Origin of the sequence: Natronomonas sp. EA1, assembly GCF_051195035.1 — an archaeon.
GTDB lineage: Archaea > Halobacteriota > Halobacteria > Halobacteriales > Haloarculaceae > JBNTJV01.
The window spans coordinates 214,092-269,662 of sequence record NZ_JBNTJV010000002.1 but is presented as its reverse complement, the minus strand read 5'-3'; the positions used below and the strand labels follow the sequence as shown (position 1 = coordinate 269,662).

The window sequence follows — 55,571 nt, the reverse complement described above, 5'->3', positions numbered from 1 at the left end:
CTGCCCACCGCGCGCTCGTCGAGCGGATGGGTGACCTCGCGCGGGATGTCGGCGACCTCGAGTTCGTCGACGTGGGCGGTGGCTTCGGCGTCCCCTACCGCGAGGACGAACCGCCGCTGGACCTCGATGCTGTCGCGGCCGCGACCCGCGAGGCGCTCGGCGAGACGGACGCCCAGCTCGCGGTCGAGCCGGGGCGCTACGTCACGGCCGACGCGGGGGTGCTCCTCACCCGGGTGAACACGGTGAAGGAGACGCCCGAGACCCCCGTGGTAGGTGTCGACGCCGGCATGACGACGCTCGTCCGACCGGCGATGTACGGCGCGTACCACGCGATTCGGACCCTCGCGGCCGATGCGGACGCGCGGACGGTACGCGAGGTGGAGATGGCGGGCCCCGTCTGTGAGACCTCGGACGTGCTCGCCCGGGAGCGGTCCCTTCCCGACCCAATCCGGGGTGACGTGCTGGCCATCGGGAACGCCGGTGCGTACGGCTACGAGATGAGTTCCCAGTACAACTCGCGGCCCCGCCCGGCCGTCGTCGCCCTCACGGGGGATGACGACCGGCTCGCAGTACGGCGGGAGACGCTCGCGGACCTCACGGCACTAGAACAATGGTAGCAATCGAGAAGTATCACGGCACTGGTAACGACTTCGTCATCGTCGACGCAGCAGAGGACGTCCCGGACCGACGCGGGTTCGCCATCGAGCTCTGCGACCGGACCGCGGGCATCGCCCACGACGACAGCGACACCACCGGCGCGGACGGCATCCTGTTTCTCGCGCTGGAAGCGGAGTACAGACCCCCGCGAGTGGTCATGACGCTCGTCCAGCCGGACGGGAGCGTCGCCGCGATGTGCGGGAACGGCGCGCGCTGTGCGGCCGCGTGGGCCGCCGAACGAACCGGCGCCGACGAGGTGATGATCGACACGCCCTCCGGCACCCGCCACGCCGTCATCGACGGCGACGAGGTGGAGATCGAGATGGGCGCGCCCACCTTCGACCCCGCGTGGGTTCCCGCCGAGGCCGACGAACCGCTCATCGAGACCGATATCGAGGGGCTCACCGTCACCGCCGTCAACACCGGCGTCCCCCACGCCGTCGCGTTCGTCGACGACGTGGACGAAGTCGACATCGACGCGGTCGCCCCCGCCGTGCGCCACGCCGACGTGTTCCCGGAGGGTGCGAACGTGACGTTCGCCTCCCGCGAAGGGGATGGCTACCGCCAGCGCACGTTCGAGCGCGGCGTCGAGGGTGAGACCCGCTCCTGTGGCACGGGTGCGGTCGCGGTCGCCGCGGTCGCCCATCGCCTCGGCCACATCGAGACGGGTGAGACGGTGCGCGTCTCCCCGCCGGGTGGCGACCTGCAGGTGACGGTCGGCGACGGGGAGTCGTTCCTTCGCGGCCCCGCCGTCCTCGACTTCGAGACGACGGTCTCCGCGACCCCGCCGCGGATCCACGGCGACTGACCGGGATGTTCGATATCGAGACGTTCCACGCCGAAGCCGTCCGGACCCCCTCACACGAGGACGTGGCCGCGATGCGGGCGTTCCTCCTCCAGACGCTCGAAGCCCACGGCGTTCCCGCCGAGGTGGACGACGCGGGCAACGTCCTCGCGACGAAGGGCGACGGGAGTCCGCACGTCGTGTTGAACACGCACATCGACACCGTCCCGCCCCACATCCCCTACGAGCGCGACGGCGACACGGTGCGGGGGCGCGGTGCCTGCGACGCCAAGGGCCCCCTCGCCGCGCTGCTCGACGCCTTCCTCGCCACCGAACCCGACGGAAAACTCACGCTCGCGGTCACCCCCGACGAGGAGGTGTACTCCACCGGCGCGGCCCATCTTCGAGAGCGGCTCTCGCCCGACTGGGTCATCGTCGGCGAACCCACCGGCCTCGACGTCTGTACCGCCGCGAAGGGCCGGTTCGAGGGCGCCGTCTCGGTGTCGGGAATCGCCGCGCACGCCGCCGAACCCGAGTCGGGACGCAACGCGATTCGCGGGGCTGCCCCCCTGCTCGAAGCCCTCGACAGCTTCGACGACGAGCACGGCCCCGGCACCCATCCCCAGCTGGGGGCGCCGACGCTCACCGTCACCACCATCGAGGGCGGGGCGGCGACGAACCAGGTGCCCGCGGAGTGTCGGTTCACCGTCGATAGACGCTCCGTACCCCCCGAAACCGCCGAGGGCTTTCGAACCTCTCTCACCGAACACCTCCGCACCCACGCCCCCGACAACCTCGGCATCAGGTTCGCGCTCACCGAGCGCGAGACCCCGTTCCTCGAGGCGTTCGCGACCGACACCGACGACCCGGTGGTCACGGCGCTGGCCGACGCCGCGGGTGGCGACGTGCGCCCCTTCACCGCCGCGACGGAGGCCTCCTACTTCGCGCAGGAGGCCCCCACGGTCGTCTTCGGCCCCGGCGACCTCGCGGACGAGGAGGGGGCGGTCGCACACGCCGAACGCGAGTACGTTCGATTAAAAGAGGTGCACGCCGCGGCCGACGCGCTCCGGGAGACCCTCGACACGCTCGTCGGCTGATTTTTCCCTGCGCCGCCTGAAGCCGGGCTATGGCTCCCCTCCAGCGCCGCGGGAGTGCCGTGAGGGCTCAGCCGAAAAAGAGGTCTATCACGTTGCCTTTCGACTGGCCGCGGTAGAGTTCGGTGAACCCACAGTTCGCACACGAGACCGTCTTGAAACTCCGATTCTGGACGTCGAACATCTTCGAGAGACCGCTGCCGCTGGTTGCGATCTCGTCGATGTCGACCTCCTCGTGGCCGCATTTCGGGCAGCCGTCTCTGTCGCCGGGGACCATACCCGTCGGTCCCGAGCGTTGGAAAATAATTTTTGTGGCGTACCGCCCGTCGGTCGGTCAGATGGACCCGACGTTGCCGCAGTTCGGACAGCGGAGCTTGACCTTGTCACTCCGAATGAGCCGGCTTTTCTTCATCGCGTTCCCCGAGCGTTTCAGACAGCGATTGTGCGTCACCGCGCCGCAGTTCCCGCACCGCTGTGCGTCGTTCTTGTTCGCCTCCCCGCTGCACACCGTGCAGTACATCTTCTTGGAACTGAAGAGCCCCATAGACAGTGTGGACTGTTGACATCCGTATATACGCACGGCATGATTATCGACTGGTATGTACTCTCGGTCTATACGTCCTCCGCGAGCTCGGCGGCGATGCCGGTGTAGCCCGCGGGCGTGAGCGCGTGGAGCTCCTCGCGCACGTCCTCGCTCACGTCGAGGTCGTCGAACAGCTCGCGGAAATCGGCGAGCGTGGCGCGCTTGCCGCGCGAGAGGGCCTTGATGCGCTCGTACGCCTGCTCGTCGCCTTCTCTTCGTAACACCGTCTGGACGGCCTCCCCGATGACCTCGGGGTTGGCGTTCAGGTCCTCCAGCATCACGTCCTCGTTGGGGGCGACCTTGTCCAGGCCGCGTTTCGTCTTCTCGTAGCCGATGAGACAGTGGGCGAAGGCCGCGCCGACGTTCCGCTTTACCGTCGAGTCGGAGAGGTCACGCTGGAGCCGGGAGGTGGTGACGTAATCGCCCAGGAAGACCAGATCCGAGTTGGCCTTCGAGAGGTTCCCCTCGCTGTTCTCGAAGTCGATGGGGTTCACCTTGTGGGGCATCGTCGAGGAGCCGGTTTCGCCCTCGACGGTCTCCTGGCCGAGATAGCGCTGGGAGACGTAGAGCCAGATGTCCTGGTCGAGATCGAGGAGGACGTTGTTCGCGTTCCGGAGGCTATCGAAGAGCGTCTGGAGGTCGTCACAGGGGTTCACCTGCGTCGTGAGGCCGTTGTGCTCGAGGCCGAGCGAGGTGACGAACTCGCGGGAGAAGGCGGGCCAGTCCACCTCGGGGTAGGCGACGTGGTGGGCGGCGTAGGTGCCCGACGCGCCGGCGAGTTTCCCCGAAAGCCCCGAGGCGGCGCGTTCGATCTCCGCGAGCGCCCGCCCGAGTCGCGCGGCGTAGACGGCCATCTCCTTCCCGAACGTCGTGGGGGTCGCGGGCTGGCCGTGGGTGCGCGCGAGCATCGGGGTCTCCGCGTAGTCGTGAGCGAACGCGACGAGGGCATCCCGGATTTCGCGGATGGCGGGGACGAGCACCTCCTCCGTGGCGGGCTTGGCCATCAGCCGCTGGGCGAGGTTGTTCACGTCCTCCGACGTGAGGCCGAAGTGGACCCACGGGGTCGCCTCTCGATTTCCGGACTCGATGAGCGCGTCGCGGACGAAGTACTCGACGGCCTTCACGTCGTGGTTCGTCGCCGCGTAGTCCTTCCACCCCTCCACTTCGAGCTGTTTGATGACTTCGGCGTCCGCGGCGTCGAACCCCTCGTAGAGCCCGCGGAGCGTCTCTCTGGTGTCCGATCCGAGCTCGAGCGGCGTCGCGTCGAGGTCGGCGAGCGCGATGAGGTACTCGGCTTCGACCTCCACGCGGGCCCGCATGAGCGCGGCCTCGCTCACGTGCGCGCGGAGCGGTTCCGTGTAACGGCCGTATCGCCCGTCGAGCGGGGAGACGGCGTAGCGCGAATCCATACGCGGGAATGTGCCCACGTGGAGTAAAGGCGTGTCGGTCCGGTCGTACACGGGGCTGCATACTTATCGCGGCACACGCCGCTCTTGGCGCGCGTAGAATGCGTGTTCGTGCATACTCTCCCTTCGACAACCGCAACTACTTTGCTTCGCCGGCCGAGCGTATCGAGTATGAAGATTGCCGGCATGGCGAGCAACCGCGGGCGGAACCTGATGCACATCGCTGACCGTGCCCCCGGCGGCGCGGCGGTGGCGGTCGTCCTCGCGAACGAGGAGGGCGCACCGGTGCTGGAGGCCGCCGCGGAGCGCGGCATCCCGACCGAAGTGGTCGTCCGTGAGGAGGACGAATCGCGCGAAGCCCACGAACGGCGCGTCCTCGACCGACTGGAGGGGTACGACTTCGATATCGTCTGTCTCGACGGCTACATGCGCGTGCTCACCGAGTCGTTCATCGACGCGGCCCCGACCATCCTCAACGTCCACCCGAGCCTGCTCCCCGCGTTTCCGGGGATGGACGCCCACGAGCAGGTACTGGAGGCGGGCGTCAGCGTCACCGGCTGTACCGTCCACGTCGTGAACGAGACCGTCGATGGGGGACCGATCGTCACGCAGGAACCCATTCCGGTGTTCGCGGACGACGACGAGGCCGCGCTCAAAGAGCGCGTCCTCTACGAAGGGGAGTTCAAGGCCTACCCGCGTGCGGTCCGCTGGTTCGCGGAGGACAAGGTGACGGTCACCGACGACGGCGTCGAGGTGGAGGGTGACGAGGCCGGCCCGTTCCCGGCCCGCCGCGTCCTTGCCGAGGACTTCGAGACGGGGCTCCGCTACGGGGAGAACCCCCATCAGGACGCCGCGCTCTACGCCGACACGGCGTGTACCGAGGCGAACGTCGTCTCGGCCGACCAGCTGAACGAGGGCGCGAAGTCCCTCTCGTACAATAACTACAACGACGCCGACGGCGCGCTCAACCTCATCAAGGAGTTCGACGAGCCCGCCGCCGCGGTAATCAAACACACCAACCCCGCCGGCTGTGCCACGGCCGACTCGCTGGCCGAGGCGTACGAGGCCGCGCTCTCGACGGACCCGATGAGCGCGTTCGGGGGCATCGTCGCGCTCAACCGCGAGTGTGACGCCGCCACCGCGGAGCTCATCACCGACTCGTTCAAGGAGGTCGTCGTCGCGCCGGGGTACACCGACGCGGCACTGGAGGTGCTCACCGAGAAGAAGAACCTTCGGGTGCTCGACGTGGGTCGCGGGGACGGGCGGACGGGCGAGTCCGCCCGGTCCGAGCTCGGCGAAATCGGCGAGCAGTACACCGAGAAGCCCATCGTCGGCGGGCGGCTCATCCAGGAGCGCGACCTCTGGGCGCCCGAGCTCGATGACCTCGAGATCGTCACGGAGCGCGAGCCGAGCGAGGAGGAGCTGGAGACGATGCTGTTCTCGTGGCGGGTGCTCAAACACGTGAAATCGAACGGCATCCTGTTCGCGAAGGGCACGGAGACGGTCGGCGTCGGGATGGGACAGGTCTCCCGCGTCGACGCGGTCCGACTCGCCGCGATGAAGGCCGAGGAGCACGCCGAGGGGAAGGACGCCGAGGGGGCGGTGATGGCCTCGGACGCCTTCTTCCCGTTCCCGGACGGCATCGAGGAGGCCGCGAAAGCCGGGATTAGCGCAGTGATTCAGCCCGGCGGCTCGGTGAACGACGAGGATGTCATCGAGGCCGCGGACGAACACGGCATGGCGATGGCGTTCACCGGGAATCGGTCGTTCCGGCACGACTGAGGGTGTGAGCCCGAAGATCGTGGGACGCGCTCTGTGTGTCTCACGGGATTGAGACCGTAGGTCGAAAGACGTGAGACGAACGGAGTGAGTCTCACGGAACTGAGCGCGTCAGCGCGAAGGCCGTAGGCCGAAGGTCGTGAGACCGTAGGTCGAAGGCGGTCTGCCCCTCCGGTCGTTCCACAGAACCACCCGCAGTCACTCGGTCTCTCTCGAGAACCGGCCACCACCGACAAGTGTTTTGCCCGAGTAGTGGGGGGCATGCAGCGCATCTGGTGGTACACCCTCGGGTTCGTGGTGGTGGGGGCAGCGCTCATCCTCACCGCGGCCGCTGGCGCGCTGGCGGGGCTCGCTGCCGTCGCGGATGGTGCGTCGCTCGCGGCCGTCGTCGACACCCTGGTCCCGTATTTCGCGGGGGTACTGCTGCTGGGTGGGCTCGCCGTCATCTGTTTCGTCGGGACACTTGCGCGGCTCATCCAGCGCGGGGTGGAGGCCTTCGACCGCGACGTGGTGAGGGAAGCCGCTCGCCGGGCCGAAGAGCGCAGTTCGACGTTGGACCGCGCCGGGATACTCGACCGGCTCTGACGACAGGGGTGGCACCGGCCTTCGAAGGGCTAAAGCGACCCGCGGAGCAGAATCGGATATGGAGTATCACGAGGCGGCGAACTTCCTGTTCGACCTCCGCCGCTACTCGCCGCGCACGGGCGTCGAGGAGACGCGCGACCTGCTCGCGCACCTCGGAGACCCTCACGAGGGGCTGCGCGTCGTGCAGGTCGCGGGGTCGAACGGGAAGGGCTCGACCGCCCGGATGGTCGAGCGGGTCTGCCGCGAGGCGGGCCTCGACGTCGGCCTCTACACCTCACCGCACCTCTCGGATCTGCGCGAACGGGTGCGCGTGAACGGCCGGAAGGCCCCGAAATCCGCGGTCACGAAGTACGTCTCCGAGATCGACGACTACGTCACCGACCGCGCCGCGGAGAACGCCTCGCCCACGTTCTTCGAGGGCGTCACCGCGTTCGCGCTCTGGGAGTTCGCCCGACAGGACGTCGATCTGGCCGTCCTCGAAGTCGGCATCGGCGGGCGCTACGACGCGACGAGCGTCTGTGACCCCGTCGCGAGCGCCGTCACCTCCGTGACGCTCGAACACAGCGACATCCTCGGGGAGACGGTCGAGGAGATCGCCTACGACAAGGCCCACGTCGTCGGCGAGCACCCGCTCGTCACCGCGGCGACGGGTGGCGCGCTCGACTCGATTCGGGAAGTGGCAGGCGAGGTCGTCCGCGTGGGGAAGGACGCCGACACCGACGTTCGCGTCAGCTACGAGGGCCGCGAGGGGCTGGAATCCGTCGTCCACATCGAGACGGCCGACTGGGCGGTCGAGGCCCACCTCCCGCTGCTCGGGGAGCACCAGGCACGGAACGCGGGCGTCGCCGCCGCGCTCTGTGTCCAGGTGCTCGATTCCGGGTTCGACACCGAAACGCTCGCCCGCGGGCTCCGGAACGCCCACTTCCCGGGGCGGTTCGAGGTGATGCGCCAGTCGCCGCTCGTCGTCCTCGACGGGGCGCACAACCCCGGCGGAAGCGCGGCGCTCGGCGACCTGCTCGCGGGGTTCGACTACGACGACCTCCACGTCGTCTTCGGGGCGATGTGCGATAAGGACCACGCGGGGATGGTCGACGGGCTCCCCGCCGTCGACTACGCGTACACCTGCCGGCCGGCACTCGACCGGGCGGAGTCCTCCGCGGCGCTCGCGCGGGTGTTCGAGTCGCGCGCCGGCTCGGTCACGAAGATGGGGAACGTCGCAGGCGCGCTCGACGCGGCGCTCGACGCGGCGGGCGAGGACGACTGCGTGCTCGTCACCGGCTCGCTCTTCACCGTCGCAGAGGCCCGCGAGCGCTGGACGCGCGTGGACATCGCCAAGCGTGTCCCCGACCTGGATACGGCCCGCGCGGTGCTCGAGGACGCGGACGTGACCGCGCCCGGCGTCTGGCGGATGCGCGGGAAAGGGGTCCACCGAGTCGTGAAGACCACCGTCCAGCCCCGGCAGGCGGAGTATCTCAAACAGGAGATGCTCTCCGTGGGTGGGGAGTGTGCCACCTCCGGGCTCTCTCAGCAGGACCGCGAGGACATCGACGTGGTGCTGATGGGCACCCTCGCGCAGTTCAAACGTCTCCTCTCGAAGCTGGAGGGCCAGCCCTACGGGCTCGAACAGCTCGGGGCACGACTCAAGAGAACGCTCGGCATCCAGCACACGCCCGAGACGCACGGCTATCCGTGGGAGGACGGGACCGCCATCATGGGCATCCTGAACGTCACGCCCGACTCGTTCCACGACGGCGGGGAGTACGACGCCCTCGAGGACGCCGTCGCCCGCGCCGAGACGATGGTCGCGAACGGCGCGGCCATCATCGACGTGGGTGGGGAGTCCACCCGGCCGGGGGCCGACGTGGTCCCCGTCGAGGAGGAGATCGACCGGGTGGTGCCCGTCATCGAGGCCATCGCCGACCTGGACGTGCTCGTCTCCGTCGACACCAGAAAGGCCGCGGTCGCCCGGGCCGCGCTCGACGCGGGCGCGGATATCCTCAACGACGTGTCGGGACTCGAAGACCCGGAGATGCGCCTCGTCGCCGCGGAGTACGACGTACCTGTGGTCGTGATGCACTCCATCGAGGCACCCGTCGACCCCTCCACTGAAATCGAGTACGACGACGTGGTGGAGGACACCATCGACGCGCTGACCGAGCGCGTGCTCCTCGCGGAGAAGGCGGGACTCGACCGCTCGCAGATCATCGTCGACCCCGGCATCGGCTTCGGGAAGACGCCGGGGGAGAGCTTCGAGTTGCTCTCGCGGGTCGACGAGTTCCACGCGCTCGGCTGTCCCGTGCTGGTGGGCCACTCCCACAAGTCGATGTTCGGGGCTATCGGCTACGAACCCGGAGAGCGGCTCCACGCGACCGTGGGCGCGAGCGCGCTGGCGGCCGAGCGCGGGGCCGACATCATCCGGGTCCACGATGTGGCGGAGAACGCCGCGGCCGTGCACACCGTGGCAGCTGTGAACGATCCACCCGAGGAGTAGGCTGACGCTCTCCCCGCGCGTAGAGCCCCTATGAACCTCCCCGACTGGGTGTGGGCGCGCCACGCCAACCCGAAGAGCGGCTGGACGCGCGTCGCCATCACCCCGCTTCTCGCCTCCGCCATCTACCACCGGCAGCCGCGGCTCCTGCTTCTCGTCCTCGGCTGGACCGTCGTGAACCCCGTCGCGTTCTCCCCACCCGAGAACGCCGACTCGTGGATGACTCGCGGGGTGCTCGCGGAGCGCGCGTGGCTCGCTGACGGGAACCGGACGGTGGGAACGGACTGGCCGAACGTCCTCAATCTGGCGAACGCGCCGGTGACGGGGTACTTCCTCTGGGCGACGCTCCGGAAGCGGCCGGTCCACACCGTCCTCGCGACGGTGCTGCTCGCGGGGCTCAAGCTCTGGTGGGTCGATGAAATAATCGAGGAGACCGGTATAACGGAAGAGAGCGAGATTCCCGCTGCCGGCTCTCAGGCCCCGGCATCGCGGTAGCAGTCGAGGTACTGCTCCAGCACGTTCTCGCGGTCGAACGGGAGCAGCGCCTCGTCGATGGTCTGCTCCGAGAGGTCACCGGCATCGACGATGGCCTCCTCGATCTCCTCGGGGGTCGTCGCGCGGAACCCCCGGTCGCGCCGCTCGACGAGTTCGTGTGCGGCCGAATCGGCCTGATACTCCACGATGCCGACACAGCCGCAGGCCAAGGCCCACAGCAGCTCCGTGGCGAACTCCTCTTTCTTCGCCGTGTGGACGAAGACGTGCGCGCCGCGGTAGGCGGCGATGCGCTCCTCTCTCGACGCCCGCCCGGCGAAGGTGACCCGGTCGCCGATTCGTAAATCGGATGCCTGCTGTTCGTACGCTTCTCTCGCGGGGCCGTCGCCGAAGACGGTACACGACCAGTCGTGCCGGCGGTGTTCCGCGAGCGCGAGCAGCAGCGATTCGAGGTTCGCGTCCTCGTCCAGCCTGCGCCCCGCGACGATGTCCGCCTCGTGCGTCGGGTCGGTCCCCCGAATCCGGTCGAACTCCACCCACTCGGGGATGACTTCTGGGGATGAGGCCCCGTAGTTCTGCACCCGCGTCGCGATATGTCGCGACGGCGTGACGACGGTGTCGGGCGTCTTGCTCGCGCGTTCGAGCGTCCGCGCGCCCGCGACGGGCTCGTCGCCGTACCAGTCCACGATGAGCGGTGCCCGCGAGAGGGTCGCGCCCGCACTCGCCGCGAGGACGGAGACGGGCGGTGCAGGAGTCGCATGAACCACGTCCGGGCGGAAGCGGGCGATGAGGAACGGGAGCCGGGCACAGAAGCTCGTCGTCGCGGGGGCCACCGTCGCCGCGCGGTAGCTCACGCGCTCGGCGTCGTGTCTGAGCTGGTGGTCGGCCCACCACTGCGAGCAGAAGAGAGCGACCTCGTGGCCTCTGCCGGCGAGCGCCTCGGCGACGGTCTCGACGCGTGCGAGGCCCTGCCGGTCCCGCCGATGGGTCGTCTCGTGTGCGACGAGGGCCACGCGCATACCGGGAGGGGACGCGGGGGGAGCAAAAACCTTGCAGTTGTCGGGGGAGCGCTCGTCAGCCCCTCGGTATCCTCACTGCGGACGCACACCCGTACCCCGGGAAGCCGTGACGGCCCGATGGAGGCGAACGTCGACCGTCGTTCCGCGGGCGGACGTGGCGACCTCGATCTCCCCGTCGAGATTGCATACGACCCAGAAGACGAGTGCGAGTCCGAGGCCGCTTCCGTGCTCCAGCGCGGTCTCGGTCTCTCCGGAGAGGATTCGCTGTTCCCTCGTGGGTAATCCCGGCCCGTCGTCGGTGACGGACACGGTCACCCGGTCCGCGGAGGGGTCGGTTCTCACCTCGACCGCCGCCTCGCTCTCCGCGTGCGTGGTCGCGTTCTCGAGCAGCTCTTCGATCGCCCCGGACAGCTCCGGGGCGGCGAACGCCGTCGCCTCGCTCGGCGTGTCGACCGAGATGTCGACCGCGGGTCCGTCGTCTCGAACCGCCGTCACCGCTTCCTCGACGAACGGAACGACATCCTCCGGCCGCGCGACGGGCACCGTGTCGGTCAGCTCCTCCAGCTCACGGCTCTTCTCCGCGATGTCCATGAGCTCCGTCGATTTCGAGCAGATGGTTCCACTCATCCTCGCGACCTCACCGTCGGTTCGCTCTCTGATGAGCGCTGCGTACCCCTGCACCACGTTCAGGTCGTTCCGGAGGTTGTGACGGAGGACCCGATTGAGCACGGAGATCAGGCGGTCACGGTTGGCGAGGTCCTTCTCGCGGTTGGTCTCCTCTAAGACCTTCCGGAGTACGTGTCCGGCCAGCTCGATGAACGTCGTTTCGGCATCGGAGAAGGGGGTCTCCCGCGGGTCCGACTCCACGAAGCAGACCGTGCCGTAGGGTTCACCGAACACGTCGATACGGAACCCCAGATACGAGTCGAGCTGGTGGCGCTGGTAGGCGTGGTCGTCGGCCCACCCCTGGGCTTTCGCGTCGTGCAACGCGAGCGGGCTGGACCGTCGTATCGTCCGTCGACAGTAGGAGTCCTGGAGGCTCGCCGTGAGGCCGAGTGGATACGGCCCGTCCACGCCGTCGGTGGACCCGATGACCTCCCAGTGGTCGTCGGCCTCGTCGATGTTGGTGACGTGGCCGTGGTCGATGTCGAGGTAGTCGACACCGACCTCCACCACCCGCTGTATCGCTTCCACCGGGGGTCCACCCCGATGGAGGACCTCGTAGAGTTTCCCCCGCGCCTGTTCGTCCGAGAGTGATTCGCTGTCGCCCGTTCGTTTCACGACTGATTTCCTCTTGATTCCACTACACTACTGAGTCGGAAAATTCGTTTGGCTAACCAATCAGGGTGCTCTTACTTACCGTCCGTTCGGTTCGCTCCCGCCGAGGCTCGGGACCGGCGTGGCGTAGCTTTATCCGACCCCGCGGTGAGTTCGAGTCGAATGCGCGTCGACCGGGGGACGGCCCGTGACCTCACGCTCCTCGCCAGCGTCGGGGTCCTCCTCGCCGCCGTCCACTTCCTCCTCCCCCGCCCCAGCCAGTCCGCGCTCGCCTTCCACCACGCCGACCCCGCGCCGTGGCAGTTCCTCACCAGCGCGTACGTCCACGCCTCCGACGGCCACCTCGCCGGGAACCTCCTCGGCTACGCCATCGGCGCGGGCGTCTCCTACGCCTTCTGCGTCCAGCAGGGCCGCCGTCGGTGGTTCTGGACCACCACGCTCGCCTTCCTCACCGCCCTCCCGCTGCTCGTGAACCTCACGAGCTTCCTCGCCTTCCGCTCGCTCGGCATCGAGGCCATCTCCCGGGGCTTTTCAGGCGTGGCCGCGGGCTTCGTCGGCTTCGTCCTCGTGGCCCTCGCGCGGGACGTGGCTGACCGCCACGGCCCCGGCATCGGCCAGCACGTCGGACAGGGCATCTTCATCCTCCTGCTCGCTGAGGTGGCCGTGATCTACTCGGGTGTTCCCTCCCCGCTCATTTCGGGGTTGCTCGTCGTCGGGCTCGCCCTCTCTTTCGGGTCCGTGGGCCTCCGGGGCCTCCGCGCGGAGTGGACCGAGACGGACCGACGACGGGTCGCCGTCGAAGCCGGGTTCGTCGCCACCACGACGCTGCTGCTCGCGGTGTTCGTCTGGGTGCTGTTCCCCGCCTCGCTCGTGGAAGGTGGTGAGACGACGAACATCATCGCGCACGGGGGCGGGTTCGTGTGGGGAGTGGTGATTGCGATTCTACTCTCTTTTATCTGTTAGAGCAGCAACCGCTGTTTTGAGTTTTGAAGCCCACTGCAGAATCCAGTCTTTGTTCTCTTTGATTATGAGTACGGTAACTGACAGCGAGAGATGGTAGATTGTTGCTATTGCCGAGCCAAATAATAACGTGAAAGTGAATGCAATCACCTCGATTGGCGGTATTTTTTGATAAGAAATATCAATAATAAATAAAAATGCAACGAGCAGCGCTGACGATGAGAAAATCGCCAAATTGCGTCGGTATAAATTTGGCAAAATGTCTGAACTTGACTTAACGATTGAAACCGAAAGCAGAGCTACACCGATTACTGAGACTATCGTTGTTGCTTGCTTTTGTGTCGGTGTGAGCGCTCCTACTGAAGAAATTATTATGAATGCAAATCCTAAACAAGCGCCTCCCAAGTCGTGATACGGGCTGATGAATATGTGATTTTGGATGGTGTTGAGGCTTGTTTGGCGGGCGAATCTTCCCATCACCCATAGCACAGGTCCTAAGACCGCGGCGACGGCATACTCTGGACTGTCCAGTAGGATACTTGGTATCAGTATCGCTATTCCGATGACGAAGCTCAGAATTCCTGTTCTAATTGCTCGAAAAGATCTATCTAAGTTTTGTCTAGTTGTCTCCAATACGGATTCGTTGTGATCTGTTATTGTATCATACGCTGAAATGATTTCTTCACTTTTTGTACTGGGACCATCTATTGGTGCCCTCTTTGTTTCCAAAAGTTCAGTCTCACTCCTCGACACATCCAATGATTTTAGCGCATGTCTCGGCAGGAATACAAATATTTCTATTAATGAAAATATTATGAATGTTACACAAAACATCACCAGAATTCCCACCATGATCTCTCCCTGAGGTTGAACAAAATAGCTCGACGCATTAATTTCAGAAGCTAAACTGGACAACTCTTCTGCAATCACGCTTGGTGAGACTGCCGCAAGTCCTCCAACCGAGATTGATACTGAGAGGACTGTGATTATCACGCTGAATGCACTGAGAACTACACGCAGTAACGCGACGGCTTGGTTCCGGTAGTACCTTTCTGTTTCGATTTGGTGGTCAACGTACCGGTGGATCTCATCTAACCCCTCCCGCCCACTCATGTTGATAGAACCATTGTCTCTCTCTGGTGGTATCTTTCTTCTGTATACATATTCCAGCTTAGCCCAACGGCTAAACCCTCCCCTGTCCTCGTCCAGTCATGCACAATATCGAGCGGTATCTCAACATCAGAAGCGCGTACGGCGCGTCCCTCTCGGATGACGGCACCCTCGCGTTTCGGATGGACACGACGGGCACGCCGCAGATCTGGCTCCAGAACGCGGCCCGCGAGTGGCCGGAACAGCGCACCTTCTTCGACGAGCGCGTCACCTTCGTCTCGTGGAACCCCGATGGGGAGACGCTCGCGTTCGGGATGGACGAGGGGGGGAACGAGCGCCAGCAGCTCTACACCCTCGCGCCCGACGGGTCGATTACCAATCGCACCGAGCGCCCCGGGGCGAAGCACCGCTGGGGTGGGTGGAGCCACGACGGGGAGCGGTTCGCGTTCGCCTCGAACCGCCGGGACGAGTCGGTGTTCGACATCTACACGCAGGCGCTGGACGGGGAGCCGGAGCTGGTCCACGAGGGTGACGGGTGGCTCTCGCTCGCGGGGTGGTCGCCCGACGACTCGATGCTGGCGATCCACCAGGCGCATTCGGGGTTCGACCACGACGTCTCCGTGCTCGACCTGGAGACGGGCGAGCGCACTCATCTCACGCCCCACGAGGGGGCGGTACGCTACCAGAGTCTCTCGTGGGGGCCGGAGGGGGCGCTCTACTGCGTGACGGACCGCGATGCCGACCTGCTGTATCTCGCGCGGCTCACCCTCGACGGTGACCTCGAACCGGTGGCGCGGGACGACGACTGGAACATCGACGGCGTGGCGCTCCACGAGGAGACGGGGCGGTTCGTCTACTCGACGAACGCCGACGGCTACACGGAGTTGACGGTGGGGGAACTCACGGGCCCGACCAGCTACCGGCGGCTCCCCGACCCGGCCATCCCGGACGGCGTGGCGGGTGGGGTGTCGTTCGACGGCGACGCGGAGCGGTTCGCGCTCACCGTCACCGCGGACGCGATGAACGCGAACGTCTACGTCGTCTCGGTGGCGACGGGGGAGGCCGAGCGCTGGACCCGTGCCTCCACCGCTGCGCTCTCGCGGTCGTCGTTCCGGCCGAGCGAACTCGTCCGCTACGAGAGCTTCGACGGGCGGGAGATTCCGGCGTATTTCACGCTCCCCGCGAGCGCGGGCGAGGAGCCCGTGCCGGTCATCGTCGACGTCCACGGGGGGCCGGAGAGCCAGCGCCGGCCCTCCTTCGCCGCGGTGAAGCAGTACTTCCTCGCGAACGGCTACGCCTACTTCGAGCCGAACGTCCGGGGCTCCACGGGCTACGGGACGGCGTACAGCCACCTCGACGACGTCGAGAACAGAATGGACTCCGTCGCGGACCTCAAAGCGGGGGTCGACTGGCTCGCCTCACGGGAGGAGATCGACGCGGACCGAATCGTGGTGAAGGGCGGCTCCTACGGAGGGTTCATGGTGCTCGCCGCGCTCACCGAGTACCCCGAGCTCTGGGCTGCGGGGGTCGACATCGTCGGCATCGCGAACTTCGTCACGTTCCTCGAGAACACGGGGTCGTGGCGGCGGGAGCTCCGCGAGGCCGAGTACGGCTCGCTGGAGGAGGACCGCGAGTTCCTGGAGGCCATCTCCCCCATCAACCACGCGGACGAGATCCGCGCCCCGCTGTTCGTGCTCCACGGCGCGAACGACCCCCGGGTCCCCATCGGCGAGGCCGAGCAGATCGCGGCGGAGGCGAGCAAACACGTCCCGGTCGAGACGCTCATCTTCGAGGACGAGGGACACGGCATCTCCAGGCGGGAGAACCGCATCGAGGCCTACTCACGCATCGTGGCGTTCCTCGACACGCACGTTTAACGAGCGCATAACCGCGCGTGCGGTTCTCTCGCGCGGATGCAAACGATGTGATAGCTTTATTCGTTGTCGCCGAGTCGGGCGGGTATGGTATCGAGTCCGTCTCGCGCCCGCGTCACCGCGCGCCTCGCCCAACTGCGCGACCGATACGGGGGGTTCGACGTCCGCCAGACGACGGTCTCGGTTCACTCGGAGGAGTACGAGGCCAACCGCGACTCCGCGGGCGAGGTGCTCGCTGACGTGCGCGTCCGCAACGACGCGGGCGAGCTGCTCAGCGTCGAGGGGGAGTCCGGCTGGCAGGCACCGATGGTCAGCGTGGGTGCGGGTGAGCCACTCGTCGAGACGGTCGAACACGGGGTCGAACGGCTCACCGGCGTCCGGGCCCGCGTCCAGGAGCTCGACTGCGTCGCCATCGTCTGTGTCCACGACGCCGACGACCCCGACCGCGACGCGCTCTACCAGCTCCACGCGCGGTTCGACGCCGCGTACGACGCCGGCGTCCCCCGCTCCGAGGGGGCCGCGTGGCGTGCCGAGTCCCGCCCGGAAACGGCGCTCTCCTTCTAATCCGTTCAGATAACGTCCGTCACCGTCGCCGCCTCGATGGCGGCCTCCTCGCTCACGCCGTCCCCGAGGATCGTGTAGCGGTCGCGGATCTCGTGGGCCGTCGTCATCGCCTGGACGAACTGCTCGGCGTCGATGCCCAGCGAGGTGGCGTCCGTCGGCGCTTCGAGGTCGGCAAGCGCGGCGCGCACCTCGCGCCACTGCCCGCCGGTCCCGGAGTGGAGGTACTCCGTGACGATGCTCGCGACGCCGACCTGGTGGCCGTGGAGCGCTGCGCCGGGCGCGATGCGGTCGAGCTGGTGGGAGATGAGGTGTTCTGCGCCCGAGGCGGGCCGGGAGGAGCCCGCGATGGACATCGCCACCCCGGAGGAGACGAGCGCCTTGATGACCGCCCACGCGCTCTCCTCTAACCCCTGTTTGATGGAGTCGGAACGCTCGACGAGCAGCTCCGCCGTCATCTGGGAGAGCGCGCCCGCGTACTCCGAGTACTCGACGTTCTTCAGCCGGTGGGCGAGCTGCCAGTCTTTCACCGCCGTGTAGTTCGAGATGATGTCGGCACAGCCCGCGGTCGTCAGCCGCCACGGGGCGTTCGCGATGAGCTCCGTGTCGGCGATGACGGCCAGCGGCGGGTGCGCGGCGACGGAGTGCCGGGTGTCACCCTCCGGGACCGACCCCCGCCCCGAGACGATGCCGTCGTGGCTCGCCGCCGTCGGGATGGAGACGAACCCCGCGTCGAGGGTGTCCGCCGCCATCTTCGCGATGTCGATCGGTTTCCCCCCGCCGAGGCCGATGAGGAAGCCGACCTCCTCCGCGCGGGCGGTCTCGATGACCTCCTCGACCGCGGCGAAGGAGGCCTCCTCCACCACGACGACGGCCGGCTCCTGTCCCGTCTCGCCCAGCGCCGCGACGACCTGCTCGCCCGCGATCTTCCGGGGTGACGGCGAGGTGACGATGAGCGGCCGGCCGTCGAGATAGAGTTCGGAGAGGACGTCGGCCGTCTGCGAGATGACGCCGTGGCCCACGACGACGCTCCGCGGGAGCCGAATCCACGTCGATTTGTCGAACATACCTCCCCCGTCGATGGGGGTACAAAAAGGGCTTTCGCGCTCAGAGCGTCTCCAGAATCGAGAGCACGCGCTCCTCGGCTTCGCGGTCGGGGCCGTTCTCCCGGCCCGTGCGGTCGCTCGCGCGGTGGTCCTCGACGGTCGGTGGCAGGCTCTCGGCGTGCGGGGTCGCCTCCCAGCCGAGTTCGCGGATCTTCGCCGTCTCGAGGACGTGGGGGTACTCGCGGTACAGCGGGAAATCCGTGAGCTCGATGTCCCCAGCCGCGAGCTCGCGTGGCCCGGCGAACACCGTCTCAACCTCGGTGTCCGCGGCGTCCGCAAGGAGCGAGACCCACTCGGCGAGGACGGGGGCGTGCCCGTCACTGATGTTGTAGGCCTCCCCCGCCTCTCCCTCCTCCGCGACGATGCGGAGGGCGCTCGCCACGTCCTCCACGTAGACGAGATGCCGGAGGTTCGTCCCGTCGCCGGGGACGACCACGCGGTCGTGGGCCAGGACGCGGTCGATCCAGTAGTCCAGCCGCTCGGTGTAGTCGTGCGGGCCGTAGACGACGGGCGGGCGGACGGCCATGGCGGTGACGCCGCGCTCCGCCGCGGCGAAGACGGCGCGGTCCCCCTCCGCCTTGCGGGGACCGTAGCTCTCCCAGTCGTCGCTCGTGGCCTGTTCGGGCGTGCAGTCGTGCAGCGGGGTCTCACCCTCGCGTTTGGGGATGCGCTCCGCGCCGTAGGCCGCGCCGGAGGAGATGTAGACGTAGGCGCCCACGTCGGCGAACACCTCGCAGGCGACGCGCACGTCCCTCGGATGGTAGGCCACGCAGTCGACGACCACGTCGGGGTCGACCGCCGCAGCGGCGGCCTCGAGCCGCTCGCGGTCCGTTCGGTCCCCCTGGATGTGGGAGACCCGATCGTCGTCGGCGAAGGGGTTCTCGTGGTTCCCGCGGTTGAACACGGTAACCGCGTAGCCGTGGTCGAGGAACTCCGCGACGGTGTGGCGGCCGATGAAGCGCGTGCCGCCGATGATGAGGGCGTGGGCCATACCCCGGCTCCGAACGGGCGGGGCAAAACCGTTTTCAGTCCCGGCACGCCCCCGACAGCGGCCACGTCACCCGGTTCCGCGCCCCACCCCGCTCGCGCGCGCACCGGGCCACCCGTTCACCCCCCGTCCGGGAAGATTCGGGCCGATTCGGAGCTATCCTTCGCGTGAGAGGTTCATCCCCGAAATCCGGCGCCCGCCGATTTTTTCCAGCCGCGACGTTCCATTCCGTTGTCGAGAAAGGGTCATATATCCCAGCCAGTTACCCGCAGGCTAGTGCCTCCGCGTATCGACGGCCGACCCGACCGCTCCTGGACCGCGCTCCCGACCATCGCCGTGGCGCTGTTGCTCGTCCTCTCGGGCTGCTCGCTCGGCCCGGCCGCGGGCTCGGCGGCGAGCGCGACCCCCGCGCTGACGGCGACACCGGCCTCCCCGACCCCCGATTCGCCCCCGGTGACCGCTCCCAGCCCGGTGGCGACGCCAACGTCGACCCCGGTCACCCTCGACGACCTCCCCGACGCGACACCCAGCGCCCCGACGACCGACACCGCGGTTCCTCCCGCCCCGACGGCGACACCAACGATCCCCGCGACATCGACATCTACACCCCTGCCGTCGGCGACCGCTGACGCCTCTTCCGGGGCTGCCACGCCCGCAGCGCCGGCACCCGCGGGTGTGGGTGCCCCCGCGACGACGACGCCCCTTCCCGAGCCAGCGCGGGCCTCGGAGCCGACACCGGTCCCGACGCCGGCGGCAACGCCCATCTCGACACCCACCGCAACCCCAAGTCCGGTACCCACTCCGACCGCGACCCCGAGTCCAACCCCCACGCCGACTCCGACCCCTACCTCCACTCGTACCCCAACGCCGACCGCGACACCTACCCCAACGCCAACGCCGACGCCAACTCCAACGCCCACCCCAACACCCACGCCCACCCCGACCGAGGAGGCCGAGGCGTGCTGGGACGGTGACACCAGCATCGAGACCACGGACCCCGCGAGCGCCCCGGTCCAGGCGACCGCGACGATGGTCGACGCGGAGACGGTCCGGCTCACCTACGACCTCGCCGACCACACCGGACCGTTCACGGCGGAGCTCGACTCGGGGGTCGAGGGGGTCCGGACCGATGGGTTCGACTACAGCGGTGGGACGGCGGAGTGGGACGAGTCCACGGGAACCGCGAGCATCACCTATCAGGTGGGCACCGCGGGCGAGATCGGTGACGGCTGGGTGTTCTCGCGTGCGCCGGACCACTCCGCCGTGGTCGGGCTCACCGCGACCGACGGCGTCGTGAGCCGCGAGGCGATGCTGTTCGGGTCGTTCGACACCTACACCCGGACGGTCGACTGCCAGACCATCCGCGTGCTCGTGCCGAGTGACCTCCGGCCCGCGGTCCCGCCGACCGAGACGTTGGATGCCGTCGCCGACGCCGCCGCGCGGCTGGAGACCGGCCACACCGTCGACCGGGTGACGCTGTTCACGCTGAACCCCAACAGCGCCATCGCCTCTCGCTACTTCGGGCAGGGTGACTCCGCCATCGAGGCCGACACCGAACTCGCCACGGTCGAACACCCGTGGGTCCACGAGTACGCCCACGCCAGCCAGCGGTTCGCGGAGGACGACGACGCGCTCGTGATGGGCCCCGAGATGGCGTGGTTCCCCGAGGCCACCGCGGAGTACTACGCCGCCCGTATCGCGTTCGAGCAGGCCCACATCACCGCGGCAGAGTACAACGACGAACTGGACAAATCCTCCGCGACCTCCGACGCGGTGCTCGCGGACCCCGACACGTGGGGGCGCCTCACGGAGTACAACAAGGGGGCGCGGACGATGGCCGCGCTCGACCGGGAGATCAGAACGGAGACGAACGGCTCCCGCTCGCTCCAGGACGTCATGCGCCGAGTGAACGCCGAGCGCGGGACGCTCACCTACGCGGAGTTCGTGGGTATCGTCGAAGCCGTCACCGGCGAGCCCTACGCCGAGTGGTGTGACGAGTACATCAGAACGGGTGCGGTCGCCCCGGCGGCGACACTGACAGAAGCGGATCGAAACGGGTCGAACAGCGGGTCGAAGTAGAAGGGAGGCTCAGTCGTCCGAGGAGGCGAAGCCGGTCCCCTCGCTCGCGGTCGTGTCGGGGTGGGGCCCCTCCGGGAGCTCCGTCCGGACGTCGTAGCTCTCCTGTTCCGCGATGATCTCCGCGTACGCATCGGGAAGCACCTTCACGAACCGCTCGACCTCCTCCTCCCAGTGCTCGAGGATGTACTCGCCACGGTCGGAGTCGGTGTACTCGACGTGGTTCTCGACGAGCCGGCGCAACATCGCGCGGTCGCGCTCGTCGAGCTCGTGGGAGGTGGAGACCATCCCGTAGTTCACTTTCTCCTCGAAATCGCCCTCGCGGTCGAGGACGTAGGCGATTCCGCCACTCATGCCGGCGGCGAAGTTCTTCCCCGTCTCGCCGAGGACGGCGACGACGCCGCCGGTCATGTACTCACAGCCGTGGTCGCCGACCGACTCGACGACGGCCTTCACGCCCGAGTTCCGGACGGCGAACCGCTCGCCGGCCATCCCGTTGATGTACGCCTCGCCCCGGGTGCCGCCGTAGAGCGCGACGTTGCCGATGAGGATGTTCTTCTCCGGCTCGTAGGGCGCGTCGTTCGGGGTGTTGACGATGACCTTCCCGCCGGAGAGCCCCTTGCCGACGTAGTCGTTCGAGGAGCCCGTCAGCGACATCGTGACGCCGGGCGCGAGGAACGCGCCGAAGCTCTGGCCGGCGGTGCCGTCGAAGTCGATGCGGATGGTGTCCGCGGGCAGGCCGTCGCCGCCGTACTCCTTCGAGATGCGGTTCGAGAGGGTCGCCCCGACGGCGCGGTGGCGGTTGCGAATCTCGCGGTCGATGGAGACGGGCTTCCCCTTCTCCAGTGCTTCCGCGGCGTCGTCGATGAGCGCCCAGTCGAGCGCCTCGTCGACCTCGTGGGTCTGCGGCTCCGTCTTCGTCCGCTGGTCGCCCGGGGGCTGTGCGAGCACCGCCGAGAGGTCCAGCTTCTTCGCCTTCGGATGCTCGATGTCGTCGCGCTGGCGGAGACACTCGACGTGCCCGACCATCTCCTCCACCGAGGTGAAGCCGAGTTCGGCCATGATCTCGCGCAGCTCCTGTGCGAGGAACGTCATGTAGTTGATGACGTGCTGGGGTTCACCGGGGAACCGGTTTCTGAGCTCCTCGTCCTGCGTCGCCACGCCGACCGGGCAGGTGTTGGCGTGACAGCGCCGGGCCATCACACAGCCCGAGGTGACGAGCGGGGCGGTGCCGAAGACGTACTCCTCGGCGCCGAGCAGGGCGCCGACGGCCACGTCCCGTCCCGTCTTCATCCCGCCGTCGACGGTGACCTTGATGCGCGAGCGCAGGTCCGTCGCGCGGAGCATCTGGTTCGCCTCGGCGAGCCCGAGCTCCCAGGGGAGCCCCGCGTTCTTGATGGAGGTCTTGGGCGAGGCCCCGGTGCCGCCGGAGTGGCCCGAGATGTGGACCACGTCGGCGTTCGCCTTCGCGACACCCGCCGCGATGGTGCCGATGCCGGCCTCCGAGACGAGCTTCACGTTGATGTCGGCCTCCGGGTTGGCGGCCTTCAGGTCGTGGATCAGCTGTTTGAGGTCCTCGATGGAGTAGATGTCGTGCAGCGGGGGCGGGGAGATGAGCCCGACGCCGGGCGTCGAGAAGCGCACGTGGGCGATCATCTCGTTCACCTTCTTACCGGGGAGGTGGCCACCCTCACCGGGCTTCGAGCCCTGCGCCATCTTGATCTGGATCTCCTCCGCGTTGGTGAGATACTCGCTCGTGACGCCGAAGCGGCCCGAGGCGACCTGCTTCACGTTACACTCCTTCTCGGTGTCGAACCGCTCCGGGGGTTCACCGCCCTCCCCGGTGTTGGACTTCGCGCCGAGGCGGTTCATCGCGATGGAGTTGTTCTCGTGGGCCTCCGGGGAGAGACTCCCGAGACTCATCGCGGCCGTGGAAAAGCGGGTGACGATCTCCGAGACGGGTTCGACCTCCTCGATGTCGACCGACTCCCGTTCGCCCTCGTCGAACTCGAGCAGGCTCCGTAGCGAGTGGAGCTCCGCGTTTTGGTCGTCCATCAGCGAGGCGAACTCCTTGTACTTCTCGTAGTCCCCCTCGCGGACGGCGGTCTGGAGCGCGCGGACGGACTTGGGGTTCCAGCCGTGGAAGACGCCGTTCGAGCGGTAGGCGTACTCACCGTGGCGTTCGAGGTCGACGTCGTCGCCGAAGGCGACGAGGTGGCGCTCGCGGAGGTCCGTCTCCAGGTCCGCGATGTCGATGCCACCCGTCCGCGCCGTGGTCCCTTCGAAGTACTCCTGGACGAAATCGGAGTCGAGGCCGACGGCCTCGAAGATCTGGGCACCCTGATACGACTCGACCGTGGAGATGCCCATCTTGGCCATCGTCTTCAGCAGGCCGTCTTCGAGGGCTTTGATGTACGCGGCGATGGCCTCCCCCTCGTCCGCGCCGTCAGGCCCGGCGACGATGTCGCCGATTGACTGGTAGGCGAGATACGGGTTCACAGCACCCGCGCCGTAGCCGACGAGCGTGGCGAGGTGGTGGACCGCGCGCGGCTCCGCCGACTCGACGACGAGACCGACGTGGTTCCGGAGCCCGTTGCGGACGAGGTGGTGGTGGACACCACCCGTCGCGAGTAGCGAGGGGATGGGGATGCGTTCTTCCCCCGCGTTGCGGTCGGAGAGGACGATGATGTCGTGCTCCTGTGCGGCGGCCGTCGCCTCACCGCGGATCTGCCGCACCGCGGCCTCCAGCGACTCCTCGGGGTCGTAGGTGATGTCGATGACCTTCGCGGTGAGGTCGCCGTCGAGGTCCTTGATGGCGGCCGTCTCCGCGTCCGTGAGGACGGGTGAGTCCGCCACCAGTTGCCGGGCGTGCGCCGGCGTTTCGGCGAGGATGTTCCGCTGGTACCCTAACCTGGTCTCCATCGAGGTGACGAGCTCCTCGCGGATGTAGTCGAGCGGCGGGTTCGACACCTGCGCGAACAGCTGCTTGAAGTAGGTGAAGAGCGGGCGGTTGAACTCCGAGAGCACGGAGAGGGGCGTGTCGTCACCCATCGAGCCGACCGGGTCCTTCCCGTCTTTGGCCATCGGCTGGAGCAGCTCGTCGATCTCGTCGTGGGTGTAGCCGTGGAGCGCCTGCTGGCTCCGGAGCTCGTCCGTGCGGTCGCGGGGCGTCTTGTCGTCGGCCTCCGCGATGTCGCCCAGCCGGACCTGCTCGTCGCGGACCCACTGCCCGTAGTTCTCGTCGAGCAGCGTGTCGAACACCTCCTCGTCGGGGACGACGCGGCCCTGTTCGGGGTCGGCGAGGAAGAGCTGGCCGGGCTGGAGCCGGCCGCGCTCGACGATGTCCGCGGGGTCGTGGTCGAGCGCGCCGGCCTCGGAGGCCATCACGAGCGTGTTGTCCGCGAGCACGTCGTAGCGGCAGGGACGCAGGCCGTTGCGGTCGAGCACCGCGCCGATGCGGTCGCCGTCCGTCGCCGCGACGAGGGCGGGGCCGTCCCACGGCTCGACCAGCGAGGCGTGGTAGTCGTACCACTCGCGGCGCTCCTCGCGGACGCGGTTGGCCTCGCCGCGCCACGCCTCGGGGATGAGCATCCGCAGGGCGTGCGGGAGGTTCCGGCCGCCCTGCATCAGCAGCTCCAGGGCGTTGTCCACCGACGCGGTGTCGGACTGGTCCGGGTCGTCGATGATGGGTTTGATCGTCTCGATGTCCTCTTGCGACCAGTGGTCGTTCGAACGGCCCGAGGAGCTCCGCTCCTCGCTGTCGTCGCCGAAGCCGGGGTGTTCGATGTCCGTCTCCCGCGCGCGCATCCAGTTGATGTTCCCCTGGATCGTGTTGAACTCGCCGTTGTGGATGATGTTCCGGTAGGGGTGGGCGAGATGCCACGCGCCGAGCGTGTTCGTCGAGAAGCGCGCGTGGACCATCGCGAACGTCGAGCGCATCCGGTCGTCGCCCAGCTCGGGGAAGTAGCCGACGAGCTGGTCGGCCTTCAGGAGGCCCTTGTAGACGACGGTCTTGCGGTCGAGCGAGCAGACGTAGAAGCGGCCGTAGCCGGGGGGCTGTTCGTTCTCGAGGCGGTTCTCGACGGCGCGCCGGGCGACGTAGAGCTTGCGGTCGAACGCCTCGTCCGAGAGCTCCTCGGCGGGTTCGACGAACACCTGGACGACCTGCGGTTCGGACTCGACGGCGGTCGCGCCGAGGTCGCTGTTGTCGGTGGGGACGGTCCGCCAGTGGAACGCCTCCAGCCCGTGGTCGGCCAGCTCCTCCTCGAAGACGGCCTGCAGGTGGGCGGCCTCGTCGGCGTCCTGCGGCATGAACACCGAGCCGACGGCGTACTCACGCGGGTCGGGGAGATCCACGGGAAGAACGGATGTGTAGAACTCGTGTGGAATCTGCAGAAGGATACCCGCGCCGTCGCCGGTGTTCTCCTCGGCGCCGGTCGTCCCGCGGTGTTCGAGGTTTCGAAGGAGTTCGATGCCGTCCGCGACGGGCTGGTGGGATACCTCCCCATCGAGGTCGAACACCACACCAACCCCACAGTTGGCGCGGTGGTCCTCGGGGTGAGCGAGCCCGTCGCCACTCGCTACCTGATGTGCTCTCTCTGCCATTACCTGTCGTGGCCCGTTGACGCATAAGATGCTTCCCCTCAAAGACTAATGGTGCATTTATTCCAACTAAGGTCAATGATACCTATATTAGGCACTGCAGTCGTGCGGTTTACGACAACCGTGAGGAATCCATATCGGTCGTGGACGTTCATGAACGACTTTCTGAATGTGGGATAATATCACACGATTTCGTCCCGGTGGCGAGCAGCCGACCCCTGACCAGTCCCCGGCCGAGCGGGTCGGACTCCCGCCGTGACCCGGCCGGGCGCGTCTCACAGCACGGGGTCGCTGGTCACGGATTCGTACTTGAACGTTCGTGCGTACGCGGGCGAGTGTGAGCGCAGAACTGCTCGCGGGCGTGGGGCTGTGCGAAGGCGGTTGGCCGGTCACGCGTAGCGTGAACACCCGTGAGCGCAAGAGCGCAAGCGCGACCGCGGGGAAAGGCTGGGCTGTCGCGGTCGCGGTGCAGAAGAGCGGACCCGTTTTGTACCGAATCAGTCCGTCGGGCTGATTCGGGTTTTTGGTCCAGATTTTTCGAGGAGCGGTTCGCGCAAGGCGCGAACCCGACGACGAAAAAGGTGGGTTTTAGTAGTTCTTCGCGAAGTACGCCGTCTCCTCGGCCTCGTCGCCACAGACGCCACAGGTGTCGTGGATGGGTTCCTCGTCGGGGTCGAGCGGGAGCATCACGATCTCGGCGGCGATCTGCTCTTTGATTTCGGTCTCGCAGGCCTCGTCGCCACACCAGCCGGTCTTCACGAAGCCACCGTGCTGGCCGATGGTGCCGAGGATCTCGTTGCGGCCGTGCGCCTCGTGGGTGAGTTCCTCGCGCTGCTCCTCGGCGGCGGCGTAGAGCTTCGCGTACACCGTATCGAGCGCGTCCTCGGTCGCCTCGACGAGCTCGTCGCGGGAGGCGACCTCGTTCTCCCCGTCGGGCCGGTGGACGAGCGTGACCTCTTCGTCTGCGACCTCGTTCGGGCCGACCTCGATGCGGACGGGGACCCCTTTGAGCTCCCACTCGTTGAACTTGAAGCCGGGGTTGCGCTCGTCGCGGTCGTCGAGATGGACGCGGACGCCAGCTTCGTCGAGGTCCGCGGCGAGGCCCGCACAGTAGTCGAGCACCTCGTCGCGGGTGTCCTCCTGCCAGATGGGGACGATGACGACCTGTTCGGGCGCGAGCTTCGGGGGGAGGACGAGCCCCTGGTCGTCGGAGTGGGTCATGATGAGCCCGCCGAGCGCGCGCCAGGAGAGCCCCCACGACGTGGTGTGACAGACCTGCTCCTCCTCGTGCTCGTCGCGGAAGGTGAGGTCGTACGCCTCGGCGAAGCCGGTGCCCAGATAGTGGCTCGTACACGCCTGCAGCGACTTCCCGTCCGGCATCATCGCCTCGACGGTCGTCGTGGTGTCCGCGCCGGGGAACTTGTCGTGGTCGGGCTTGCGCCCTTTGAGGCCGGGCATCGCCATGACCTCCTCGTACAGGCGGTGGTACTGCTCGAGTCGGGTCATCGTCTCGTCCCACGCCTCCTCCTCCGTCTCGTGGGCGGTGTGGCCCTCCTGCCAGAGGAACTCCTTCGTCCGGATGAACGGCTTCGTGTCGGTGGCCTCCCAGCGCACGACGGAACACCACTGATTGAGCTGGAGCGGCAGGTCACGGTGCGAGCGCGTCCACTGCGCCATGTACGGCGTGATGATGGATTCGCTCGTGGGCCGGATGGCCAGCCGCTCTTCCAGCTCGTCGTGGCCGCCGTGGGTCACCCACGCGACCTCGGGGTCGAACCCCTCGACGATGTCCTTCTCCTGTTCGAGATACGACTCGGGGATCATCATCGGGAAGTAGGCGTTCTGCGCGCCCTCCTCTTTGAACCACCCGTCGAGGTAGTTCTGGAGGCGTTCCCACAGCGCGTACCCACGGGGACGGCAGACGATGAAGCCGCCCATCGGGGCGTAGTCGGCGAGTTCGGCCTTCTGGACGACCTCGGCGTACCACTTCCCGGTGGCGTACTCCTTGCTCTCTGTGATCCCGAGCTCCTGTTCCTTCTCGGTGTCCGGTGAGTCGCTCATATCTGTGTGTGTCGGAGGCGCGGCTTAAACACGGTGCGTTTCGGTCGGCGTTCGCTGCGACGGAGGGGCTCTCGGCCCCGCTGGTGGACGCGGACGACGGCCCGGGCGTCAGTCCTCGGCGTCGACGGGCTGTTCGGACTCGAGCCCCCGGATCTCGAAGCAAGCACCCCCCTCCGAGCTCTCACCGGCGGCGACCGACCAGCCGTGGGCCTCCGCGACCTGTCGCACGATGGCGAGGCCGAAGCCCGTCCCCTCGTCGCTCGTCGTGTAGCCGGGTTCGAACACGTACTCCCGTTTCTCCGGGGGGATCCCCGGCCCGTCGTCTTCGATACAGAGCGCCCCGTCGCGCATGGTGACCCGGATCGTCACGCCGCCACCGTTCGCCTCGACCTGCTGGTCCTCCGTGGAGCCGTGCTCCACAGAATCCCCGCGAGCCTGCGAGCGGGAGCCTGTCGAACCGTGTTCGACAGCGTCCTCGTGAGCGTGCGAACGAGGGCCTGTGGAACCATGTTCCACAGCGTTCCGAAACAGGTTCTCGAAGAGCTCCTGTAGCCGACCGGGGTCCGCCGTCAGGGTGAGGTCCGTCTCGATACACAGCGTGCTGTCGGCGTGGTGGACGTTCTGCCACGCCCGGCGGGCGACCGACTCGAGCGAGACGCGCTCGGGGTCACCGGCGAGCCGGCCGGAGCGTGCCAGCATGAGCAGTTCGTCGATGAGGTCGTCCATCCGGTCGAGGGCGGCCAGCGCGTTGTCGAGGTACTCGCTCTCGTGGTCCATCCGAGCGAGTTCGATGTTCCCGCTCGCGACGGTGAGCGGGGAGCGCAGGTCGTGGCTGACGATGGAGGCGAACTCCTCTAACCGCTCGTTCTGCTGTTCCAGCCGAGCCGCCCGCTCCCGGTCGTCCGTGATGTCGACGGCGGCGCCGATGGCCCCGGTTCTCCCCGTCTCGTCGGGCAGTGGCTTCATCCAGACGTCGAACGTCCGTCCCACGAACTCCACGGAGACGTTGTGTGACTTCCCCTCCTTCGCGCGTTCGAGCCCGTCGAGGAGGGCGGGAACGTCGGCCTCGCCGATGTGGTTCCCCAGCACCTCGGGCACCGCGATCCCGAGGTGGTCGAGCCCCTTCCCCTCCGCGAGGGTGAGCCGGCCGTCGGCGTCGAGCGCGAACACCACGACCGGGAGGTTCGTGAGCAGGGTCTGGAGCCGCTCGGACTGCACCGCGAGCTCCCGTTCGTCCGCCTTCCGGTCGGTCACGTCGCGCTGGAAGACGATAACGCCGTACTCGCCGTCGACCTCCGTCGCCGCCACGGAGAGCTCGACGTGGCGGGTCGCTCCGTCCTTGCGGCGGATTCGGGTCTCGACGAGCCCCTTCGAATTCTCCCCCTTCGCGCGCCGCCGCGCCTGCTTTCGGACGCGTTCGCGGTCGTCCGGGTGGACGAGGTCGAAGGGGTTCATCGAGCGGAGCTCCTCCCGCGTGTAACCGGTCTGTTCGCAGGCGGCCTGATTGACGGTGTGGATCTCGTCGAGCGAACAGACAAACACGCCGTCGCGGCTGTGCTCGACGATCCGCTGGTAGTAGCGCTCCCGGTCTCCGTCCCCGTCGTCGCTCGCGGCCGCCGCGGTTCCCCGGTCGACGAGCGTCGCCACCCGGTCGACGAGCGTCGCCACTTCGTCGTCGGTCGAGACGGTGACCGCCCGGTCGAGCGTCGCGGCGTCCGGGTGGACGTAGAGGACGACCGGCTGGTCCGGGTCGCCGAGGAGCGGTTCGAGCGCTCCCGGCTCGATGGGCTCCGATTCGGTCAGTGCCTCGAGACCGGTACGATGGACCGTCTCGAGCGCGTCCGCGGCGCGCTCGAAGGGGAGTGCGACACAGCCGGCCCGCTGCAGTGCCACCGCTATCCGGTTCGTCTCCCCCCACGTACCGTCCACGTTCACGACGCAGACGTCCCCGTTCATACTCCTCATTCGCCGCCATCCCGTATAAGGTTGTCAGGTAATCAACAGTAGCTAGCCCCTGGGCGGTCAGGGCCGGTCCACGGTGAACGGCGAGTCCTCCTCGGTCCACGGCCAGCCGGGCAGTCGGGTCTGGAAGCCCGCAGCGAGGGCGGCGTCGAGGTCGTCCGCGCCCGCAGCGTCGCCCGCACCCCCGTGCGTGAACACGTCCGCGACGTGGAACGTGGATTCGGCGAGCAGCCCCCACGGCTCCCCGCCCGCGATGGTCGCCGCGAGTTTCCTCCCGAGGAACTCGTCGACGACGAACCCGGGGTAATCCCCCGCCACGTCGAGCTCGCGCAGGAGGCCGACGAGCGCGGCGACGTTCACGCCCACGTCGCCGTTCGCGAAGACGGCGTCCACCTCCGCGTGGTACTGCTCTTCCGTCACGTTGCCCACCTCGACCCCGAACGCGTCGCCGAGGATCTCACGGGTCTCGTTGATGAGCGGCACCACCGGCTCCCGCTCGCGAACCCACTCGTACTCCCGCTCGACGGCCGTAGGTGTCAACTCCATACCCTGTATTTGAGAAGCCTTTTATATTATCAGTGGTGTACGTCGAGGTAAGCGGGTTTTCCCGACTGTCCCGCAGTCGTCAGCGTGGACGACGGACTCTCCACGAGTATGATTCCTCATATTCCACGTGCATCGCTACCGTCCCACCGGGACACGACAGCGGCGCACCCCTGCCGGGAACCCCCGATTCTCAACTTATGAGCAACGTAGAGCGGCAACTCGAAGACATCAAAGAACAGATCGAAAGCGAAGTCCCCTCGGACATCTCCATCTCGGACGTCACGTACGAGGGCCCGAAACTGGTCGTCTACACGCGCGACCCGAAGACGTTCGCGGAGAACGGCGATCTCGTCCGGCGACTCGCCTCGAAACTCCGCAAGCGCATCACCGTGCGTCCGGACCCCGACGTGCTCTCCCACCCGCAGGAGGCGGAGGAGAAGATCATGAACGTCATCCCCGAGGAGGCGGGCGTGACGGACCTCGATTTCCACGTCGACACCGGCGAGGTCGTCATCGAGGCGGCGAAGCCCGGCATGGTCATCGGCCGACACGGCTCCACCCTCCGGGAGATCACCCAGCAGGTCGGCTGGACCCCCGAGGTGGTGCGCACCCCGCCCATCGAGTCCTCCACCGTCTCGAACGTCCGGAACTTCCTGAAACAGGAGCGCGAGGAGCGCCGCGAGATCCTCGAACGGGTAGGCCGGCAGATCCACCGCCAGGAGATGTCCGACGACGAGTGGGTCCGCATCACCACCCTCGGCTGCTGCCGCGAGGTCGGCCGGGCCTCCTTCATCCTCTCGACCCCCGAGACGCGCGTGCTCATCGACTGCGGTGACAAACCCGGTGCCGAAGGCGAGGTCCCGTATCTCCACGTCCCGGAAGCCACTCCATTAAACAGCCTCGACGCGGTGGTGCTCACCCACGCCCACCTCGACCACTCCGCGCTCATTCCCCTCCTGTTCAAGTACGGGTACGACGGCCCCATCTACTGTACGGAACCCACCCGCGACCTGATGGGGCTGCTGACGCTCGACTACCTCGACGTGGCGGCGAAGGAGGGTCGCACGCCCCCCTACGAGTCCGAGATGGTGCGCGAGGCGATCAAACACACCATTCCCCTGGAGTACGGCGACGTGACGGACATCGCCCCCGACATCAAGCTCACCTTCCACAACGCGGGTCACATCCTCGGCTCCGCCGTCTCCCACTTCCACATCGGCGATGGCCTCTACAACGTCGCCTTCTCCGGCGACATCCACTACACCGACACGCGGCTGTTCAACGGCGCGGTCAACGAGTTCCCGCGCGTGGAGACGCTCGTCATGGAGTCGACGTATGGGGGTCGCAACGACTACCAGACGGACCAGGCCGACTCCGAGGACAAGCTCATCGAGGTCATCAAGGAGACCGCGGAGGACGGCGGGAAGGTCGTCATCCCCGCGTTCGCCGTCGGCCGGTCACAGGAGATCATGCTCGTCTTAGAGGAGGCGATGCGCAACGGCGACATCCCGGAGATGCCCGTCCACCTCGACGGGATGATCTGGGAGGCGACGGCCATCCACACCACGTACCCCGAGTACCTGCGCGACGACCTGCGCGACCGCATCTTCCACGACGACGAGAACCCGTTCCTCGCCGAGCAGTTCAACCACATCGACGGCGGCGAGGAGGAGCGACAGGAGGTCGCGGACGGCGGTCCCTGTGTCATCCTCTCCACCTCCGGGATGGTCACCGGCGGGCCCATCATGTCCTGGCTCCGCCACCTCGGCGGCGACGAGCGCAACACGATGGTGTTCGTCGGCTACCAGGCGCAGGGGACGCTCGGCCGGCGCATCCAGAGCGGCTGGGACGAGATCCCGATGAACGAGCGCGGCCGCAACGGCGGTGGCCGCGGCTCCACGCTGAAGCTGAAGATGGACGTCGAGACGGTCGACGGCTTCTCCGGGCACGCCGACCGCAACGGCCTCATGAACTTCGTCCGGACGATGAACCCCCGGCCGGAGAAGGTGCTGTGTGTCCACGGGGACGAATCCTCCACGAGAGACCTCTCCTCTGGGCTCTACCACGAGTTCAACATGCGGACGTTCGCCCCGAAGAACCTCGAGACGTTCCGCTTCAAATAGTCCCGCCCGACAGCGGGGAGACGAACAGCTCCGGGGGGAGCTCGTCGACGGTGATTCCGGCTTCCGACTCCTGTCGTTTGATGCGCCTGAGCAGCGCCCGATACGTGTCGTTCTCCGCCAGCTCGCTCGTCGTGAGCGCGTCCTCGATCACCGACCGTCGTTCGACGAGCGCCGCGAGCTCTCGTTGCTCGGGGGGGAGCGTGGTTCGAGCGGCGAGCCGCGCGACGGCGTCGAGCGCGAGCGCACGGTCGAGCGGTTTCAGGAGGTAGGCGTCACACGGGGCGTCCGCGAGGCTCACGTCCGGCGTGACGGCCGTGACGAACGCGACGGGGAGGTCGTGGCCGCGCTCACGGAAGGCGGCGAGCACCTCGTCGCCGCTCATCGCGGGCATCCGGCGGTCGAGGAGGGCCACGTCAGCGTCTCCGACGGCCTCGAGCGCGGCCGCCCCGTCCGTGACGACGGTCGGCTCCGCGCTCCCCGAGAGCCAGATGCCGTAGAGCTCTGCGAGGGCTGGCTCGTCCTCGACCACGAGTACGCGGGGTCGGTCAGCGGGCATATTCGCTCATCAATGGGGAGGAGTAAATCATCATCGGCCGCAGTACCTATGGTCCCGTCACTCCTCCGTTATCCCCATGGAATCGTCTCCCGAGCGGCTGACCGACGGTGGGGGCGTCCTCGTCGTCGGCTCCGTCCCTGGCGCGGTCGCGGCCCTCCAGCCGTTCGACGCGCGCGAGGGAGACGAGCCCTCGGCGCTCGAGGCGGCCTCCTGTCTCGTGGCGACCGTGCCGCGGGCGCTGGACCTGCTCGCCACGGTGCCGTCGGTCCCCATCGTCGCCGTCGCGAGCGACGCGGACGAACTCGCGGACGCGCTCGATGCGGGCGTGACTGAGTGTCTCGTCGGCCCCGTCGACGGCCGGGAGGCCGAGCTTCGCGAGCGCGTCCGCGCGGCGGTCCGGGTCGCGGAGACCGCCACGCACGGCGAGCCCCCGACGGCGGGGTTCGACCGCTTCGCCGCGGCCGCGGTGGCACGCGAGCGGCGGGTCCTCGAACGCGTCCTCGATGCCACCCCGGTCGGCATCGTCGTCACGGACGCGGCGGGGGACCTCGTCCGGGCCAACGCCGAGGCCCAGACCATCCTCGGGCGGTCCGAGACGGCCATCGAGGCCCGGTGGCGTGACACCGAGGCGTGGGGGCTCGTCGACCGCGAGGGGGAGCCGCTCGACCGGGACGCCCACCCCATCGTCTCGGTGCTCCGGACGGAGGAACCCGCCGTCAACCGCGAGCTGGGGGTCTCACACCCCGAGCTCGGCCGGGTGTGGGTCCTCGCCAACGCCGTCCCCGTCTTCGACGCGGACGACGAGCTGGAGTTCGTCATCGGCGCGTTCCTCGACGTGAGCCAGCGCCGGCGGTTCGACGACGAGCTCCGGCTCTCCCGGGAGCGGCTCTCGGTGCTCAACCGCGTCCTCCGCCACGACATCCGAACGAAGGCGAACATCGCGTCCGGGTATGCAGAGCTCCTGCGCGAGGAGCACGACCCCGCGTATCTCGACGCCATCGAGGAAGTGGCCGACGACCTCGCGAACATCAGCGAGACGGTCGGCAACGTCGAGGCGGCGCTCTCCGCGGACGTCGAAGCGGGAGCGGTGGACCTCGCCGACCTCGTCGAGCGCTGTCTCGCGCAGGCCCGCGAGCGCTTCCCGGACGCGCACCTCGTCTCCGAGGTGGACGGCCCGCTCCCGGTCTCCGGGACTGACCATCTCTGTCTCGCCATCGAGGAGCTCATCGACAACGCGGTGCGCCACGCCGAGCACGACACGCCACACGTAACCGTCTCCGCGTCGCTCGGGGGGCTCCACGCCGAGCTCCGCGTGGCCGACGACGGGCCGGGTATCCCCGAACCGGAGCGCGAGGTCATCGAGGAGGGGACGGAAACCCCCCTCGACCACGCCAGCGGCCTGGGGCTGTGGCTCGTGAGCTGGGTCGTCTCGCGCTACGGCGGCGAGGTACGCATCGAGGACAACGACCCCGAAGGGACCGTCGTCGCCATCCGACTCCTTACGCCGTGAAGTCGGGGGCCTCGCTCGGATCGACGACCTCGCCGTCTTCGGGGTAGACGCCGACCTGGTCACACAGGTCCTCCAGCGGGCAGGCCTCCGGTCCCTCAAGGCATGCGGGCTTTCTGGCCGAACAGAACTCTCGTCCGAACTGGATCATCGCCGTGTGCCCGAAGCCGCATTTCTCGCCGGGGATCGCGGCCTCCAGACACTCCCGCACCGCCTCGTGGTCTGCCGTCTTCGGCGCGAGCCCCATCCGCCGGGCGATGCGGTGGACGTGGGTGTCCACGGGAAAGACCCCGGACCTCCCGCCGGCGAAGAGGAGGACGCAGTCCGCCGTCTTCGGCCCGACACCCTTCATGTCGAGGAGCGTCTTCCGCACCGAGTCGGGCTCGGTGTCCTTCACGTACGCGTCGAACTCGCGAGCCGAACCGTACGCCTCGACGATTCGTTCGGCGAGCCGGATGATGGTCTCCGACTTCCGGTTGTAGAGCCCGGCGCTGGCGATGGTGTCGGCGAGCTCTGGCTGGGCGGCGTCGGCGAGGTTCTTCGCCAGGTCCCCCTCGCCGTACCGCTCCAGCAGCGCGTCGTGAGCCGGCTGGCTCGCCTTGTCCGAGGTGTTCTGTGAGAGGACGGTGCGGACGAGACACTCGAAGGCGGGCTGGCCCCCGTACGTCTTCTGCCAGTAGCGGTCGCCCAGCCGGTCGATGATCGCCTCCGCGCGGCTAGCGTCGCCGGGCTCGAAGGCGTCGAAGCGGCCGCCTCCTGTCTCGCCACCGGAGATGTTCTCCGCGGGCTCGTCGGTCATACGTTCAAGTTGCGCGCCGCACGGAAGAGCCTACGCGCCGCGGTGATTCACTCGACGGTGAAGACGCACTCCAGATCCGCACCCGCGGCCAACGCCTCGGCGATCTCCCGGTCGATCCCCTCGGCGGCGGTGTCGGCTCCGACCAGCACGGTGCGGTCGTCGGTGTAGTCGGAGGTGCGCGCGACCAGCGAGCGGTCGTCCTCGAACGTCAGGTCGGGGTCGCCCCGCCCGACGATGGTCTGTTCGTGGCCGTCGACGCGGAGGGTGGCGGTGATGGTGGCGTCCATCGACTGGCAGGCCGTGACGAACGCGCGGTCGAAGTCCGCGGGGGTGCGGTCGGCCTCGATGCCGAGGATGCAATCTCCCGCAGGAGTGAGCCAGTCGTCGCTCGTGAGCTCCCACGTGCTCGCGTGTGCGGCGCTGACGTGTTCGTGTCCGCGTGCGTGAACGACTTCCTTCATACCCGGAGTCGGTGACGCGAGCACTTCAGCGCCACCATCGACGGCCGCTCGTTTATATACTCACACCAGACCGTGACAACTGTTCACGAGGCCCGATACGGCGGTTGGCAGGGGTTTACAGGGGTCTGAGCCACCACAACGTTTAAATGATTCAATCGAGTATGTGCAGGTACCAGAACGCGCCCGGCGTTCGGCAGTATCGTGTGCCGACCAGAATGACAGGGAACCTTGCTTGTCCGGTGGTCGCAGCCCCCAGAGAGTGGCGACTGCCGCGCGCCGGTGCGGTAATGGCATAGACAGTAACCATGGCAGAGAGCATTGACGAATCCAAGAACGTCGAACTGACAGAGGACGACCTCGAGAACAAATCCAAAGGCCAGCTCATCAAGATGGCAGGGCAGCTCCGTGACCGACGGAACGACCTGAACCAGATGGCTTCCGAGCGCGCATCCAAGCGCGACGAGCTCAACGCGAAGACGCGTGAGAAGGTCGACGAAGCCCAGGAACACCGCGAGAAGCGCGACGAGCTCAACGAGCAGGTCCAGGAGCACAAGAACAAGCGCAACGAGCTGAACGCGAAGGCCAACGAACTTTTCGACGAGGTCGACGACCTCAAGGACGACCTCGAGCTCAACGAGGGGAAGTCCGTCGACCAGCTCAAAGAGGAGATCGAGCAGCTGGAGTTCAAACAGCAGACCGAGGTCCTCTCCACGGAGGACGAGCGCGAGCTCATCGAGAAGATCGAGGAGAAGCGCGAGGAGCTGCAGGAGCGCCAGAACAAGCTCGGCCAGACCGGCGAGCTCGACGAGCTGAAAGCCGAGGCCCAGGACGTCCGTGCGCAGGCCTCCGAGCACCACCAGAAGGTGACGGAGCTCGCGGACAAGGCCCAGGAGCACCACAATCAGATGATCGAGGCCTACCGCGAGGCCGACGAGATCCGTGACGAGGCCGACGAGTGGCACGCGAAGTTCGTCGACGCGCAGGAGGCCGCCGACCGCCACCACGAGGACTTCGTCCGCGTGCAGAAGCGTCTCCGCGAGATGGACAAGAAGGAGGACGCCAAGCGCGAGGAGAAGCGCGCCGAGAAGCGCGAGGAGGCCAAGGCCGAGGCCGAGGAGATCTACCAGAAGTTCAAGGAGGGCGAGACCCTCGACACCGAGGACCTGATGAAGCTCCAGAAGACCGGGCTTCTCTAGGGCAGTTTCGACGTTCTTTCCGTTTTCTCACCCCGCCGAGTGGCGACGCTCCCGTGTCGTCCCCCACGAAGTCTTTAGCACTCCCCGCTGTAGTGGCGACCATGAGTGATTCGCCATGCCAAGCCGCCTGAGCGCTGCGGGTCGGTCGGTCGTCGTCCTCGTCGCCATCGCCGTCGGCGCGGTCGTCGGCTACGCGCTGTTCGTCGAGTTCGCGGCCGACCTCGCGGACATCCTCGGGATCCTGCTCGTCGTCGCCGTCGCGCTGCTCGCGGCCCGGGTCGGCTCCCGGGTCGCGGGCCGATGGTTCCCGGGGTACACCGTCGCGGAGGTCGCCGTGGAGGGCCCGATCACCCGCGATGGCGGCGGGGGGTTCCCCACCGCACCCATCGGCGAGAGCGCCGACGACATCGTCGAGCAGTTCGACAAGGCGAACGAGGACCCGAACGTGCAGGCGCTGCTCGTGAAGCTGAACACGCCGGGCGGTGAGGTCGTACCGAGCGACGACCTCCGGCGGGCGGCCGAGCGGTTCGACGGCCCCACCGTCGCGTACACCACCGACATCTGCGCCTCCGGGGGGTACTGGATCGCCTCGGGCTGTGACGAGCTGTGGGCCCGGGAGGGCTCCATCGTCGGCTCCATCGGGGTGCGCGGCTCCCGTCCCAACGTCTCCGGCCTGATGGAGAAGCTCGGCATCGACTGGGAGCAGTTCACCGCGGGGGCGTACAAGGAGGCCGGCTCCCCCTTCTCCGAGCTGGACGAGGGGGAACGCGACTATCTTCAAGGGATCATCGACGGCTACTACGACGAGTTCGTGGAGACCGTTGCCGAAGGGAGAGGGATGGACCCCGAGGCCGTCCGCGACACCGAGGCGCGGGTCTACCTCGGCGAGGACGCCCTCGAGCTGGGACTCGTCGACGGCATCGGCACCGCGGAGGACGCCGAGGCGCGCATCGACGAGCGCATCGACGGGGAGGTCGTCGTCCGGCAGTTCCAGACGGAGCGGGGGCTCGCGGCCCGACTGCGCGGCGGTGCGGCGCACGTCGCCTACGCGCTCGGGGCCGGCATCGCCTCCCAGTTCGACGACAGCGAGGTTCGGCTCTGACCCGCCGCCGGGCGACTGAGCTTTTTTTATCCGTGGCCGTGTTCCACCGAGTGTGAGTACGCTGGTGCTGTGTGTCGACCGGGAGGGGGCAGCCTCGGGGCCCGTCGTCGGCTGGGAGGCCGTCCGGGCGCTCGTCACCGATCTGGGTATCGAGGACCCCGAGGACTCGCGGGTCAACTGCCTGCTCGAAGCCCTCCGCGTCACCCGCGATCTGCGCGACGAGAACGACGACCCCGTCGTCGCCGTCGTCTCGGGGACCGGTGACGACGTGAACACCGACCGCAGCGTCGCCCGGCAGGTCGAGACCCTCCTCGAACGCCACCCCGTGGACGCCGCCGTCGTCGTCATCGACTCCGCTGACGACGAGCGCCTGCTTCCCATCATCGAGTCGCGCGTCCGGGTGGACGCCGTCGACCGGGTGGTCGTCCGCCAGAGCCACGACATCGAGTCCACCTACTACCTGCTGAAGCAGTTCATGGCCGACGAGGAGCTCCGCAGCACCCTGCTCGTCCCGCTGGGTGCGGCCCTGCTCGCCTTCCCCATCCTCCTCCTCGTTGCGGACTCGCTGACCGTCTCGCTGGCGGCCATCGCCGCCGTCATCGGCCTCTTTTTCCTCTACAAGGGGCTCGGCGTCGACGATCTCGTCTCCGAGCTCCCGACGCGCGTCCGCGACGCCTTCTACTCCGGACGAGTGTCGCTCGTCACCTACGTCATCGGCGCGGGGCTCTCGCTCGTCGGCCTCTTCGCGGGCGTCATCGGCGCCCGTCCCTACGTGGAGCCGCTCTCGGAGCCCCAGCTCTTTCTCGGCGCGATGCGCTTTCTGTTCGACGCCGTGCCGTGGCTCGCGACCGCGGCGCTCGCCGCCTCCACGGGCCGGCTCATCGACGAACTGCTCGCGGACGAGGGGGTCGGCTCCGCACTGCTCAACCTCCCCTTCGGCGTCGTGAGCGTGGGGCTCGTCGTCCGCGGCTTCTCCGCCTACTTCCTCGAACGCGCGGGGGTCATCGCCCCGCTCACCGTCCCGCCGCTCACGCTCGGGCCCGTCTCCGTCGCCGGGCTCACCCTCTCCATCTGGTCGCGGCTCGCCGTCTTCGTCGTCGCGGGCATCGCCGTCAGCCTCGTCGGCGTCCGGTTCGCCACCTACGTCAGCGGCCGGATCCCGACGACCGAGCCGTGAGAACGGAGCCGTTATCCCGTCTTCTCCTAAGATAGAGGCATGAACGACGGTGCGTGGGTGAGCCTCTTCTCGGGCGGGAAGGACTCCTCGTGGGCGCTGTATCGGGCGCTCGAGGCGGGACTCCCGGTCGAGCGCCTCCTGACGGTCCACCCCGACGGCGATTCGTACATGTACCACGTCCCCGAGACGAGCCTCGCCACGCTCGCGGCGGAGGCCATCGGCATCCCCCTCGTGGACGTCTACCCCGACGACTTCCGGGCCGATGACGCCGCACACTCCGGCGAGCAGGGCGACATGGAACTGGAACCCCTCGAACGCGCGCTGGAAGAGCTTTCCGAGGAGCTCGGCGGGCTCGGCGGCGTCACCGCGGGGGCCATCGAGTCGGAGTACCAGACCTCCCGCATCCAGGGGATGTGCGACCGGCTCGACTGTGAGCTGTTCGCCCCGCTCTGGCAGGAATCTCCCGAGGACCTCGCGGAGGAAATGCTCGAGGCCGGCTTCGAGATCACGATCATCCAGGTCGCGGCCTACGGGCTGGACGAGTCCTGGCTCGGGCGCACGCTCGACCGCGAGGCCATCGCGGAGCTGAAGGAACTGAACGAGGAGTACGGCGTCCACCTCCTGGGCGAAGGCGGCGAGTTCGAGACGTTCGTCGTCGACGGCCCGCACATGGACCAGCGCATCGCCCTCGAATACGAGACGGAGTGGGAGGGGAATCGCGGGCGGATTCGGGTGACCGACGCGCGACTCGAAGGTTAGCTCCCGTTCGTCAGCTGTGAGTGCGCGCCGATGAGCGCGCCCGCCAGGTCGATGTTCGCGATGTGGGTCTCCTCGTCGATGATGGAGTCGTGGATTTCACAGTCCTCGACGGTGGCGTCGGGGAAGATGAGCGACCCCTCCAGCGTGGAGTCCTTCACGTGCGCGCCGGACATGACGTGGACGTTGCCGCCGATGGTGGAGTTCTTCACGGTGGCGTCCTCCGCGATGACGGAGTCTCCATTCAAGGCCCACGCGACGGCCTCGAGATACGACTCGGGCGTCCCGATGTCGAACCACGCCTCCTCGAACGGGAAGGCGTACACCTCGTCGTGCTCGACGAGCCACTGGATGAACCAGCCGGGCTCGTCGGGGTTGTTCCCGCCCTCCAGATACTCGCCGAAGCGCAGCGCCTCCTCGGGGAAGGCGTAGCAGGCGATGGAGACGAGGGTGCTGTTGGGGTCCTCCGGTTTCTCCTGGAAGTCGACGACCTGGTCGCCCGCCAGCTCGACGAGGCCGTAGGATTTCGCCTTCTCCTTCGACCCCACGTCGTAGGCGGCGAGGCTCGGTGCGCCCTTCGTCTCGAAGAAGTCGATGAAGTCGGCGAGTTCGAAGCCGATGAGGTTGTCGCCGGCGACGACGAGCAGGTCGTCGTCGACCCCCTCGCGCTCGACGAGCTGGGCGAGCGCGCCGACGACGCCGAACTTCTCGTCTTCGTGGGTCGTCTCCTCGATGGAGAGCCGGGGTTTCTCGAACCGTGACTCGGCGAGATACGTCTCGAACTCCTCGGCGAACGCCTCGTTCGTGGAGACGTAGACGTCCTCGATGCGGTCGTCGGCTTCCAGCTCGGCGAAGATCCGCTCGATGACGGTGGACTCACCCACCGGCAGGAGCATCTTGGGCCGATGTTTCGTGATCGGCCAGAGGCGGGTGGCGTACCCCCCTGCGAGAACGACTGCGTGCATGACCGAAGGTCCCAGCGTGGCGGTATGTGCTTTTTCCTTCAGTACCGGCGGTGTCTGCCGCGTGTCTGACGTACCCTTTTCATGGATGGGAACGCAATCGAACGCATGACCAGCCTTACGGAGGTCTATGAAGGGGGCGCAGGCGGGGCCGACCTTCGGCGGCTGTATCTCGGCGTCGGTCTGTTCCTCGTCGGTGCGATCCTCACCGTCAGCGGCATCGTCTTCGGCACGAGCGCGGGGGTGGCGAGCGCCCTCGGGCTGGGCGTGTTCGAGGCCCGCGAGCTCGCCGGCATCTGTGCGGGCATCGGCCTCCCGGCGACGTTCCTCGGGGTCGTCACCGTCCTCCCGCAGGCGGGGCTCCGGCTCCGGGCCGTCGCGGTCTCCGGGTCGGCGGTCGCCCTCGCCGGCGTCGTCGCCTTCACCGCCGTCTACCCGAGCCAGTGGTACGGCATGGCGACGGACTACACCCTCCCCGTCGTCGCCATCTACTTCCTCGGCACCATCACGACGTTCTGGTGTCTGTTCGTCGCCGTCGCGAACTTCAAGACCCGGAACGACCCCGGCGGCACCGTCCGCCTCGAGATCACGAAGGAGGGGCAGACGAAGGTCGTCGAGGTGTCGAACGACAAACTGAAACAGGGGCTCGGCGGCATCGGCCTGCTCGGGGCGACCCCCGACGGCTCCGCGGAGACGCAGACGGGCGGGACGGCGCAGTCGGGCGGCCAGCCGGGGGGAACGGCCCAGACGGACGGTGCGGGCGCGGTCGCCGCCCCCGGTCGCCCCCGGCAGGCCCCCGACATTCAGGACGACGCGGAACTGCTGGAGGACCCGCGACCCGAACCCCGCGGTGACGTCTACTGCGGCAACTGCGAGCACTTCAGCTACCTCCGAACGGAGGAGGGGCTCCAGCCCTACTGTGGGCTCCACACGGAGACCATGTCGGACATGGACGCCTGCGACGAGTGGTCGCCGAACAACTGACTCATTCGACCGACTCGACGACGTTCCTGACGCGGTCCCAGTGGCTCCCCTTCCAGAAGTGCTGTCCACAGTCCGTACACCGCCAGACGGCGGTCTCCTCGGGGCTGGGGGCGTAGTCGGGCGTCCGGTCCTCGGGGGCGACCCGCTCGACCGGGCCGTTACACGCCCCGCAGCGTCCCGGCTCGTCGGCGAGCACGAGCTGGATACCCGCCGCCTGTAGCTCCGCGAGCTGGCCGTCCACCTCGCGTTCGGTGAGCAGGATCGCGTCCTCGGCCCGCGCCGCGAGCTGTCGGTCGCGCGTGACGAGCGTGCGCCCCTCCCCGCGGGCCCACGCGAGCAGCCGGTCGTCGTCCTCGATTCCCCGGTCGAGCGCGTAGGCCGCGTCGTACCCGCACATCCGCAGGTAGACGGCGAGCTTCCCGCACATCGCGTCGAGCAGGAAGCTCACAGGCCGAGGAACGCCGCGACCCCATCGGAATCGCGGGTGTTGAGCACGTCGTCGGGCTCGGCCCAGCCACGCCGGGCGGTGTGGACGCCGAACCGCATCAGCCCGTAGTTCCCCGGGCGGTGGGCGTCGGTGTTGACCGCGATGGTCGCCCCCTGCTCGATGGCGGCCTTGACCAGGCTCCCCGAGAGGTCCAGTCTCGAGGGGTTGGCGTTGATCTCGAGGGCCACGCCGTGGTCGGCGGCGGCCGCGGCGACGGCGTCGATGTCGATGTCCAGCCCCTCGCGCTGGTTGAGCAGTCGGCCGGTGGGGTGGCCCAGCACGTTCACCTCGGGGTGTTCGATGGCGGTGACGAGGCGGTCGGTGCCGTCCCCGTCGAGGCTCGCGTGCGGCGAGGCGACCACGCAGTCCAGCTCGGCGAGCACGTCGTCGCCGACCGAGACGGTGCCGTCGGGGGCGATGTTGGCCTCGACGCCGGTGAACACCCGGAGCTCCGTCCCCTCGGCGGCCTCGCGCACCGCCTCGATCTGGTCGCGGAGCTCCTCGTCGTCCAGTCCAACGCCGCCGACCATCCCCGGCCCCGTCGCGTGGTCGGTGATGGCGAGGTAGTCGTATCCACGGTCTTCGGCCCCCTGAATCATCTCCGCGACCGTGTTGTTCCCGTCGGAGAACTCGGTGTGGAGATGCAGGTCGCCGCGAACGTCGGCCTCCTCGATGAGCGACGGGAGGGTTCCGTCCGCCGCGGCCTCGACCTCCCCTCGGTCCTCCCGGAGCTCCGGCGGTATCCACGGGAGGTCGAGCGCCTCGTACATCGACTCCTCCGTCTCGCCGGCGACCCGCTCGCCGACGCGCTGGCCCGCGTCCGGGTCCTCTACGTCCGAGATGTCGAACACCCCGTACTCGTTCATCTTCAGCTCGCGGTCGATGGCCCGGTTCCGGAGCTTGACGTTGTGGTCCTTGCTCCCGGTGAAGTACTGGAGGGCGGAGCCCCACTCGTCGGGGGTCACCACCCGCAGGTCGACCCGGACGCCGTCCACGCGGATGGAGGCCTTCTTCGTCCCCGCCTCGATGGTGTCGCTCCCCGACCCGAACGCGAGCAGGGCGTCGACGACGGCCTCGGGGTCGGCGCTCGCCGTGAGCACGTCCACGTCGCCGATGGTGGCCCGCCAGCGCCGCAGCGACCCCGCGGTCTCCACCTGCGAGACGGCCTCGCAGTCGCCGAGATGCGCGACGACCCGGTCCGCGAGCGGCCGGGCCTCCCCGATGAGCTCTCGCTCCCTGGACTGGCGGGCGAACGGGATGTTCTCGAGGATGTTCTGTTCGGTCTTCTCGCCGAACCCCTTCACCTCCTGTATCTCCCCGGCCTCCGCCGCGGCTTCCAACTCGTCGAGCGTCGTGATGCCGAGCGCCTCGTAGAGGTCACCCACCGTCTTCGGCCCGACCCCCTCGACGGCCGTCAGCTCCTCCATCTCGACGGGAAGCTGGTCGCGTAACTCTTCGAGCTCCTCGATCTCCCCCGTTTCGAGATACTCCACCACCTTCGCGGCGATGGCCTCGCCCACGCCGTCGATCTCCTCCACCGCCTCCTGCCCGCCGCGCTCCGCGAGCGTCTCGATGGCGACGGTGTGGCCGCGGATGTTCTCCGCGGCGCGGCGGTAGGCGCGGGGGCGGTACTCGTCGTCCATCGCGTCGAGGAAGTCCGCCATCGCCTCGAACTGCGCGGCAACCTCCGCGTTCCGGCTCATACCCGCGGCCCCCCGTCGTGGCCGAGCACCTTCTTCAGGAAGTTCATCCAGCGCTTCTGGTCGGCCACCTCCTTCGAGTCCGCCTCGGTCTGGATGTCCGTCCCCCGCTTGAGCCCCTCCAGCGCGTTCAGCGCCCGGTCGATCCCGATGATGGATTTCGCGAGCTCCTCCCCCTCCTCGTAGGAGACCTCGTTGTCTTCGATCTTCGAGACGCGCTCGATGCGCTCGCGCCGGAGGTTCTTCTTCGCCTGCTGGACCCGCTCCTCCTCGCCGGCCGGGATGGTGTCCCGGCGTTTGATCTCGAAGACGAACTCCCGGAGGTTCACCTCCTCACCCTGCACCTCGATGACGTCGGGGATGGCAGCGCCCACCGTCGCGCTCTCGCGGTTCACCCGTTCGAGCAGCGACTTGCGCTGGTGTTCGTTCATGGTTTCTCTTGGGACGGCTGGCTTGAAATAGCCTCACGTTGCTGGTGTTTTGTTGGGTTGGTGGGTTGGTGTGAGCCGTCGTCACTGCGACCGCCCGGATGTGTTGTTCGACCGCGGGAAACGGGTCCGCCAACACCACCTCGAAAGCCCCCGGACGCTCGACTCGGTACGGCGGGCGCGCTCCTCGTCGCTCGCTACGCTCGCTCCTGCGGTGCTCCCCCGTCCGTTCCTTCGCCGAGCGTCCGGCCCCTTTCAGTCCCACCCGGGGTCGATTGGCAGGCCAGCCACCGAGAGTCGGCTGGTCGGCCAGCCACCGCGGGTGGGACTGAAAGGGGCGGCTGCGCGGCGGCTCCGCCGCCGCGATTTGCCGGGGCTTTCGAGGTGGTGTTCACGGCTGTCGTCGCGGTGTCTGTGACGGTAACGCTCCAGTCCGTTCCCGTATGGCCTCGGAAGCAAAATCAGCATGAGAGCAACCCAAACCCCTTTGCGGTCACCGTCTTAAGAGAGGACAATGGCGACGTGTGAGGTGTGTGGCAAGCATATCGACTTGCCGTACAACTGTCGGCGGTGTGGGAACGCCTACTGCGCCGAACACCGGCTGCCGGAGAACCACTCGTGTGCGGGACTCGACGAGTGGAACGACCCCGCGGGTGTGTTCGAATCCGACCGGCAGGCGAAACGGCGCACCTCCCGGCTGAACCTCGAGACGGGGCCGGGCGGCCCGCTCTCGTATTTCAGAGGCAATCTCGCGTACACCTTCCTCGCGATCATGGTCGTGACGTTTCTCCTGGAGTGGATCTCCCTCCTCTTCTTCGGGCGACAGACGTTCTCCGCGCTGTTCACGCTCTCCTCGGCGCACCCGGAGTATCTCTGGACGTGGATCACCTCCGTCTTCGCCCACTCCCCCTTTACGTTCACACACCTGTTCGGGAACGGGCTCGTGATGTTCTTCTTCGGGCCGTTCCTGGAGAAGCGCATCGGCTCGAAGCGCTTTGCCCTGCTGTTCCTCGGCGGGGGGATCATCGCGGGGCTCGCCCAGATCGGCGTGGGGCTCGTGCTCGGGAACTCCACGGCGGTGCTCGGGGCGTCGGGTGGCATCATGGCGATGCTGGCCGTCCTCACCGTCCTGAACCCGGACCTGAAGGTGTACCTCTACTTCGTCCTCCCCATCCCCATCTGGGTCCTCACCGGCGGCTACGCCCTGCTCTCCATCGCGGGGGTCCTCTCCACCGGGAACGCGCTCGGCGGGAACATCGCCCACGCCGCGCACCTGATGGGGCTCGTGGTCGGGTTCTTCTACGCCTACCACATCAAAGACGAGGTGAGCGCCCCCAGTCAGTTCCGTCTCGGCGGTGGGGGTGGCGGGATGGGCGGTCCCGGCCGGCGGTTCTGAATGGAACCCGCGCACCCGGAGTTCGTCCCCGACGCCTCGCTCTCGCGGGAGGAGATGGAGTCGCTCCAGCGTGAGGTCGCCGCTGCAGCCGTTTTCGATGACGACCTCGACCTCCCCGAGCGCCCGCTCGTCGCAGGGGTCGACCAGGCCTTTCGTGATGAGGAGGCCGTCTCGGCCATCGTCCTCTGGCGCGACGGCGCGGTGGTCGAGAACGTCCACGCCGTGACCGAGTTGGAGATTCCCTACATCCCCGGTCTGCTCTCCTTCCGCGAGGGTGGGCCGATCCTCGCGGCGTTCGAGAACCTGGACCACGACCCCGACCTCGCGCTGTTCGACGGCTCGGGTCGCATCCACTTCCGGCATGCCGGGCTGGCGACGCACATCGGCGTCATCCTCGACATCCCTTCCATCGGCGTCGCCAAATCCCTGCTCTGTGGCACCCCCACGGAGTCCGTCGATGGTCTCCCGAAGGGTGCGTGCGTCCCCATCGAGGCCGACGCGACGGTGGACGCGCCCGAGGGGACCGTCATCGGCTACGCCTATCAGAGCCGGCAGTTCGACTCGGGGAGGATCAATCCCCTCTACGTCTCGCCGGGTCACCGCGTCTCCGCGGAGACGGCGGTCGACCTCGTGGAGGCCTGCGGGGGCGAGTACAAACTCCCGGAGCCGACGCGGCTCGCGGACAGGTACGCGGACGAGATGAAATGACGGGGAACGACGCGCGCATCGAGGAGATTCACGCCCACCTGCAGGCGACGGCGACGCTCCCCGTCGAGACGCGGGCGAGCCAGTGGCTCGGGGAGGCGGAGGCCATCGCCGCGGATGCCCGGCACTGCGAGGGTGCGGCACTCGAAAAGCGGGTGGGACAGCTCCAGCACCTGCTGTCGAACGTCGGCGACGTGGAGCACGAGGAGGCTCGCGCGCACGTCGAGGCGGCGCGAGAGGCGACGGAGACACTGGCGTCGGAGTTGGGAGTGACCGACAGTTCCTAATCCCGCGCCTTCGACGCGCGAGTATGAACCGGACGGTACTCGCCACGGGCTGTTCTTCCGGCATCGGTCGCGCGACGGCCGAGGTCTTTCTCGACGAGGAGTGGACGGTGTACGCCACGGCGCGTGACACCGACGATATCGCCGACCTCGATGAAAAGGGCGCGGTCGTCGCCGAGCTCGACGTCACCGACGAGAAACAGTGCAAGACGGTCGTGAACGAGGCCGTCGCGGAGACGGGGCGACTGGACGTGCTCGTCAACAACGCGGGGTACGGCCAGCACGGCCCGCTGGAGGACCTGCGGACGAAACACCTCCACGAGCAGTTCGACGTGAACGTCTACGGCCCGCACCGGCTCACGCGCGCCGCGCTCCCGCACATGCGCGAGGCCGAGGAGGGGACCATCATCAACGTCTCCTCCGTCGCGGGCCGGGTCGCGGTGCCGGGGATGGGCGCCTACTCGGGCTCGAAGTTCGCGCTGGAGGGGATGAGCGACGCGCTCCGCAACGAGGTGTCCGGCTTCGGCGTCGACGTGGTGCTCGTCGAACCCGGCCCGGTCGAGACCGAGTTCCGGAACCGCGTGGGCGAGGAGCTGAAGAAGTACGACCGCACCGAGGCCTACGAGAACCTCTACGAGATGCAGGAGGACGCGGGGCTCCTCTCGGGGCAGTCGAGCCCCTTCGCCTCCACTGCGGAGGAGGTCGCGGAGGTCATCCTGGAGGCGGGCGTCTCCCCGGACCCGAAGCCGCGGTACGTGGTCGGGGGGTTCGCGCAGGCGGTGCTCTACACCCGGCTGCTCCCGGCAACGATTCGAGACAAACTCTTTGGGCTGTTCCGCACGATTAGCTGAGAGAGCGAGCGATGATTCGAAACCGGGACGCGCTCGAACGGTCGCGGGCGCACGTGACGGCACTGGAGTGTCTGGAAGCCGCGCTCGCGGCCGCGGACCCCGAACTCGCGGTCGAGGACGCGGTCTGGTACGACGGCGCGGAGCTGCGCGTGGACGGGACGGGGTACGCCCTCCCGGAGCGCGTCCTCGTCGTCGGCGCGGGGAAGGGGGTCGTGAAACTGGTCCGGGGACTTCAGCCCGTGCTGGCGGCGGCCCCGGTCGAGCTGGACGGGGTCGTCGTCGCCGACGAGCCCGCGGAGCTGGACGGGGTCGAGGTGGTCGTCGGGGGCCATCCCGTCCCGAACGAGGGGAGCGTCGCGGGCGGGGAGGCGATACTGGAGGCGCTCGCCTCGGCCGATTCGGAGACGCTCGTGCTCGCCTGCTTCACCGGCGGCGCGAGCGCGCTCTGTGAGGTGCCCGGGGGTGACCTCACCATCGACGACGTGCGCGAGGCCACGCAGGGGCTGCTCGACGCGGGCGCGCCAATCGAGGCGACGAACGCCGTCCGCAGACACTGCTCGCGGGTGAAGGGCGGGCGGCTCGCCGCGACCGCGGGCGAGGCGCGGGTGGTGGGCCTGCTCATCTCGGACGTGGCGGGCGACGACCCCGCGGTCATCGCCTCCGGCCCCGTCGCGGGTGACCCGACCACCTATCGGGACGCGCTCGACGCCCTCGACAAGTACGGAGTCGAGGCGCCGGCGGTCCGTGCGCACCTCGAGGCCGGCGTCCGTGGCGACCACGGGGAGACCCCGGACGCCATCGCCGTCCCCACGCACGTCCTCGCGTCCGCGCGCACGACCACGGACGCGGCCCACCGGCGCGCCAGCGAGCGCGGCTACGCCACCTGCGTGCTCACGACGCGCCTGCGCGGGGAGGCCCGGGGCGTCGCCCCCGTCTTCGCCGCCATCGCGGAGGAGCTGGACGCGAACGACGACCCAGTCGAGACCCCCGCCGTCGTCCTCGCCGCGGGGGAGACCACGGTGCGCGTGACGGGTGACGGCGTGGGTGGCCCGAACGGGGAACTCGCGTCGGCCGTCGCCCCGCATCTCCCCCCGCGTGCGGCGTTCGCCGCCATCGACACCGACGGGAAGGACGGGAGCGCCGAGCACGCGGGGGCCATCGTCGGGCCCGGCGAGGTGACCGTGGGGGAGGCGGAGGCCGCCCTTCGAGAGAACGATTCACACACGCTGCTCGCGGACTGTCTCGTCGACACCGGCGGCGCGACGGGGACGAACGTGAACGACCTCGTCGTGCTCGTGGTCGAACAGTAGTTCTCGTTTTCGCGGTCGTGCTCGTTTTTGCGGTCGGCCCCCTCGTCGAATCCTAGCGCAGGCAGGCGGCCACGACCCGGAGCACGTCGTCGCCGGCCACCTCGTCCGCGAACAGCGGGACCCGTTTTACGGTGTGCCCACGGAAGACGTTCTGCGCTTTCTGGAGGGCTCCCCGCTGGACGTTCCACCGCCGCTGGCAGAACTCACAGTTCTCCAAGTCCGGGGAGACGAACCACTCGGGGTCCACCTCCGCCACCTCCGCGAGCGGCTGCATCACGCGGTTCACGATGACCGTCCCCACCGGAATGCCGAACTCCCCCAGCCGAGCGATGAGCCGCTCCGACTCGAGGACGGACATCTCCTCGGGGATCATGACGACCCGGAAGTCCGTCCGGGAGGGGTCCTGTAACGCATCCCGCAGGCGTTCGACCCGCTGGGAGAGGGTCCGCAGGTCGTCCATCCCCTCGTCGATGTCCTCCTCGTCCATCCCGCCCGCGCCGAACATCCCACCGAGGGAGCCGAGCATCCCCGAAAAGCGCTCCTTGAGGGCCATGATCCGCCCGACCATCGTCTCCATCACGTCCGGCAGCTCCAGGAGCCGGAGGGTGTGACCCGTCGGCGCGGTGTCGACCACGACCCGCTCGAACCGCGTGTCGTCCATGTATCTGAGGAGCAGTTGCATCGCCGCGGCCTCGTCCGCCCCGGGCATCGCGCCCGACACGTCACCCCCGAGCAGCTGCTCGAGCCCCCCGAGGGTCGCGCCCCCCTCGCCGAACGGCCCCCCGGACATCGCCTCGGGGTCGATCTCCGCGGCGTAGAGGGGAATGTCGTCTCTGATTTGCCCCGGCTCCGCGGGAATGGGCGTCTGGAGGATATCCGAGAGGGAGTGCGCCGGGTCCGTGGAGACGACGAGCGTGGGGACGCCGTCCTCCGCGCTCGCGAGGGCCGTCGCCGCGGCCATGGTGGTCTTTCCGACCCCGCCTTTCCCCCCGTAGAGGACGTACTCCGGGGCGTCGATGGGGGCCGTGTCGAGGCTCTCGACGGCTTCCACGTCGATTTCGCTCATTGATGATGTGTCGTGGACAGGGTGTTGTCTATCCGTCGGTCTCTTTTTTGATTCGCTACTCGTTCCGCTGGCTCTCGTTTCGATGCAGAGGCGACCTGCAAAGCCCTCGCTTGATTCGTCTTCGTGACCGCGACCACCTGCAAAGCCCTCGCCCGCTCGCGCACCGTGACTTGCTGCGCGCTTCGCTCACTTCGTTCGCTCCAGTGCTTGCGTCGTCACGGCACGCGACCGGACTCGCCCTTTGCGAGTCCACCAGGACCGCACAGCACCGCACCAGCCCTTCCCCGGGCCGTCCGCGTTCGCGCGACCTGCGCTCACGCGGACGACCGGCCGTGTGGCTCTTTCAGTCGAAATACTCGGCCAGCCGGTCCGCGGCCTCCTCGACGCGCGGGGTCACCAGCGCAAAGCGAATCCAGTCCGTTCTGGTCTCCCCGAAGCCCTCTCCGGGCATCCCGGCGACTCCGGCATCGTCGATGAGCTTTTTCACGTTCTCGAGGGTGCCAGGGAAGCCGTCGAACCGCGCGAGAACGTAGAACCCGCCCTCGGGGGTCATGTACTCGGCACCGGCCGCGTCCAGGGCGTCGGTGAAGGTGTCGACCCGGTCCGCGAGCAGGCGGTTGCTCTCCGCGTAGTAGCTCTCGGGCGTCTCCCGGAGCGCCCGGAGCGCCGCGACCTGCGCGGGCCGCGAGCAGGCGACGTTGACGAGCATGTGCCGGGTCTGGGCCGCGTCGATGAGATGCTCGGGGAGGATAGCGTACCCCACCCGAATCCCCGTGGCGGCCATCGATTTCGAGAAGGAGTTGGTGACGACGCGGTGCTCCGACTCGATGTCGAGCAACGAGAAGAACTGGCCCGAGTAGTCGTACGTCTCGTACACCTCGTCCGAGAGCAGGAGGGCGTCGTGGGCCTCGGCGATCTCGAGGAGTTCGCGTTTCCGCGCCTCGCCGTAGACGGTCCCGGTGGGGTTGTTCGGGGAGTTCACGACGATGATGGCGGTGTCGTCGCTCGCGGCCTCCTCGACCGAAGCGGGGTCGAGATATCCCTCGTCGTCGGCCGCGACGAACCGGGGTTCAGCATCCAGCATCCGCGTTCGCCCGGAGTAGTAGGGGTACACCGGGTCGGCGAGGATGACCTCGTCCCCGTCGTACGTGCGCAGGCCGCAGGCCATCGCGAGGTAGTTCGCCTCGCCCGCACCGTTCGTGACGATGACGCGCTCGACGTCGACGCCCTCGCGGGCCGCGATTTCCTCCCGAAGCTCGCCGAGCCCTGCGCTCTGGGCGTACTGGTACTCTGAGACGGGGCGGTCGGCGTACTCCCGGAACCCCTCCCGGAGCGCGGCGGGGGGTTCCCAGTCGGGGTCGCCGGAGACCATATCCACCACGTCGCTATCGGCCGAATCGGCGTAGGCCATCACGTGGAAGAACAGCGGCCGGTCGTCGTCCATACCCTCGCTTCGAGGGCGACCCCCCTCGGTGTTTCGCTCCCGGGTGGATTCTTTGCCCCGGCAGTCCTCCTTCGCGTATGGCCGACGACACCGACACCGACGACATCGGGACCCCCATCGAGGAACGCATCGGGCGCGTCCTCCGCGAGCGCGGCGAGACGCTCGCCACCGCGGAGTCCTGTACGGGCGGGCTCATCGGCTCGCTCATCACCGACGTGCCGGGCGCTTCGGACTACTACGACCGGACGTTCGTCACCTACTCCTACGAGGCGAAGATGGACTCGCTCGGCGTCTCCCGCGAGGCGCTCGACGACCACGGGGCGGTCTCCGAACCCGTGGCTCGCGAGATGGCATCGGGAATCCGTGACCGCGCCCGCACCGACTGGGGGGTCGCCACCACCGGTATCGCCGGCCCGGACGGCGGCACCGACGCGAAACCCGTCGGGACGGTGTTCATCGGCGTCGCCCACCGCGGCGAGTGGGGGGCTGGCGACACCTGGACGGCCGTCGAGCGATACGAGCTCTCCGGCACGCGCACGGAGATCAAGGGGAAGATCGCCCGGCAGGCGCTGTACGACCTGCTCGAAGCGGTGGAAAACGCTTAGGGGCGGGCCTCCGAGGTGGGAGCGTGAACAAGAAAGGCCACGTCCTGAACGGCTTGCTTCTGGGTATCGGGCTGGGCTACGTTCTGAAGCCCGCGGGCGACCTCGATACCCTCTACACCGTCGCCGCGGTCACCGTCCCCGTCGTCCTCGGGGCGCTGTTCCCCGACGTGGACACCGCGTTCGGCAAACATCGGAAGACGCTGCACAACCTCCCCGTCCTCGCCGTCTTCCTCGCCTTCCCCGTCTACTTCGGCAACCTCGACTGGGTCTGGCTCGGCGTCCTCACCCACTACGTCCTCGACATCGTGGGCTCGCGCCGGGGCATCGCGCTGTTCTATCCCCTCTGGACGAAGGAGTTCGGCTTCCCGACCGGCGTGACGACCTCCAGCAAGTACGCCGACGCGGTGACGCTCGTCATCACCGGCCTCGAACTCGCGGCGGCGGCGGTCCTCGTCCACGTCGTCCCGGGCCTGCTCCAGGACGTCCTCGCCGCGCTCCCGATTCAGTAGACCGAGATGTCGTCGAACGCCCCGTCGTAGGCGACGTGGTCGGGGTGCGTCGGCTCCATCCCCTGCAGAAACAGTCGATCCGCTTTCTTCCACGTGTTCTCGTACCCGAGGTGGGCGAACTCCGCGTGTCGCCGGAGGGTGTGGAGGGGGCCGTCGCGGTGGTATACCCTCCGGGGCGCGCCCGCTTTGATGGCCGCGACGAACTCCTCGCTCGTCTCGAACGACTCCTCGAAGCTCGTCCACACCTCGCCGATCGTCCGGCGCATGTGCGCGTACGAGGAGCCGAACGCCGGGAGCCCGGTTTCCCGTGCGAGCTCGCGGGCGCGCTCGTTGTCCGCCTCGCGGTGTTTGGGGTTGTACACCTCGATGGCGTCGACCTGGTCGCGGTAGGTCGCGAGGTCCCCCGCGTCGAAGGAGACGGTGAGGAACTCCGGGTGGGGGATACACACCGCGGCGTCCTGGCGGTCGAGTTCGGCCATCGCCCCCTCGAGGGTGATGAAATCGGGCACCGGCTCGCTCAGGCCGAGCGCGAGCACGTGCTTCCGTGAGCGCCAGTCACCCGTGAAGATCTCGCGGGCGGGGACGACGAGCAGGTCCTCGTCGGAGAAGCGCCGTGCCCGCGCCCGGATCGCGGGGAGTCGTTCGAAGTGGGGCGCGTAGACGAGGGCGTCGAGCCCCCGGCGTTTCGCGCGTGCCACGACGCGCTCGTCGAGAACCTTCACGTGCATGTCGACGCGAAACTCGCCCGTCACACCTGAACTGTCCCGCGTCGCCGATTTATCGGTTCTGGTCCGTCTCCACTCCGTTCTTTCACCGAAATTGGAAAACGATTTTATGTAGCGGCGGCTTTCGGACGCTCATGTGGACGTGTGCTATCGACGGCTGTGGACGTGAGACGGGCGGCCCCGAGGACCTCCTCGTCCATCAGGCGAAGGAGCACGAACACCACCAGTGTGCCGTCTGTGGGACGGTCCTCCCCGACGGCTACTTCGCCATCCGCCACGCCTTCACCGAGCACTCCCGCGCCCAGTACGTTCGCGCGTACGAGGCCGACGCCGAGGACATCCGCCACCGCGAGACGGTCATCGAGGCCGTCGAGGACCAGGTGGACATCCAGCGTGTCGTCTCCCGGCTCAACGGCAGCGCCCCCGACGACCTGTAGATGACCGGCGCGGGCCCCCCACGCGAGCCCGTCCCGGACGACGTCATTCTCACCCACGCCGCCCGCTCGAAGGTCTACCGACTCTACCCCGAACGCGAGCTGAAGCGCCGGCTCGGAACCTTCGAGGGGGAACTCTGGTACGAGCCCGACCGTGACGTCTACCACCTCCGCGACCCCGACGGCTACGTCATCATCTTCGACGAGACCGAGCGTGGGCTCGTCGCTATCACGCAGAGCCACCAGCATCAGGACTACGACGGTGAGGCAATCGTGCGCGTGAGCCCGAACGAACACTTCCCCGAGCGGGTGGCTGGGGAGTCGAACACGGAGTAACAGGAGTCTGCGGGTCGGCTCTTGCGTTTTTCCGAATATCCTCACGGGCCTTCGGCCCGTTCGGACTGCCCGCGGAGCGCTTTCAGCGCTCTTCCGAGTCGAGAACCCGAATCTGGTCGCCACGCACCGTCACGGGGATGGGAACGGTCGCCTCGTACAGCTCGACCGTCACCTGGTCTTTCCCCTCGTCGATACGCTGGACCTGTGCCTTCTCGCCTTTGAACGGGCCGGCGATGAGTTCGACGATGTCGCCCTCCGCGATACCCTCGACGTCCGGCTTCGGCGAGAGGAAGTGCTCGACCTCCATGATGGATGACTTGCCGGGGACGACGCCGCGGGCGTGGGGGATCTCGTCGAGGATGCGCTCGAAGACGGACTCGTCGTCGGCCTCCACCATCACGTAGGAGGTGAGCGAGTCGGGCGCGAGCGCGGCGTGGATCGTCGGCTCCTCGCGGTTGATGATCATGTCCGCGACGGTCCGCTCCTGTGAGGCGGTGGTCTTGACCGCGAAGATGGCCATCTCAGACACCACCCGGCACGAAGTTCATGATGACGAAGATGATGAAACCGAGCAGCCCCACGAGGCCGATACCGGCCCCGGCGATGAGGGCGACGCGGGAGAACTCCTCCCACGACGGGGTGCTCGCCAGCTTCAACACCCGTACGTACGAGGTGAGATCGTAGGGAACGTCCATACCGGCGTGTACCCTCTCGGGGGTTTTCTACCTGTTGGTCCGGTGTGGCGCGAAACGCGGGGCTACGGCGTCACTCGATGAAGTCGATGTCGCCGTCGTCGTCGGGGTGGGCTGACTGGGTCATCGCCGACTGGGGCTGGGACTGGCTCTGCTGCTGTGCGGCTCCGCGCTGTGCGGCCCGTTCGCGCTGGGCCTCCGAGCGCCCGTAGATCTGCGGCGACTCGACGCCGGTGACGACGATCATCGTCTCCATCTTCCCGGAGAACTCCTGGTTCACCGAGGCGCCCCAGATGATGCGGGCGTCGGGGTCGATGCGGTCGTAGATCTCCTCGACGACGCCCTCCGCCTCCTCGATGGACATGTCGGGGCCCCCGACGACGTTCACGAGTGCGGAGTTCGCGCCGTCGAACTCCACGTCGAGCAGGGGCGACCGCAGCGCCGACCGGATGGAGTCCTGCGCCTTGTTCTCGGAGTCCGACTCACCCAGCCCGATCATGGCGACGCCACCGTTCTCCATGATGGTCTTCACGTCGGCGAAGTCGACGTTGACGAGGCCGGGTTTGGTGATGAGCTCCGTCATCCCCTTCACCGAGCGCATCAGCACGCGGTCACAGATCTTGAAGGCGTCCTGCAGCGGGAGGTTTGGGGCGTAATCGAGCAGTCGGTCGTTCGGGATGACGATGACGGTGTCCGCGACGGCGCGGAGTCGCTCGAGGCCGGCGTCGGCGTTGGCCCGGCGGCGCTCACCTTCCGCGGTGAACGGGACGGTGACGATGGCGATGGTCAGGGCGTTCGCCTCCTGGGCGGCCTGGGCGACGACCGGGGCGCTCCCGGTGCCCGTCCCGCCACCGAGCCCCGCGGTGATGAACACCATATCGGAGTCGTCGATGGCGTTGTTGATGTCGTCGATGTTCTCCTGGGCGGCCTCCTCCCCGATCTTGGGGACGGAGCCGGCGCCCCGT

General features: G+C 68.0%; 52 protein-coding genes (2 of these 52 cut by a window edge). 27 read left to right on the top strand and 25 right to left on the bottom strand.

Annotation, left to right across the window (positions count from 1 at the left end; translation table 11 throughout):
• The 3 genes in view from lysA to ACQUQR_RS07260 are tightly spaced (at most 5 nt apart) and all read left to right on the top strand, a layout consistent with a single transcriptional unit that may run on beyond the window.
• Nucleotides 1-617, top strand: partial view of a diaminopimelate decarboxylase gene (gene lysA, locus ACQUQR_RS07270; RefSeq protein WP_435195793.1) — the 3' portion only. The gene continues 592 nt to the left of window position 1, outside the view; 617 of the gene's 1,209 nt are visible here — the last part of the coding sequence; its start codon lies off the left edge, out of view; its stop codon occupies nt 615-617.
• Nucleotides 611-1,465, top strand: a complete 855-nt coding sequence (dapF, locus tag ACQUQR_RS07265; RefSeq protein WP_435195792.1) for a diaminopimelate epimerase — start codon at nt 611-613, stop codon at nt 1,463-1,465. The genes lysA and dapF overlap by 7 nt, the downstream gene beginning before the upstream one ends.
• Before the next feature lie 5 nt (nt 1,466-1,470).
• Nucleotides 1,471-2,538, top strand: coding sequence for a M20 family metallopeptidase (locus ACQUQR_RS07260; protein ID WP_435195791.1), 1,068 nt, complete (start codon nt 1,471-1,473; stop codon nt 2,536-2,538).
• A gap of 67 nt (nt 2,539-2,605) precedes the next feature.
• Here the strand turns inward: ACQUQR_RS07260 and ACQUQR_RS07255 are convergent, their stop codons facing one another.
• From ACQUQR_RS07255 to purB, 3 genes are all read right to left on the bottom strand, one after another.
• Complete coding sequence (locus ACQUQR_RS07255) at nt 2,606-2,812, bottom strand: zinc ribbon domain-containing protein (protein WP_435195790.1); 207 nt, start codon at nt 2,810-2,812, stop codon at nt 2,606-2,608.
• 57 nt (nt 2,813-2,869) lie between these two features.
• The gene (locus tag ACQUQR_RS07250) at nt 2,870-3,079 is read right to left on the bottom strand and encodes a hypothetical protein (protein WP_435195789.1); all 210 of its coding nucleotides are present in this window, start codon (nt 3,077-3,079) and stop codon (nt 2,870-2,872) included.
• A 68-nt stretch (nt 3,080-3,147) separates the two neighbouring features.
• Nucleotides 3,148-4,527: an adenylosuccinate lyase gene (purB, locus tag ACQUQR_RS07245; RefSeq protein ID WP_435195788.1), complete on the bottom strand. Its 1,380-nt coding sequence runs from the start codon at nt 4,525-4,527 to the stop codon at nt 3,148-3,150.
• A 168-nt stretch (nt 4,528-4,695) separates the two neighbouring features.
• Here purB and purH point away from each other — a divergent pair, with 168 nt between their 5' ends.
• From purH to ACQUQR_RS07225, 4 genes are all read left to right on the top strand, one after another.
• Nucleotides 4,696-6,306 carry a bifunctional phosphoribosylaminoimidazolecarboxamide formyltransferase/IMP cyclohydrolase gene (purH, locus tag ACQUQR_RS07240; protein ID WP_435195787.1) on the top strand — a complete coding sequence of 537 codons (1,611 nt, stop codon included), beginning with the start codon at nt 4,696-4,698 and terminating at the stop codon, nt 6,304-6,306.
• A 258-nt stretch (nt 6,307-6,564) separates the two neighbouring features.
• Nucleotides 6,565-6,888, top strand: a complete 324-nt coding sequence (locus tag ACQUQR_RS07235; protein ID WP_435195786.1) for a hypothetical protein — start codon at nt 6,565-6,567, stop codon at nt 6,886-6,888.
• A gap of 58 nt (nt 6,889-6,946) precedes the next feature.
• The gene (gene folP, locus ACQUQR_RS07230; protein WP_435195785.1) at nt 6,947-9,379 is read left to right on the top strand and encodes a dihydropteroate synthase; all 2,433 of its coding nucleotides are present in this window, start codon (nt 6,947-6,949) and stop codon (nt 9,377-9,379) included.
• Between the two features lie 30 nt (nt 9,380-9,409).
• Nucleotides 9,410-9,871 carry a DUF6653 family protein gene (locus tag ACQUQR_RS07225; RefSeq protein ID WP_435195784.1) on the top strand — a complete coding sequence of 154 codons (462 nt, stop codon included), beginning with the start codon at nt 9,410-9,412 and terminating at the stop codon, nt 9,869-9,871.
• Here ACQUQR_RS07225 and ACQUQR_RS07220 read toward each other — a convergent pair.
• Nucleotides 9,850-10,887 carry a glycosyltransferase gene (locus ACQUQR_RS07220; protein WP_435195783.1) on the bottom strand — a complete coding sequence of 346 codons (1,038 nt, stop codon included), beginning with the start codon at nt 10,885-10,887 and terminating at the stop codon, nt 9,850-9,852. The two genes, ACQUQR_RS07225 and ACQUQR_RS07220, sit on opposite strands and share 22 nt — an antisense overlap.
• Before the next feature lie 72 nt (nt 10,888-10,959).
• A complete protein-coding gene (locus tag ACQUQR_RS07215) occupies nt 10,960-12,081 on the bottom strand; it encodes a GAF domain-containing sensor histidine kinase (protein WP_435195782.1) in 1,122 nt (373 codons plus the stop codon).
• A 246-nt stretch (nt 12,082-12,327) separates the two neighbouring features.
• On the opposite strand from ACQUQR_RS07215, the gene ACQUQR_RS07210 reads away from it, so the two are divergent.
• Nucleotides 12,328-13,128, top strand: a complete 801-nt coding sequence (locus ACQUQR_RS07210) for a hypothetical protein (RefSeq protein ID WP_435195781.1) — start codon at nt 12,328-12,330, stop codon at nt 13,126-13,128.
• Here ACQUQR_RS07210 and ACQUQR_RS07205 read toward each other — a convergent pair.
• On the bottom strand, nt 13,108-14,238 hold the full coding sequence (locus tag ACQUQR_RS07205; RefSeq protein WP_435195780.1) for a hypothetical protein: 1,131 nt from the start codon (nt 14,236-14,238) through the stop codon (nt 13,108-13,110). The two genes, ACQUQR_RS07210 and ACQUQR_RS07205, sit on opposite strands and share 21 nt — an antisense overlap.
• A gap of 98 nt (nt 14,239-14,336) precedes the next feature.
• Between ACQUQR_RS07205 and ACQUQR_RS07200 the strand changes: the two genes are divergently transcribed.
• Nucleotides 14,337-16,112 carry a S9 family peptidase gene (locus ACQUQR_RS07200; protein WP_435195779.1) on the top strand — a complete coding sequence of 592 codons (1,776 nt, stop codon included), beginning with the start codon at nt 14,337-14,339 and terminating at the stop codon, nt 16,110-16,112.
• 84 nt (nt 16,113-16,196) lie between these two features.
• Complete coding sequence (locus tag ACQUQR_RS07195) at nt 16,197-16,673, top strand: hypothetical protein (RefSeq protein ID WP_435195778.1); 477 nt, start codon at nt 16,197-16,199, stop codon at nt 16,671-16,673.
• Between the two features lie 5 nt (nt 16,674-16,678).
• Here ACQUQR_RS07195 and ACQUQR_RS07190 read toward each other — a convergent pair whose 3' ends face one another.
• Nucleotides 16,679-17,737 (bottom strand): NAD(P)-dependent glycerol-1-phosphate dehydrogenase, encoded by a 1,059-nt coding sequence (locus ACQUQR_RS07190; RefSeq protein WP_435195777.1) that lies wholly within the window; start codon nt 17,735-17,737, stop codon nt 16,679-16,681.
• 40 nt (nt 17,738-17,777) lie between these two features.
• On the bottom strand, nt 17,778-18,767 hold the full coding sequence (locus tag ACQUQR_RS07185; protein ID WP_435195776.1) for an NAD-dependent epimerase/dehydratase family protein: 990 nt from the start codon (nt 18,765-18,767) through the stop codon (nt 17,778-17,780).
• A 273-nt stretch (nt 18,768-19,040) separates the two neighbouring features.
• On the opposite strand from ACQUQR_RS07185, the gene ACQUQR_RS07180 reads away from it, so the two are divergent.
• Nucleotides 19,041-20,843, top strand: coding sequence for a hypothetical protein (locus ACQUQR_RS07180; protein ID WP_435195775.1), 1,803 nt, complete (start codon nt 19,041-19,043; stop codon nt 20,841-20,843).
• Nucleotides 20,844-20,852: 9 nt separating this feature from the next.
• On the opposite strand, the gene gltB is transcribed toward ACQUQR_RS07180, so the two are convergent.
• The 4 genes from gltB to ACQUQR_RS07160 form a co-directional block, all read right to left on the bottom strand.
• Nucleotides 20,853-25,445, bottom strand: a complete 4,593-nt coding sequence (gene gltB / locus ACQUQR_RS07175) for a glutamate synthase large subunit (RefSeq protein WP_435195774.1) — start codon at nt 25,443-25,445, stop codon at nt 20,853-20,855.
• A 585-nt stretch (nt 25,446-26,030) separates the two neighbouring features.
• Nucleotides 26,031-27,503 carry a proline--tRNA ligase gene (proS, locus tag ACQUQR_RS07170; protein ID WP_435195773.1) on the bottom strand — a complete coding sequence of 491 codons (1,473 nt, stop codon included), beginning with the start codon at nt 27,501-27,503 and terminating at the stop codon, nt 26,031-26,033.
• Nucleotides 27,504-27,611: 108 nt separating this feature from the next.
• Nucleotides 27,612-29,459, bottom strand: a complete 1,848-nt coding sequence (locus ACQUQR_RS07165) for a PAS domain S-box protein (RefSeq protein ID WP_435195772.1) — start codon at nt 29,457-29,459, stop codon at nt 27,612-27,614.
• A gap of 66 nt (nt 29,460-29,525) precedes the next feature.
• Nucleotides 29,526-30,011, bottom strand: a complete 486-nt coding sequence (locus tag ACQUQR_RS07160; RefSeq protein ID WP_435195771.1) for a hypothetical protein — start codon at nt 30,009-30,011, stop codon at nt 29,526-29,528.
• 197 nt (nt 30,012-30,208) lie between these two features.
• Here ACQUQR_RS07160 and ACQUQR_RS07155 point away from each other — a divergent pair, with 197 nt between their 5' ends.
• Nucleotides 30,209-32,134: a beta-CASP ribonuclease aCPSF1 gene (locus ACQUQR_RS07155; RefSeq protein ID WP_435195770.1), complete on the top strand. Its 1,926-nt coding sequence runs from the start codon at nt 30,209-30,211 to the stop codon at nt 32,132-32,134.
• On the opposite strand, the gene ACQUQR_RS07150 is transcribed toward ACQUQR_RS07155, so the two are convergent.
• Entirely contained in the window at nt 32,127-32,690 is a 564-nt protein-coding gene (locus tag ACQUQR_RS07150; protein WP_435195769.1) for a response regulator transcription factor, read from the bottom strand. The two genes, ACQUQR_RS07155 and ACQUQR_RS07150, sit on opposite strands and share 8 nt — an antisense overlap.
• 76 nt (nt 32,691-32,766) lie before the next feature.
• On the opposite strand from ACQUQR_RS07150, the gene ACQUQR_RS07145 reads away from it, so the two are divergent.
• Complete coding sequence (locus ACQUQR_RS07145; RefSeq protein ID WP_435195768.1) at nt 32,767-34,200, top strand: sensor histidine kinase; 1,434 nt, start codon at nt 32,767-32,769, stop codon at nt 34,198-34,200.
• Here ACQUQR_RS07145 and ACQUQR_RS07140 read toward each other — a convergent pair.
• Together ACQUQR_RS07140 and ACQUQR_RS07135 are read right to left on the bottom strand one after the other, a co-directional pair.
• On the bottom strand, nt 34,190-34,996 hold the full coding sequence (locus tag ACQUQR_RS07140; RefSeq protein ID WP_435195767.1) for an endonuclease III domain-containing protein: 807 nt from the start codon (nt 34,994-34,996) through the stop codon (nt 34,190-34,192). The two genes, ACQUQR_RS07145 and ACQUQR_RS07140, sit on opposite strands and share 11 nt — an antisense overlap.
• Nucleotides 34,997-35,043: 47 nt before the next feature.
• Nucleotides 35,044-35,457 (bottom strand): DUF371 domain-containing protein, encoded by a 414-nt coding sequence (locus ACQUQR_RS07135; RefSeq protein WP_435195766.1) that lies wholly within the window; start codon nt 35,455-35,457, stop codon nt 35,044-35,046.
• Nucleotides 35,458-35,762: 305 nt separating this feature from the next.
• On the opposite strand from ACQUQR_RS07135, the gene ACQUQR_RS07130 reads away from it, so the two are divergent.
• From ACQUQR_RS07130 to ACQUQR_RS07115, 4 genes are all read left to right on the top strand, one after another.
• The gene (locus ACQUQR_RS07130) at nt 35,763-36,653 is read left to right on the top strand and encodes a coiled-coil protein (protein ID WP_435195765.1); all 891 of its coding nucleotides are present in this window, start codon (nt 35,763-35,765) and stop codon (nt 36,651-36,653) included.
• Between the two features lie 115 nt (nt 36,654-36,768).
• Complete coding sequence (gene sppA / locus ACQUQR_RS07125) at nt 36,769-37,755, top strand: signal peptide peptidase SppA (RefSeq protein ID WP_435195764.1); 987 nt, start codon at nt 36,769-36,771, stop codon at nt 37,753-37,755.
• Nucleotides 37,756-37,807: 52 nt separating this feature from the next.
• Entirely contained in the window at nt 37,808-38,932 is a 1,125-nt protein-coding gene (locus ACQUQR_RS07120) for a DUF373 family protein (protein WP_435195763.1), read from the top strand.
• 39 nt (nt 38,933-38,971) lie between these two features.
• Complete coding sequence (locus ACQUQR_RS07115) at nt 38,972-39,691, top strand: diphthine--ammonia ligase (RefSeq protein WP_435195762.1); 720 nt, start codon at nt 38,972-38,974, stop codon at nt 39,689-39,691.
• Here the strand turns inward: ACQUQR_RS07115 and ACQUQR_RS07110 are convergent.
• Nucleotides 39,688-40,653 (bottom strand): sugar phosphate nucleotidyltransferase, encoded by a 966-nt coding sequence (locus ACQUQR_RS07110; protein ID WP_435195761.1) that lies wholly within the window; start codon nt 40,651-40,653, stop codon nt 39,688-39,690. The two genes, ACQUQR_RS07115 and ACQUQR_RS07110, sit on opposite strands and share 4 nt — an antisense overlap.
• 105 nt (nt 40,654-40,758) lie before the next feature.
• On the opposite strand from ACQUQR_RS07110, the gene ACQUQR_RS07105 reads away from it, so the two are divergent.
• Nucleotides 40,759-41,634, top strand: a complete 876-nt coding sequence (locus ACQUQR_RS07105; RefSeq protein ID WP_435195760.1) for a DUF7139 domain-containing protein — start codon at nt 40,759-40,761, stop codon at nt 41,632-41,634.
• Between the two features lies 1 nt (nt 41,635).
• On the opposite strand, the gene ACQUQR_RS07100 is transcribed toward ACQUQR_RS07105, so the two are convergent.
• Genes ACQUQR_RS07100 through ACQUQR_RS07090 form a run of 3 tightly spaced genes read right to left on the bottom strand, consistent with a single transcriptional unit; the run spans nt 41,636 to nt 44,252 of the window.
• A complete protein-coding gene (locus tag ACQUQR_RS07100; RefSeq protein ID WP_435195759.1) occupies nt 41,636-42,082 on the bottom strand; it encodes a Mut7-C RNAse domain-containing protein in 447 nt (148 codons plus the stop codon).
• Nucleotides 42,079-43,824 carry a DNA polymerase/3'-5' exonuclease PolX gene (gene polX, locus ACQUQR_RS07095; protein ID WP_435195758.1) on the bottom strand — a complete coding sequence of 582 codons (1,746 nt, stop codon included), beginning with the start codon at nt 43,822-43,824 and terminating at the stop codon, nt 42,079-42,081. The genes ACQUQR_RS07100 and polX overlap by 4 nt, the downstream gene beginning before the upstream one ends.
• Nucleotides 43,821-44,252: a DUF5788 family protein gene (locus tag ACQUQR_RS07090; RefSeq protein WP_435195757.1), complete on the bottom strand. Its 432-nt coding sequence runs from the start codon at nt 44,250-44,252 to the stop codon at nt 43,821-43,823. The genes polX and ACQUQR_RS07090 overlap by 4 nt, the downstream gene beginning before the upstream one ends.
• A 511-nt stretch (nt 44,253-44,763) precedes the next feature.
• Here ACQUQR_RS07090 and ACQUQR_RS07085 point away from each other — a divergent pair.
• From ACQUQR_RS07085 to ACQUQR_RS07065, 5 genes are read left to right on the top strand one after another with little or no spacing between them, the layout of a single operon-like run.
• A complete protein-coding gene (locus ACQUQR_RS07085) occupies nt 44,764-45,645 on the top strand; it encodes a rhomboid family intramembrane serine protease (protein ID WP_435195756.1) in 882 nt (293 codons plus the stop codon).
• Nucleotides 45,646-46,353 (top strand): endonuclease V, encoded by a 708-nt coding sequence (locus ACQUQR_RS07080; RefSeq protein WP_435195755.1) that lies wholly within the window; start codon nt 45,646-45,648, stop codon nt 46,351-46,353. It begins immediately after the preceding gene.
• Nucleotides 46,350-46,637, top strand: a complete 288-nt coding sequence (locus ACQUQR_RS07075; RefSeq protein ID WP_435195754.1) for a hypothetical protein — start codon at nt 46,350-46,352, stop codon at nt 46,635-46,637. Before ACQUQR_RS07080 ends, ACQUQR_RS07075 begins: the two co-directional genes overlap by 4 nt.
• 23 nt (nt 46,638-46,660) lie before the next feature.
• Complete coding sequence (locus tag ACQUQR_RS07070; RefSeq protein WP_435195753.1) at nt 46,661-47,485, top strand: SDR family oxidoreductase; 825 nt, start codon at nt 46,661-46,663, stop codon at nt 47,483-47,485.
• An 11-nt stretch (nt 47,486-47,496) separates the two neighbouring features.
• Nucleotides 47,497-48,795, top strand: coding sequence for a glycerate kinase type-2 family protein (locus ACQUQR_RS07065; protein WP_435195752.1), 1,299 nt, complete (start codon nt 47,497-47,499; stop codon nt 48,793-48,795).
• Between the two features lie 52 nt (nt 48,796-48,847).
• On the opposite strand, the gene ACQUQR_RS07060 is transcribed toward ACQUQR_RS07065, so the two are convergent.
• The gene (locus tag ACQUQR_RS07060; RefSeq protein ID WP_435195751.1) at nt 48,848-49,861 is read right to left on the bottom strand and encodes an ArsA family ATPase; all 1,014 of its coding nucleotides are present in this window, start codon (nt 49,859-49,861) and stop codon (nt 48,848-48,850) included.
• 343 nt (nt 49,862-50,204) lie between these two features.
• Nucleotides 50,205-51,305 carry a pyridoxal phosphate-dependent aminotransferase gene (locus tag ACQUQR_RS07055; protein ID WP_435195750.1) on the bottom strand — a complete coding sequence of 367 codons (1,101 nt, stop codon included), beginning with the start codon at nt 51,303-51,305 and terminating at the stop codon, nt 50,205-50,207.
• Between the two features lie 77 nt (nt 51,306-51,382).
• Between ACQUQR_RS07055 and ACQUQR_RS07050 the strand changes: the two genes are divergently transcribed.
• Nucleotides 51,383-51,910 (top strand): CinA family protein, encoded by a 528-nt coding sequence (locus ACQUQR_RS07050; protein WP_435195749.1) that lies wholly within the window; start codon nt 51,383-51,385, stop codon nt 51,908-51,910.
• A 23-nt stretch (nt 51,911-51,933) separates the two neighbouring features.
• Nucleotides 51,934-52,419: a metal-dependent hydrolase gene (locus tag ACQUQR_RS07045; protein WP_435195748.1), complete on the top strand. Its 486-nt coding sequence runs from the start codon at nt 51,934-51,936 to the stop codon at nt 52,417-52,419.
• On the opposite strand, the gene ACQUQR_RS07040 is transcribed toward ACQUQR_RS07045, so the two are convergent.
• On the bottom strand, nt 52,413-53,147 hold the full coding sequence (locus ACQUQR_RS07040) for a PHP-associated domain-containing protein (RefSeq protein WP_435196259.1): 735 nt from the start codon (nt 53,145-53,147) through the stop codon (nt 52,413-52,415). The two genes, ACQUQR_RS07045 and ACQUQR_RS07040, sit on opposite strands and share 7 nt — an antisense overlap.
• A 131-nt stretch (nt 53,148-53,278) precedes the next feature.
• Here ACQUQR_RS07040 and ACQUQR_RS07035 point away from each other — a divergent pair, with 131 nt between their 5' ends.
• Together ACQUQR_RS07035 and ACQUQR_RS07030 are read left to right on the top strand one after the other, a co-directional pair.
• The gene (locus tag ACQUQR_RS07035) at nt 53,279-53,581 is read left to right on the top strand and encodes a DUF7565 family protein (RefSeq protein ID WP_435195747.1); all 303 of its coding nucleotides are present in this window, start codon (nt 53,279-53,281) and stop codon (nt 53,579-53,581) included.
• Entirely contained in the window at nt 53,582-53,914 is a 333-nt protein-coding gene (locus ACQUQR_RS07030; RefSeq protein ID WP_435195746.1) for a hypothetical protein, read from the top strand.
• A gap of 82 nt (nt 53,915-53,996) precedes the next feature.
• On the opposite strand, the gene ACQUQR_RS07025 is transcribed toward ACQUQR_RS07030, so the two are convergent.
• From ACQUQR_RS07025 to ftsZ, 3 genes are all read right to left on the bottom strand, one after another.
• Nucleotides 53,997-54,434, bottom strand: a complete 438-nt coding sequence (locus tag ACQUQR_RS07025) for a transcription elongation factor Spt5 (RefSeq protein WP_435195745.1) — start codon at nt 54,432-54,434, stop codon at nt 53,997-53,999.
• A 1-nt stretch (nt 54,435) separates the two neighbouring features.
• Nucleotides 54,436-54,609: a protein translocase SEC61 complex subunit gamma gene (locus tag ACQUQR_RS07020; RefSeq protein ID WP_435195744.1), complete on the bottom strand. Its 174-nt coding sequence runs from the start codon at nt 54,607-54,609 to the stop codon at nt 54,436-54,438.
• Nucleotides 54,610-54,679: 70 nt separating this feature from the next.
• Nucleotides 54,680-55,571: the 3' portion of a cell division protein FtsZ gene (ftsZ, locus tag ACQUQR_RS07015; protein WP_435195743.1), read on the bottom strand. 338 nt of this gene lie beyond the right edge of the window; the window shows 892 of its 1,230 coding nt (coding positions 339-1,230); the start codon falls outside the window, past its right edge; it ends in the stop codon at nt 54,680-54,682.

Excerpts from the sequence above, each read along its gene's own strand:
- dapF (WP_435195792.1), top strand. The coding sequence starts at position 611 with ATGGTAGCAATCGAGAAGTATCACGGCACTGGTAACGACTTCGTCATC.
- ACQUQR_RS07260 (WP_435195791.1), top strand. The coding sequence starts at position 1,471 with ATGTTCGATATCGAGACGTTCCACGCCGAAGCCGTCCGGACCCCCTCA.
- ACQUQR_RS07255 (WP_435195790.1), bottom strand. The coding sequence starts at position 2,812 with ATGGTCCCCGGCGACAGAGACGGCTGCCCGAAATGCGGCCACGAGGAG.
- ACQUQR_RS07250 (WP_435195789.1), bottom strand. The coding sequence starts at position 3,079 with ATGGGGCTCTTCAGTTCCAAGAAGATGTACTGCACGGTGTGCAGCGGG.
- purB (WP_435195788.1), bottom strand. The coding sequence starts at position 4,527 with ATGGATTCGCGCTACGCCGTCTCCCCGCTCGACGGGCGATACGGCCGT.
- purH (WP_435195787.1), top strand. The coding sequence starts at position 4,696 with ATGAAGATTGCCGGCATGGCGAGCAACCGCGGGCGGAACCTGATGCAC.
- ACQUQR_RS07235 (WP_435195786.1), top strand. The coding sequence starts at position 6,565 with ATGCAGCGCATCTGGTGGTACACCCTCGGGTTCGTGGTGGTGGGGGCA.
- folP (WP_435195785.1), top strand. The coding sequence starts at position 6,947 with ATGGAGTATCACGAGGCGGCGAACTTCCTGTTCGACCTCCGCCGCTAC.
- ACQUQR_RS07225 (WP_435195784.1), top strand. The coding sequence starts at position 9,410 with ATGAACCTCCCCGACTGGGTGTGGGCGCGCCACGCCAACCCGAAGAGC.
- ACQUQR_RS07220 (WP_435195783.1), bottom strand. The coding sequence starts at position 10,887 with ATGCGCGTGGCCCTCGTCGCACACGAGACGACCCATCGGCGGGACCGG.
- ACQUQR_RS07210 (WP_435195781.1), top strand. The coding sequence starts at position 12,328 with ATGCGCGTCGACCGGGGGACGGCCCGTGACCTCACGCTCCTCGCCAGC.
- ACQUQR_RS07205 (WP_435195780.1), bottom strand. The coding sequence starts at position 14,238 with ATGAGTGGGCGGGAGGGGTTAGATGAGATCCACCGGTACGTTGACCAC.
- ACQUQR_RS07200 (WP_435195779.1), top strand. The coding sequence starts at position 14,337 with ATGCACAATATCGAGCGGTATCTCAACATCAGAAGCGCGTACGGCGCG.
- ACQUQR_RS07195 (WP_435195778.1), top strand. The coding sequence starts at position 16,197 with ATGGTATCGAGTCCGTCTCGCGCCCGCGTCACCGCGCGCCTCGCCCAA.
- ACQUQR_RS07190 (WP_435195777.1), bottom strand. The coding sequence starts at position 17,737 with ATGTTCGACAAATCGACGTGGATTCGGCTCCCGCGGAGCGTCGTCGTG.
- ACQUQR_RS07185 (WP_435195776.1), bottom strand. The coding sequence starts at position 18,767 with ATGGCCCACGCCCTCATCATCGGCGGCACGCGCTTCATCGGCCGCCAC.
- gltB (WP_435195774.1), bottom strand. The coding sequence starts at position 25,445 with ATGGCAGAGAGAGCACATCAGGTAGCGAGTGGCGACGGGCTCGCTCAC.
- proS (WP_435195773.1), bottom strand. The coding sequence starts at position 27,503 with ATGAGCGACTCACCGGACACCGAGAAGGAACAGGAGCTCGGGATCACA.
- ACQUQR_RS07165 (WP_435195772.1), bottom strand. The coding sequence starts at position 29,459 with ATGAACGGGGACGTCTGCGTCGTGAACGTGGACGGTACGTGGGGGGAG.
- ACQUQR_RS07160 (WP_435195771.1), bottom strand. The coding sequence starts at position 30,011 with ATGGAGTTGACACCTACGGCCGTCGAGCGGGAGTACGAGTGGGTTCGC.
- ACQUQR_RS07155 (WP_435195770.1), top strand. The coding sequence starts at position 30,209 with ATGAGCAACGTAGAGCGGCAACTCGAAGACATCAAAGAACAGATCGAA.
- ACQUQR_RS07150 (WP_435195769.1), bottom strand. The coding sequence starts at position 32,690 with ATGCCCGCTGACCGACCCCGCGTACTCGTGGTCGAGGACGAGCCAGCC.
- ACQUQR_RS07145 (WP_435195768.1), top strand. The coding sequence starts at position 32,767 with ATGGAATCGTCTCCCGAGCGGCTGACCGACGGTGGGGGCGTCCTCGTC.
- ACQUQR_RS07140 (WP_435195767.1), bottom strand. The coding sequence starts at position 34,996 with ATGACCGACGAGCCCGCGGAGAACATCTCCGGTGGCGAGACAGGAGGC.
- ACQUQR_RS07135 (WP_435195766.1), bottom strand. The coding sequence starts at position 35,457 with ATGAAGGAAGTCGTTCACGCACGCGGACACGAACACGTCAGCGCCGCA.
- ACQUQR_RS07130 (WP_435195765.1), top strand. The coding sequence starts at position 35,763 with ATGGCAGAGAGCATTGACGAATCCAAGAACGTCGAACTGACAGAGGAC.
- sppA (WP_435195764.1), top strand. The coding sequence starts at position 36,769 with ATGCCAAGCCGCCTGAGCGCTGCGGGTCGGTCGGTCGTCGTCCTCGTC.
- ACQUQR_RS07115 (WP_435195762.1), top strand. The coding sequence starts at position 38,972 with ATGAACGACGGTGCGTGGGTGAGCCTCTTCTCGGGCGGGAAGGACTCC.
- ACQUQR_RS07110 (WP_435195761.1), bottom strand. The coding sequence starts at position 40,653 with ATGCACGCAGTCGTTCTCGCAGGGGGGTACGCCACCCGCCTCTGGCCG.
- ACQUQR_RS07105 (WP_435195760.1), top strand. The coding sequence starts at position 40,759 with ATGACCAGCCTTACGGAGGTCTATGAAGGGGGCGCAGGCGGGGCCGAC.
- polX (WP_435195758.1), bottom strand. The coding sequence starts at position 43,824 with ATGAGCCGGAACGCGGAGGTTGCCGCGCAGTTCGAGGCGATGGCGGAC.
- ACQUQR_RS07090 (WP_435195757.1), bottom strand. The coding sequence starts at position 44,252 with ATGAACGAACACCAGCGCAAGTCGCTGCTCGAACGGGTGAACCGCGAG.
- ACQUQR_RS07085 (WP_435195756.1), top strand. The coding sequence starts at position 44,764 with ATGGCGACGTGTGAGGTGTGTGGCAAGCATATCGACTTGCCGTACAAC.
- ACQUQR_RS07080 (WP_435195755.1), top strand. The coding sequence starts at position 45,646 with ATGGAACCCGCGCACCCGGAGTTCGTCCCCGACGCCTCGCTCTCGCGG.
- ACQUQR_RS07075 (WP_435195754.1), top strand. The coding sequence starts at position 46,350 with ATGACGGGGAACGACGCGCGCATCGAGGAGATTCACGCCCACCTGCAG.
- ACQUQR_RS07070 (WP_435195753.1), top strand. The coding sequence starts at position 46,661 with ATGAACCGGACGGTACTCGCCACGGGCTGTTCTTCCGGCATCGGTCGC.
- ACQUQR_RS07065 (WP_435195752.1), top strand. The coding sequence starts at position 47,497 with ATGATTCGAAACCGGGACGCGCTCGAACGGTCGCGGGCGCACGTGACG.
- ACQUQR_RS07060 (WP_435195751.1), bottom strand. The coding sequence starts at position 49,861 with ATGAGCGAAATCGACGTGGAAGCCGTCGAGAGCCTCGACACGGCCCCC.
- ACQUQR_RS07055 (WP_435195750.1), bottom strand. The coding sequence starts at position 51,305 with ATGGACGACGACCGGCCGCTGTTCTTCCACGTGATGGCCTACGCCGAT.
- ACQUQR_RS07050 (WP_435195749.1), top strand. The coding sequence starts at position 51,383 with ATGGCCGACGACACCGACACCGACGACATCGGGACCCCCATCGAGGAA.
- ACQUQR_RS07040 (WP_435196259.1), bottom strand. The coding sequence starts at position 53,147 with ATGCACGTGAAGGTTCTCGACGAGCGCGTCGTGGCACGCGCGAAACGC.
- ACQUQR_RS07035 (WP_435195747.1), top strand. The coding sequence starts at position 53,279 with ATGTGGACGTGTGCTATCGACGGCTGTGGACGTGAGACGGGCGGCCCC.
- ACQUQR_RS07030 (WP_435195746.1), top strand. The coding sequence starts at position 53,582 with ATGACCGGCGCGGGCCCCCCACGCGAGCCCGTCCCGGACGACGTCATT.
- ACQUQR_RS07025 (WP_435195745.1), bottom strand. The coding sequence starts at position 54,434 with ATGGCCATCTTCGCGGTCAAGACCACCGCCTCACAGGAGCGGACCGTC.
- ACQUQR_RS07020 (WP_435195744.1), bottom strand. The coding sequence starts at position 54,609 with ATGGACGTTCCCTACGATCTCACCTCGTACGTACGGGTGTTGAAGCTG.